We start from the raw sequence: 43,207 nt of genomic DNA on the forward strand, positions 1-43,207 counted from the left end.
GGGTCGCCTTCTTTGATCTGACCTTTCTTGGCGAATCAAGAAAGGGCAGTCGGCTGCCGGGCCGAGACCCGGCCTCTGTCGCCAGAGGCGCGACAGAGTCAAAAAGGAAGCTCAGGCAGCCAACCTGAACCGCTCCACCACCCCCCCAAACCCCCTCTCCAGATCCGCAATCAGATCCAAAGGATCCTCCAGCCCCACATGCAGCCGCACCACAGGCGCAGTCCCCGTCCACACACTGTGCTCCCGCAACCGCTCAGGCTGCGCCACCAGCGCCAGGCTCTCATACCCGCCCCAGGAAGCCCCCTGCGCAAACTGCCGCAACGAGTCAACGAACACGGCGCCGGCACCGGCGTCCACCCCTTCGGCAAACGCGAATGACACCAGCCCGCTGGCCCCGCTGAAGTCACGCTTCCACAGCGCATGGCCGGGATCGGAGGGCAGGGCCGGGTAGAAGACGCGGCCGACCTGGGGCTGCTGCTCCAGCCACTGGGCGATTTCGGTGGCGTGGCGCTGGTGCTGGGCCAGGCGCACGGGCAGGGTGCGCAGGCCGCGCAGTGCCAGGTAGGCGTCGTCGGCGCCTATGGTCAGGCCCAGGGCCTCGTAGGCGGTGGATATCTTCTTCGACAGCGCGGGGCCGTCGGTGATGACGATGCCCTGCATCACGTCGGAGTGGCCGGCAATGTACTTGGTCGCGGCCTGGATGGAGAGGTTGGCGCCGTGCTCCAGGGGCTGGTAGAACCAGCCGCCGCTCCAGGTGTTGTCGGTAGCCACGGCAATGCCGTGCTGGCGTGCCACGGCGGCCAGGGCGGGCAGGTCCAGCACCTCGTAGAGCAGGGAGCTGGGCGATTCCAGGTAGACCAGGCGGGTGTTGGGGCGGATCTTGCCGGCCAGATCGTCGCGCGAGGGCGAGAAGTACTCCAGCGTGATGCCCAGGCGCTGCAGCAAGGTGGCGTCCACGCGGCGCACGGGAGAGTAGACGCTGTCGGCCACCAGGGCATGGTCGCCGGGCGAGAGCAGGGCGATGAGCACCAGGGTGATGGCGGACAGGCCCGAGGGCGTGAGAAAGGCGCGGTGCCCGCCCTCCAGCGCGACCACGGCGTCTTCCAGCGCGCGGTGCGTGTCCAGGCCGTGGCGGCCGTAGGAGGCCACGCGCTCGCCGGCCTCGCGGCGGTGGTGCAGGTCGGCGTAGGCGGCGCTGTCGGCAAAGCGCACGGTGCTGGTGCGCACCACGGGCACGTTGACGGGGCCGGAGCCGCCCTGCAGCGGCGGCGTGCCTGCGTGCAGCAGGCGGGTCGACGGGCCCAGGGGCCGTTGCTTGTCTTGGGGCGTGCTCATGCCACGGCCTCGCTGGGACGGAAGTAGGCGGCGTTGTAGTTCTTGACTTCGCCGGTGTCGGGGTCGATGGCCACGCGGCCGCTCAGGGTTTCCAGCGGTTGGCCGTAGAGATGGAAGTGCAGCGTGGGCTGCTTGCCCACGACGGCAATGCTGTGGATGTCATCGGGCAGGAAGGCGATGGAGGCGCCCGGCTGCACGGTGAATTCGCGCGCCAGGTGGATGCTGGCGCGTGCGGGGTTGCTGCGGTCGTCCGTGCGTTCGTAGAGGCGGTTGAGCTCCTGGCCTTCGACGGCAACGATCACGGCCCAGGTCGTGTGGTTGTGCGGCGCCGTGGTCTTGCCGGGGTTGATGGAGTTCAGGTACAGGGCCAGGCCCGCATCGCCATCGGCCGGGTTGAGGCGGTAGCGCGTGGAGGCGCCCACGCCCTCGGTCTGCGCGGGCGGGGGGAAGTCCGCGCGGCTGAACAAGGCCTTGTGCGCGGCCAGCTGCTCCAGGCGTGTGGTGATGGCCGACAGGGTGCTGCGGTCGGGCGCGCCGGCCTGCAGCAGCTGGCGCACGTCGGCCAGGGCGGCGTCCACGGCCTGGCGGCGCCGGGCGGCGGTGTCTGTATGGGTGCCTGTATCTGCGCCTGTGCCGGCCGGGGTTTCAGTCGTTGTTTCTGCGGTCATGGGATGTGCTCCTGGAGGTGGGGGGTCAAAGGGCAAAGCGCAGGCTGTTGAAGGGCAGCGGCGTTGTGGCCGGGGCGGCTGGCGCAGGCCTGGACCGTGCACCATCGCCCAGGGCGCGCTGCAGGAATTCGCGCGTGCGCTCGCTGCGCGGGCTGCCGAAGATCTGGGCGGCCGGGCCGTGCTCGACGATGCGGCCGGCCTCGGTGAAATAGACCTGGTCGCTGACCTCTTCGGCAAAGCGCATTTCGTGCGTGACCAGCACGCAGGTCATGCCGTCCCTGACCAGGTCGCGGATCACGGTCAGCACCTCGCCCACGGTCTCGGGGTCCAGGGCCGAGGTCACTTCGTCGAACAGGATCAGCTCGGGCCGCATGGCCAGGGCGCGCGCAATGGCCACGCGCTGCTGCTGGCCGCCGGACAGCTCGCCGGGGTAGGCGGATTCCTTGTGGTCCAGGCGCACCTTCTGCAGCAGGGCGCGGGCCTCGCGCTCGGCCGTGGCGCGGTCGCGGCCGACCACGCGCGTGGGGGCGATGACCAGGTTCTCCAGCACCGACAGATGGGGGAACAGGTTGTACTGCTGGAAGACGAAGCCCACGCGCTTGCGCAGGGCGATCAGCTCGGCCTCGGTGCGTAGCTGGTCCACGCGCGTGCCCGCCACCGAGATGGCGCCGCGCTGGGGCCGCAGCAGGCCGGTGATGCAGCGCAGGATGGTGGACTTGCCCGAGCCCGAGGGCCCGATGATGGTCACCGCCTCGCCGCGCCGCACCTGCACGTCGATGCCTTGGAGCACCTGGTTGTCGCCAAAGGACAGGTGCACATCCTGCAGGTGGACCAGGGCGGGTGCCGTGCCTGCGGGGGCATCGGCCGTGGCGAGTTGGGAGAGAAAGGAGTCAGTGGCGTTCATGGCGTCGCTCCAGGGCGCGGGTGGCGCGGGCAATCGGATAGCAATAGGCGAAAAACAGCGCGAGCAGCGTGAAATACACAAGGATGGTGAAGTCCGTGCGTGCCACGGTGTTGCTGGCGATCTGGGCGGTGTCCACCACGTCGTGCACGCCCACCAGCGAGGCCAGCGAGGTGCTCATGGTGATGCTGGCGTAGAGGTTCATCCACGGCGGCAGCATGCGGCGCACGCACTGCGGCAGCACGATGAGGCGGAAGATCTCGCTGCGGCGAAAGGCCAGCGACTGGGCTGCCTCCCACTGCGCGCTGGGAATGGACTGGATGGCGCCCCGGAAGATCTCGGCCACGTTGGCGCTGGTGGGCAGGGCCAGGCCCAGCACCACCTTGACCCAGTCGGGGAACGGAAAGGTCCAGCCCACCAGCTTCAGCTCGAACGGGAACACATAGGTGGTGAAGTAGATGAGCACCAGGATGGGCGCATTGCGAAACAGCTGCACATACCAGCGCACGCCCGTGCGCACGGCCGGCGTGGGCGACAGCGACAGGGCGCCCAGCACCAGGCCGGCCACGGTGCCGATGGCCACGGCCAGCACGCTGATCTCGATGTTGACCAGGAGGCCGCGCAGCAGCGCGGGCAGCCATTTCCACAGGTGCACGAAGGCGGGCGGGGCGCTGTCCGTGGCGGCCCAGCAGGCGCACAGGGCCAGCAGTGCGGCGCCCGCGATCAGCCAGGGGCTGCGCGCCGCGCGCAGCAGGGCGGCGGGCAGCGGGCGGGGCGCGGCGCCGGTGTTCAGGGTGGCTTCATTGGCCATAGCCGGGCATCCTCAGGTGTTGTTCCAGCCAGCGGCCCGCCAGGCTGACCAGCCAGGTCAGCAGGCCGAACCACAGCAGGATGAGCAGCAGCAGCTCCAGCACGTTGTCGCGCTGCGACCAGATCATGATGGACTCGTAGGTCACGTCGCCCACGGCAATGGCCGAGGCCACGGCCGTCATCTTCACCAGGTCCACCAGGTTGTTGGTCAGCGAGGGCAGGGCAAAGCGCACGGCCAGCGGCAGCTGCACGCGCACCAGCAGCTGGCGCTGCGAAAAGCCCAGCGAGCGCGCCGCCTCCAGCGTGGTGGCGGGCACGGCCTCGATGCCGGCGCGCAGCGCCTCGGCATGGAACACGCCCTTGTGCAGCGAGACCACGATCACCACCCAGACAAAAGGCGTGAGAGGGTTGTTGCCCGCGCCCCAGTCGCGCAGCTGCTGGGTGATCAGCATGTTGAGCACCAGGAAGGCGCAGTACAGCTGCACCAGCGTGGGCGTATTGCGCGTGACCTCCACAAAGGCGCGCGCGGGCCGTGCCAGCCAGGCGCGGCCCGAGGTCAGGGCCGCCGCCAGCGCCACGCCGGCCGCCAGGCTGCCGGCAATGGTCAGCAGGGCCAGCTGCACGGTCACGAACATGCCGCGCACAAAGGCCTGGCGCTCGGACACATCCAGCACGAAGGCGTAGTTCAGGCCCAGGCCCTTGAGCGCTTGCACGCCCTGGGCAAGCAGGCTGTCGTTCATGGCACGGCCTCCAGGGCAGCCGGCTGTGCATGCGCTTGCGCTTGCGCAGCGGGGTCTTTCAACGCGGCCACGGCACGTGCGATGCGGGCCGTGGCCTCGGCCAGCACCTCGTCGCTGGCGGCGGTGGAGATGCGGAAATACGGCGACAGGCCGTAGGCCCCGCCATCCACGGCAGCCACGCCTTCGGACTCCAGCAGCCATTCGGTCAGGTCGGTGTCGCTGGCGATGGGCTGGCCGTCCGGGCGCAGGTGGCCTATCAGCGCGCCGCAGTGCACAAAGGCAAAGAACGATCCGCCCGGCGGCAGCAGGGCCAGGCCCGGCACCTGGTCCAGCGCCTGGGTGACCCGTTGCGCGCGCCGCGCATAGGCGTTGCGGGCCTGCTGCACAAAGCTCTGGTCGGGCGACTGCAGCGCCGCCGTGGCTGCGGCCTGGGCCACGGAATTGGGGCCTGACGAGGCCTGCGACTGGATCACCACCATGGCCTGCACCAGCGCGGCCGGGCCTGCGCCCCAGCCGATGCGCCAGCCGGTCATGGCATAGGTCTTGGAGACGCCGTTGACCAGCAGCGTGCGCTCGCGCAGGTCGGGGGCCACGGCCAGCCAGTGCGCGGGGGCCTGGGGCGTGAACCAGATGTGCTCGTAGAGCTCGTCGAGCAGCACCAGAACCTGCGGATGAAGGCGCAGCACCTGGGCCAGGGCGGCCAGTTCCTCGCGGCTGTAGACGGCGCCCGAGGGGTTGCCCGGCGTGTTCAGCACCAGCCAGCGCGTGCGCGGCGTGATGGCGGCCTGCAGCGCGGCCGGCGTGAGCTTGAAGCCCTGCTCAATGCCGCAGTCCACGATGACCGGCGTGCCGTCGTTCACGCGCACGATGTCGGGAAACGAAGGCCAGTACGGCGCGGGCACGATGACCTCGTCGCCCGCATCCAGCGTGGCCGCCAGCGCGTTGTAGATCACCTGCTTGCCGCCGTTGCTGACGATGATCTGCCCGGCGTCGAAGTCCAGGCCGTTCTCGCGCCGGTACTTGGCGCTGATGGCCTGGCGCAGCGCGGCCGTGCCGGGCGTGGGCGTGTACTTGGTTTCGCCACGGGCCAGGGCCGCGATGGCGGCCTGCTTGATGGGCTCGGGCGTATCGAAATCGGGCTCGCCCGTGGTCAGCGCAATGATGTCGCGGCCCTGGCGGGCCAGGGCCGTGGCCCGCGCGCTGGCCGCGGCATTGGGCGAGAGCCTGACGCGCTGCACGCGCTGCGAAAGGGGAAAGGGCGTGGTCATGGCGTGGGGCCTTCCTGGAATGCGGCGGCTGGCGTTGGAGAAACCTGCGGCAAGTCGTGCGGCAAATCGTCCGGCAGGGCTTGCAGCACCTTGCCGGGATTGAGCAGGCCCAGCGGGTCGAAGGCCTGCTTGAGACGCCGCATGAGCTGCAGCTCCACGGCGCTCTTGTAGCGGGGCAGCAGGTCGCGCTTGGTCTGGCCCACGCCGTGCTCGGCGCTGATGGAGCCGCCGTGGGCGTGCACGCTGTCGTGCACCACCTCGTGGATGGCGTCTTCCTGGGCAAACAGCTGCGCGGGCGTGCTGTCCGGCGCGTGCGACACGTTGTAGTGCAGGTTGCCGTCGCCCAGGTGCCCGAAGGCCACGGGCCGCACGGCGCCAAAGCGCGCCTGCAGCAGCGCGGCCGTGGCCGCAAGAAAGTCGGGGATGCGCGAGATGGGCACCGACACGTCGTGCTTGATGTTGCGGCCGTCGCGCCGCTGGGCCTCGCCCAGGGCCTGGTCGCGCAGCCGCCACAGGGCCTGGCTTTGCTGCAGGCTCTCGGCAATGGCGGCATCGGTGACCAGGCCGTCCTCGAAGGCCTGGCCCACCACGCACTCGAAGCGCTGGCGCGCATGGTCCTCGCCCTCGCTGTCGGACAGCTCGATCAGCGCAAACCAGGGCGCGTTGAGCGCCAGCGGTATCGGCTGCTCAGGCACATGGCGGGCTATCAGGCCCAGTGCCGTGTCCGACATCAGCTCGAACGCCGTCAGGCTGGCACCGAAGCCCGCCCGCGCCTGGCTGAGGAAGGCCACCGCATCGCGTATGCAGCCAAAGGCCAGCAGGGCCGTGTGCTGGGCGCGGGGCAGCGGATGCAGGCGCAGCGTGGCCGCCGTGATGATGCCCAGCGTGCCTTCGCTGCCCACGTACAGGTCGCGCAGCGCATAGCCGGTGTTGTCCTTGCGCAGCCCGCGCAGGCCGTCCCAGATGTCGCCCTCGGCCGTCACCACTTCCAGGCCCAGCACCAGCTCGCGCGCGTTGCCGTAGCGCAGCACCTGGGTGCCGCCCGCGTTGGTGGACAGGTTGCCGCCAATGGTGCAGCTGCCCTCGGAGCCCAGGCTGAGGGGGAACAGCCGGTCCGCATCGCGCGCTGCCTGCTGCACATGGGCCAGCACGGCGCCGGCTTCCACGGTCAGGGTGTCGTTGTCGGTGTCGATGGCGCGCACGCGGTTCAGGCGGGCCAGCGACAGCAGCACGGCGTGGCCCGAGGCGTCGGGCGTGGCGCCGCCCATCAGCCCGGTGTTGCCGCCCTGGGCCACGATGGGCGTGCGGTGGGCGCGGCACAGGCGCACCAGCTGCGCCACCTGGGCCGTGTCGGCAGGCCGTGCCACGGCCAGGGCCTGGCCCGTGAGGCGGCCATGCTGATCGGTCAGGTAGCCGGCCGCATCGGCACCCGTGAGCACATGGGCATCGCCCAGGGCGTGGCGCAGCGCGGTGATGAGGTCGGCGGGGCCGGTGATGTGGCCGCTGGTGCTGGTGCTGGTGTTGGTGCGGGTGTTGGTGCTCATGCGGGCGCCTTCCTGAACTTGTCGTGCAGCTGGTGCAGCAGCGGCGTGGGCGTCATGCCGTTGCGCTGCTCCACCTCGATCAGCCAGCCCGTGCGGTGCCAGTCCTGCACGATGCGGTCGATGGCCGCCTGCGTGTCGGACTCGCCCTTGCGCAGCCAGATCACCGAGGGCGAGGGAATGATGTCGGCGGGCGAGACGATCTCGTAGTCCTTCCAGTCCGCATTGCTGGCCACGAGTTCGCGCAGCGTGGGGCTGACATGCACGGCGGCCGCGCAGTTGCCGCCCTTGAGGGCCAGCAGCGACTCGGGCTGGCCCCGGAAGGCCTTGATCTGGGCGCCGTATTGATCGGCCAGCGGCTTGGTGAAATTGCTGCCCTGCGACACGCACACGGGCTTGCCGCGCAGGTCGTCCCACTGGCGCACGCCGCTGCCCTTCTTGGCGATGGCGGCGCCGCCGACTTCCTCGAACGGCGTGGGCACGAAGGACAGGATCTCGCTGCGCTCCTGCGTCCACTGCATGTTGGCGATCAGGATGTCCACCTTGCCCTGCTGCAGGAACTGCACGCGGTTGGACGGCTGGACCTGCACGGTCTCCACTCCCACGCCCAGGCCCTTGGCCACGCCGTCGGACAGCTGCACGTTGTAGCCCACGTGCCTTTGCGTGACGGGGTCGATGGTGCCGAACGGCGGCCCCGAAAGCATCACGCCCACCACGATCTTGCCGCGCTGCTTGATGCGGTCCAGCGTGGCGTCGGCATGGGCTGCCAGGGCCGTGAGGGCGAGCAGGGCCGCCAGTGCGGTGCGGGTCGGCTTCATGGCTTGGCTCCCTTGACGGCGGCCTGGGTTGCCTGCGCATCGGCTTGTGCTGCCGCATACACCGCGAAGTCGTAGGGCGCGCGGTCGAACTGGCCCTTCAGCGCGCGTTCGTGGCGCTCGGCGATCCAGGTGTCGGGCACGCCGCTGGCGCGGGCAACCTTGAGCAGAAAGCCCGTGCGGTGCCAGTCCTGGATGGCCTTGTCCACGAAGGCCTGGGTGTCGGCCTCGCCGCGGCGTGTCCACACCACGGTGGGCGAGGGAATCAACTGGTCCTGCGTGCCCAGTTCGAAGTCCTTCCACTCGGCTGCATTCGGGCCGGTGAGCTTTTCATAGAGCGCGGGCTGGATATGGACCGAAGCCGCGCAGGTGCCGCCCTTGAGCGCCAGCAGCGACTCGGGAATGCCGCGCAGGCCCTTGACCACGGCGCCATAGCTCTCGGCCAGGGGCTTGGCGAAGTTGCTGCCCTGCGACACGCAGGCCACCTTGCCGCGCAGGTCTTCCCAGCGCTTGATGCCGCTGGCCTTGGCCACCAGGGCGCCGCCGCCGATCAGGTCATAGGGCGTGGGCGCGAACGAGAGGATCTCGCTGCGCTCCTGCGTCCATTGGATGTTGGCGATCAACAGGTCCACCTTGCCGCTTTGCAGGAACTGCACGCGCGTGGAGGCGGTCACGGGAACCGTCTCCAGCGGCACGCCCAGGCGGCGCGCGATGTCGGCGGCCAGCTCGGTCTGGTAGCCGCCGGTCTTGCCGGTGGCGGGGTCCAGCACGCCGAACGGCGGGCTGGCGCCATCAATGCCCACGGACAGCTTGCCGCGTTGCTTGATCTTGTCCAGCGTGGCATCGGCGTGGGCGGCACCGGCGCCCAGCAGCAGGGCCAGGGCGGCGGCAAGGGGGGGAAGAAGGCGGGGCATGCGTGAATCCATCAGGGAACGGAAGGCCCGGCCCCGTCCTGCGGGGCCTGGGCCTGGGTGGTCGGAAAAAAAGCAGGGGTGGACCGCCGTGGCGGCCGGCGGTCAGCTGGCGGACTTGAACTTGGCCTGCAGCTCGGGCAGCAGCGGGTTGGCCGGCTCGATGCCCACGCGCTTTTCGGCGGCAATCAGCCAGCCCGTGCGGTGCCAGTCCTGCACCACCTTGTCCACGGCGGCGATGGTGTCGGCCTCGCCCTTGCGGGTCCAGACCACGGAAGGCGCGGGCAGCACCTCGCCGGCGATGGGGGCCGAGTACTGCGCCCATTCGGGGTTGCTGCGCAGCAGCGGGTAGATCAGCGTGCTGTCATGCACGGCGGCCACGCAGTTGCCGCCCTTGAGCGCCAGCAGCGAGTCCGACGAGCTCTTGTAGCCATGCACCTGGGCGCCGTACTCGCTGGCCAGCGGCTTGGCAAAACTGCTGCCCTGGGACACGCACACGGGCTTGCCGCGCAGGTCTTCCCACCTGGCGATGCCGCTGCCCTTGCGCACGGCGGCAATGCCGCCCACGCGGTAGAAAGGCGTGGGCGCGTAGCCCAGGGTCTCGGCACGGTCGGGGTTCAGCTCCATGGAGGCGATCAGCAGATCCACCTTGCCGGCCTGCAGAAACTGCACGCGCGTGGCGGTCTGCACCTGGACCAGCTCGGCCTCCACGCCCAGGCCCTTGGCCAGGGCGCGTGCCAGCTCGGGGTTCCAGCCCACGAGCTGCTGGGTGGACGGGTCGATGGAGCCGAAGGGCCCGCCATTGACCAGCACGCCAATGGTGACCTTGCCGCGCTGCTTGATCTTGTCCAGCGTGGCATCGGCCCGGGCCTGGGTGCAGGCCAGGGCCAGCGCGGCGGCGATGAAGGTCAGGGATGCGGAAAGGGTGGCGCGGGGCTGGCGGCGCAGGGTGGGGCTTGTGTGCATGGCGGGAGCGGGGGAGCGGGGAATAACAGGGCCAACGAAAGATGCGTACGCCTGCATCTTCTGGCCGCCCTTGACCCACGGCAACAAAGCTTTGGGAGCATGTTTATGCGCTTTGCGTCGCTGCATCAGGGTGATCACCAGGGGAATGTGGGCCCGAGGCAGGGCGGGTCGATGGTGTAATCGCGACGGCCGGGGTGCTGCGCCCACCGGCACCTCCCAGCGAGCCCTCTTCCATGCACCAAGCCCTAGCGTCCCTACTCGCCCCTCTCGCCTGCGCCGCCCTGCTGTGTGCCAGCCCCGTGGCCTGGGCCGCCAATCCCACCAGCTCGGGCAATTGCGAGGAAAGCTCCACCAACATGTCCGAGGTGCGCGCCTGCCTGCACGAGCAGAACGTGGCCATGGTCAAGGCCGCCTACGCCTCGCTGTCGCTCAAGCTCAAGGCCCGCATGCCCCAGGCGTCGGAAGAGCTGGAAGTGGCGCAGAGGAACTGGGTGCAGTACGCACGCAGTGCCTGTGAGTTCCTCTCTGAATTCAATTCCGCCAGCTTTGCCAAGGACGATGCGCGCGCCAACTGCTGGAGCGACTTCGCCCGCGCCCGCGCCAAGCAGCTCAAGTCCTGGGAAATGCAACTGGACAAGAAGCCCTGAGGGCGGGGACGCTGCTCACTGGTAGTTCAGCGTGAAGGTGGCCCTGCCGTTGGCCTGCCCCGTCGTGACTGCCGCAGCGGTCTGCACGTATTTGGCAGTCAGCGGGATCTTGAACTGGGCAACGCCCTGGACGATGGTTCCCGCACTCCATTGGTTGGTGTTGCCAGGCACGTTGGAATCCGGGCCGTAGCCGAGAGCGGTGCCATCCTTCAGTATCTGTATGCCTATTCCGGTGGCAACCGGCTTGCCGTCTGGCGCGGTCTGGCTCAAGGTCAGGACGGTGCTCTGATTGCTGGTGTCATTGGCATCGGTGAGCGTGATGTGGGGACGCAGAACGCTTTCGGGCGCGCCGCCCTTGCATTCCAGCGTGATGTCGAAGTGCTGGGGGATGGAGGTGGACTGGAGGCCCGTGAAACGCAGGATGGGCACAGCGCCCATGGGTACGGAGATGGTCGAAGCGGCCACCGAGCAGGAGGGACCGACCACCACCCTGGTGCGGCCGGACAGGTTGACGTTTCCTGCGGTGCAGCTGGGGCACTGGAATCGCATCTCGACGTTCATCCCGGAGCCCGTTAGCGTGCCAGCGGAAACGTTGCCGGTTTTCACCAGCTCGATCCAGACATCCTGGGGGTGTGAACTGACATTCCAGAAATAACCCAGCGCGCCCGAATGATTTTCTGATTCGGTGGTAATGGGCATGGTTCTGCCACTGGGAGCGCTGGGGCCGCGCCATGTTGCCCACCAGCGGATTCCAATGCCGGGAATATTGGTGCTGTAGACATTATTGTATCCGGGCGTCTTGGTCCCGGATTGAACATTGGCGGCTACAACGGCGTTGGAAACATCGTACTCGAATGCCGTGTTCAGCACTGCTCGAAGATTAAATACGGTTGCCGTAGACTTCCATAGCGTAGATCCGTTGGAGTAATTTCCGGGTACTGTTATTTCCTCGGGCAGTGAAATGCTGGAGCTGGTGGGGGAGAATACGCCTCCGGCAAAGGCATTGGTGTTCATCGTTGCCGCTGAAAAGGCGATGAGAAATGGAAGGGCGATCAATGCAAGGCGGCGTACTTGCGAGAAAAATGAGGGAATGAAAGAAGAATGCATGATACTGATTCGCTCCATTGCTGAAGTATGATTCTCGAAAATATCACGCAATAGTTTTATTGAACTTTTGAGTGAATAATGAGGGGCTGGAAATGAAAGCATCGAATCATTCGATGGGTGGCCTCTTTAGTATTTCGCACTCTACGCCGAAGATATGAGGTGATGCAATCAGACTGCTCTGATAATGGAGCGTGGCTCAGTCAAAAGCCGCCCATGCACGCCATTCGTAAAGAGCAAGGCCCGCGTGTCACGAAGCTCGGGTGCGTGGAGGTTGCGCAGACAAGCCTGGTCCAGTCCGCTCAGTTGCTGAGAGGTGCGGTCGGAGAAGCGTCACTGGCACCTCTGGCGGCTTGCCAGAGCGCATCGGCCAGGGCTGTGATCTCAGGGGCCAGGTGCAGGCGTTCCAGCCAGCGGCCTGCAATGCCGCTGGCGCCCCAGGTGGCTCCGGCCAACTGGCCGGTGATGGCTGCCGTGGTGTCGGCGTCATCGCCCAGGTTGGCGGCCTGCAGTACCGCGCCTTCAAAGCTGTCATGCCTTGCAAAGCACCACAGGGCCGCCTCCAGGCTGTCCACCACGTAGCCGCTGCCGCGTATCTGTGCGGCCGGCTTGTCGCGATAGTCGCCACGGGCAATCTCCCGCAGGCGTGGGCTGGCGCAGTCTTGCAGAACGCCGCCCAGGTCCAGAACCTGCGACCGGGGCAGTCCCTGCAGCGCCCGGCACAGCGCCACGGCGAACAGGCGGCAGGCCTGCAGGCATTCAGGTGCCGCGTGGGTGGTGCGTGAGCTGAGTTCAGCCATGCGCTGCACCAGGTCCTCGTCGGGGCCGAAGAACATGGGCACGGGCGCCAGCCGCATCAGGGAGCCGTTGCCGGCCTGGTCCGGGTCGGGCGACCCGGCCAGCGGATCGCCGGTGGCCAGGAAGCGCTGGATGGCCGCCCTGGTGGCCATGCCGATGTCAAAGCAGTTGCCGGTGGAACTCCAGTACCCCCATTCGTACCAGTTGGCATAGCGCGTCATCTGGTCCTGCGGGTCGCAGCCGCTGCGCTGGAGCAGGCTTTCGGCCAGGCACAGGGCCATGGAGGTGTCGTCGGTCCACTTGCCTGCGGGCAGCGAGAAGGGGCCGCCGCCGACCATGTCGGTCAGCAGCGCAAAGCTGCCGCGCGGCTGGAATTCCAGCGTCGTTCCCACGGCGTCGCCACAGGCCAGGCCCAGCAGGGCACCACGGTATCGGTCCAGCGTGTCCATGGCCATGCCTGTGCTCGCGCTCATGGTCGGTCAGGAGCGGTGCTGCGCAGCCGCGCGCGCACCTGCATGAGGGCAAAGCCCAGCAGGTTCAGGCCCTGCCAGCGCGCGGGGTCGGTGGCGCGCACGTCGTCGGCGGCCAGGCCGATGCCCCAGATGGCGTCCACGGGGCTGGCCTCCACCAGAACCCGCTCGCCCGTGTTCAGCAGATAGCCGGCCAGGGCCGGGTTCTGGGAGAACTTGGCCTGGTTGGCGCGCATCACGATGCCCATGCGCGCGGCCACCCAGGCCGCTTCATCGAAGCCCTGGATGCCACGCCCCAGCTTCTTGGCCTCGCCCGGCGTGCGGCAGTGCACGATGGCCGCGTGCGCCGCCTCGTCGCCAAACAGCCGTGCCTTGCCCGCCATCATGAAATGCTCGGCCGTGGGGTAGTGCTGGCCATCGACCTCGAAGCCCGCCTCGAACCACTGGCTCATGCAGGTCTTGCCGATGGAGCCATCGGCCGCAGGCTGGTGGCCCCAGAACGGCAGGAAGCGCGGGGTGAGACCCTGGGCCATGGCGTGCTGGAGGTCTTGCAGGGAGGCGATGTGGTCTGTGGTGGTCATGGGCTGTCTCGTTGCCGTATGTGCCGTTTCAGGAATGCGATGGAGCTTGCTGCAGCCACCACTGGCTGAAGGCCATCAGGTCTGCGTGCTGCGAGTGGGCGTGGACCAGGTCCGGCCCGGTGTTGGGCGTGCCGTTCGGGCCGCGGCACACCAGGGCCGCGTGAATGCCCGGGCCAATGTCCCGGAGGTAGGGCAGATAGTCGTCCACGAAGGCGACCGGGCCGAGCCGCTGCAGGGCGTCTGCCTTGGGGCTGCGCAGGCCGGTGGTCCGGCCCGTGGCGATCACGCGGTCGATGGGAAAGCCGAGGTCGCGCAGGTTGCCCAGGCGGGCCTGCTCGAAGCGCGCCGCCAGGGCCGTCACGCAGACCAGTTCGTAGCCGGCGCCCTGCAGGTCTTGGCAGGCCTGCAAGGCATTGCCCAGCGCGGGAATGCTGCGCCAGAAGTCGTCGTCCATGCAGGCCCTGAACTGTTGCAGGCGCTCGCCGTCCAGCGCCTGCACGGCCCAGCGGTCCATGGCCCAGTAGGCATGGGGGTCGGCCTCGGCGGGGCGCTGGCCGAACGCGCGCTCCCAGGCACCGGCATAGGCGCGGTTGTAGTCCAGCAGCACGCCATCGGCGTCAAGGGCAATGATGGGTTTCATCGTGTTCCTCTTCGGCCAGCACGCGCAGGTAGTGCGGTGCCACGCTGTCCGTGAGCCAGACACCGTTGTCCGAGCGGTAGAACAGGCAGGCATCGGCATGCATGCGCGCCGCATCGATCTCCAGCAGCACCAACCGGCCATAGCGCTGGCCCACGGAGCGGGCCGTGGCCAGGTTGTCGGTCAGGTGCACGTGGTGGCGGTTGCGCCGGTCCAGGCCGGTGCGCAGGATGGAGTCCAGAAAGCGCGTGGCCGTGCCATGGTAGAGGCGCTGCGGCGGCACGCTGGCCTGCAGGCCCAGGTCGATCTGCACGGAATGCCCCTGGCTGGCGCGGATGCGCAGGCCGTCGGCGCTGATGGCAAAGCGCTGCTTGGGGCAACTGCGCACCACCTCCATCAGCAGTGCGGGTGAGATGTTGCGGCCGGCCGCCTGGGCGCCGCGCAGCAATGCGTCGATGGAGACCCAGCCCTGGGCGTCGAGGGCGAGCCCGGCGCGGCCGGGGTTGTGGCGCAGGACCAGGCTCATGAATTTGCTGGTCGATGTCAGTGTGTTCTTGTTGTTCATACGGTCCATTTCCATGGATTTTCTTGTTGTGTTGATGATTGTCCGTGCTTCGGGCTTCACACCACCAGGCAGCCCTGCCGGTCCGACAGGCCGATGGTGGCCTGCATGCCCGCCGTGAACTGCAGGTAGTCGGCCTCCATGCCGTCCGAGAAGATGACGCCATGGTCGGGCATGCGCGAGCGCAGGGTCAGCGGCTGGCCGGCGGTGACCTGGCCGTAGACCAGTTCGGCCGTGGAGGAGCGGCTGGGAAAGGGCTCGCGCACGGCGAAGTCCAGGCGTGGCGCATCCCAGGCGAAGGGCTGGTATTCGAAGTCGGTGGATGCGCCGCGCACGGCGCGGGCAATGCCCATCGATCCCGTGACGATGCTCTTGATCCAGGCGGACGAGCCCAGCCCCGTGGCGACGATGAGGCCGGAGGACGACTGGGATTCGCGCCGCTCGCCCAGCGTGATGTCATACAGGGCCGAGGTATGGCTGCGCGGGCCGATGAACAGGTCGTTGGCGGCGCGCAGCACCTGGCCGTCGCTCAGGCGCGCTTCGGCCAGGGTGACGGCGCGCGTGGGGCGGCGGTTGGCGGCCACGTCGCCCAGCAGGGCGGCCAGGTCGGCGGGGGCGAAGGGCAGCAGCAGGCCGTCCCAGCGCGCGGGCTCGGGGTTGACGCCGATGAGCGGCTGGCCGTCCAGGTATTTCATGGTGTTGGCCACCATGCCGTCCTGGCCCAGCGCCACCACGATGTCGTCGGCGCCGAAGACGAAGTTGGGCACCAGGGCGCGGTCCACGATCTGGTAGCGGCCGCGCGCCTCCAGCGCCTGCACCACGGCCTGCAGGGCGGCGGCGTAGGCGGCGCTTTCGCGCAGGTAGTCGCCGAAGTCGGCGCCCAGGTGCTCGATGTAGAAGCGCGCCTGGGACAGCGTGTGGTACTTGGCCACTAGCTCATCGAGCCGCGTGCGCCGCACCACCAGCACGGTCTTGCGTTCATTGGCGTTCACGGCGGCTCCTTGCGGGTTCGGGATCGGGCACGGCGGCTGCATGGCCTGCACCGGCACCCATGAGCGACTGCAGCAGCTCGGGCGAGACGTTGAGCTGGCCGATGCGCTCGGCCTTCTCGGCAATGCCGCCAAAGGCCTGGGCGATGAGCTGGCCCGGCTGCATGCCCACGGCGGCCAGCGATTGCACGATGCGCGGGTCGGCCTTTTCCAGGGCCTGCATGACGGCACCCACGCGGTAGGCCTCGGCCTCGGCCAGGGTGCGGCTGTTGGCGGCCTGGCCTTCGACGAAGTCGCGGCGGCTGGTCTCCAGCGCCACGTCGGCAGACATCTGTTCGGCGCGCAGTTCGTTTTCCTTGCGCATCTGGGCGGCCTTGGCTTCCAGCTGGGCCTCGCGGATCTGGCGCTTTTTCTTTTCCACGGCCACATCGGTATCGAGCTCGTTCTGGCGGATGGCGCGCTCGTTTTCCACGGCAGCCATGCGGCGGGCATAGACGGCGTCGTCCGCGGCCTTGAGGTTGGATTCGCGCGCCTCGGCCTCCAGCGCGCGGGCGATGTCGGGCGTGGGTTTGACGGCCATGACCGAGACGCCCAGGATCTCCAGCCCCAGCGCCTCGATCTCGGGCTGGGCGGCCAGCTCCTGCTGGGCCGTGCGCGCAATGAGCGCCGAGGAGCGCAGCGCCTGCTTGAGGTCCAGCGCCTGCACGGCCTGCTGGATGATGACCTCGGCCTGCATGGTCACGCGGTCGCCCAGGCGCTGCGGGTCTTCGGACATGTATTTCTGACCGTCGCGCGCCAGGGAGAAGTCCATCAGCGTGGCGGTCTGGCGCGGTGTGCTGATGCGGTAGGTGACCTGGCCCTGCACGGTGACGCTCTGGAAGTCGGCCGTCACCAGCTCCAGCATGAAGTGGCAGTCCTGGCTGCCCACGGGCACCGCGACCAGGGTGGTGGTGGGCGCGTAGTAGAAGAAGGACTGGCCCGCACCCTCGCGCACCACCTTGCCGGCGCGGAACTGCATGAGGTGGACCGTGGGTTGGGACTTGATGAAACGGATGCCGAACATGGTGCTTCTCCTTTAAGTTGCTCTGTGCAACTTGTATGGGTTGCATAGTGCAACTTAAAATCTGGCACGTCAAGCACAATCCATCCCATGGCTGAAAAAAATTCCCCATCCCCGCAGGGCGCGCTGGACTTCCCGCGCCCGTTCACCACGGTGGACGTGGTCATCTTCACGGTGGCAGACGATGCCCTGCAGGTGCTGCTGGTGCAGCGCCCCACGGCGGGCAGCGAGCCGTTTCCGGGGCTGTGGGCGCTGCCCGGCGGCTTTGTGGATGTGCGCCAGGACGCGGACCTGCTGGCCTGCGCTCGGCGCAAGCTGCTGGACAAGACGGGTGTGGACAGCCCCTACCTGGAGCAGCTGGGAAGCTGGGGCGGCGCGGCGCGCGACCCGCGTGGCTGGTCGGCCACGCATGTGTATTTCGCGCTGATCCCGGGGCACGACCTGATCCTGGCCAAGGGCGCGAATGCGGCCGATGTGTCGTGGTTTGCCGTCGATGAACTGCTGCGCGAGCCTGCGCTGGCCTTCGACCACGGCGAGATCCTGCGCGCAGCGGTGGAGCGGCTGCGGGGCAAGGTGGAATACACCTCGCTGCCCGCGTTCCTGCTGCCCGAGCCTTTCACGCTGCCGCAGCTGCAGCAGGCCTACGAAGTGGTGCTGGGCCGCCCCGTGGACAAGAGCGGTTTTCGCACGCGCATGATGGCGGCCGGCTTTCTGGTCGAGGCAGGCCAGGTGGAGGGCACGTCACGCCGCCCCGCCATGGGCTACCGCCTGGCCGACCGCAGCGCGCCCGTGGTGTTTCCGCGCACCTTCAGCCCGCGCGGGTGAGGGCGGCGGCTTGCGCGGGCCGCCCTATTGGCAGTACGCGTAGGCCGTGATGTTGGCTGTGCTGCCGCAGTTGTAGGTGCAGATCCATTGGTTGCTGGTCAGGCGCCGGGAGCCGGCCAACGAATGCTGGGTAGGGTCGGCCGAGTTGCATCCGCCCGAGACAACGGACCCGGCCGTGCAGGTCGCCGTGACACTGGTGGCGACCGTGTTGCTGGGAACGCATGCCGTACTGGCGAACGCCTCGGTCAGGGAGCCTACGCTGCCAGTGGGGCCGGTGGCACCCGTGGGCCCGGTCGCTCCGGTGCTGCCAGTGGCGCCGGTGTTGCCAGTGGCGCCTGTCGTGCCCGTGGCCCCGGTAATGCCCTGTATGCCTTGCGGCCCGGCCGTTCCCGCCGTGCCCTGCAGGCCGGTGGCTCCCGTGGGGCCGGTGGCACCGGTCGTCCCCGTGGCACCCGTAGGCCCGGTGATGCCCGTGGCTCCGGTGGCTCCGGTCGAGCCCGTCACACCCGTGGCTCCGGTGGCCCCGGTGCTTCCCGTCACTCCCGTGGCGCCGGTGATGCCTGTCGCTCCCGTAGGCCCAGTGACGCCGGTGACACCCGTTGCGCCGGCGCCGGTTGCGCCTGTGGGGCCGGTGGCTCCCGTGGCACCGGCAGGACCCGTGGCGCCCGTGACGCCTGTCGCGCCTGTGGCTCCCGTTGCACCCACTCCGGTGCCTGCCGCGCATTGCACCAGCTGGCCGGTGGCGCCGTCATGGCAGGTCAGCTGGTTGCCGGGCGTGGTGGCGGGCAGGCCGGGCACGTAGACCTGGCCGCTGTCCTGCACCCTGAACCGCTCCTGGCCGCCCTGGTTCTTGATGACAAAGCCGCCGCCCGCCGGGGGGGTGAGCGTGATGTCGGCCGCCATGGCGCCTGCGGCATGCAGGACCAGCAAGGAGGAAAGGGCCGGGATGATCCAGGTGGAATGGAGGCTGGTGGGCTTGTTCATGGGGCGCAGTGGTGGGCGCGCGGCGGCATCCTCTGGTCCTCGGGGCTGCCTGGCAAGCACGCTGGGGTTGTGGATTTGTTAACGATGAAACATTAATTCACAATTGCCGCCGCAGTATAGAAGCCGGCTCCACAGCGTGCCCAGTCGTTTTTCAGGGCCCTGTGGCGAATTCACATCGGCGCGCCCAGCAGGCTGCAAAAGCGCTGCATGTCCACATTGCCGCCGCTGAGGATGATGCCTACGCGCCGTCCGCGCAGCTCTTCGCCTTTCTGGCGCGCGGCGGCCAGGCCCAGGCAGCCGGTGGGCTCGACCACGAGCTTCATGCGCGTGGCCAGGAAGCCCATGGCGTCGACCAGCTCGGCATCGCTGGCGGTGAGGATGTCGGTCACGTCGCGCTGGATGATGGGGAAGGTGATGCCGCCCAGGTGCTGGGTCTGGGCGCCGTCGGCAATGGTCTTGGGCGTTTCGATGTGGACGATGCGGCCCGCGCGCAGCGACTGCTGGCCGTCGTTGCCGGCCTCGGGTTCCACGCCGTAGAGCGCGCAGTCGGGGCTGAGCGCGCGCGTTGACAGCGCGGTGCCTGACAGCAGGCCGCCGCCGCCCAGCGGCACGAAGAGGGCGTCCAGCGGGCCGGTTTCCTCGAACAGTTCCTTGGCGGCCGTGCCCTGGCCGGCCAGCACGTCGGCGTGGTCGTAGGGCGGGATCAGGGTCAGGCCGTGGCGCTCGGCCAGGTCGCGGCCGATCTGCTCGCGGTCTTCGGTATAGCGGTCGTAGACCACCACCTGGCCGCCATAGCCCTTGGTGGCCGCCACCTTGGCGGCGGGAGCGTCATGCGGCATGACGATGGTGGCGGGGATCTCCAGCAGCCGCGCTGCCAGGGCGATGGCCTGGGCGTGGTTGCCCGAGGAAAACGCCACCACGCCGGCCTTGCGCTGCGCCGGGCTGAAGCGCGACAGCGCATTGAACGCACCACGGAACTTGAAGGCGCCCATGCGCTGCAGGTTCTCGCACTTCAGGAAGACACGGGCGCCCAGCGCATCGTCCAGCGTGCGCGAGGTGAGCACGGGCGTGCGGTGGGCATGGCCCTGGATGCGTTGGGCCGCTGCGGCCACGTCGTCGTAGGTGGGAAGGCTTGTCATCGGTACGGGAAAGAAGGGGTTGCAGATCGGCGGGGTGCCGGAAGCTATTTGGCGTAGCTGTAGACCGTGGCGCGCGACACGCCCAGGTGGGCGGCAATGGTCTCCATGGAGCGGCGCACATCGAGCAGGCCGGCGCCCTTGAGCTCGCGGACCAGGGCGCGGCGCTCCTCGGGCTTGAGGGCGCGCGGCGTGGTCGCCAGGCGGGCCGCGAACTGGTCGATGCGGGCACGCACCGTGTCGGCGCCTGCGCCGGCGCCCGTGGGGTCCAGCATTTCGCGCGCGGGGGTGTCGCCGCTGACGGCGGCAAAGCGGTTGAGCATGCCCTGGAAGCCCTGGAACATCGTCAGGTCCACATTCATGCACAGGGCGGCGATGTAGCGGCCCTCGGAGTCGCGGATGCCGATGGACGTGCTCTTGGCCTGGCGGCCATCGGCGAACTGGTTGGGGTAGTTGGCGATGACCTGCTCGTAGCCGGGGTCGAGGATGCGGGCCAGGCCCAGCTCCGTCGCGCCCTGGCCCACTTCGCGGCCCGACAGGTTGTTGTGGATGGCCAGCACCGCGTGGGACGGGTCGAGCAGGTCATGCACCACCACCTCGCAGAACGGGGCAAAGGTCTGGCCCAGGCCTTCGGCGATCTGGGCCAGCTGCTCCAGAAGCTGGCGCTGTTCAGGGGTTCGTTGGGTCATATTGGACATTTTGTTTTGAATTGGACAAAATGTCAAAATCCAGACGACTTCTCTGCGCTTCCACCATGTTCGACACCCTTGTAGACCTGCTGCAATCCCAGGGCGCGCGTTTTCGCGTGCTGGAACATCCGGCCGAAGGCCGCTCTGACCTCGTCGCCGAAATCCGTGGCACCGCCCCCGGCCAGGGCGCCAAGGCCATGCTCTGCAAGAGCCGCGAAGCGGCCGGTGCGGGCGATCCCCAGCTGTTCCTCGCCGTGCTGCCCGGCGACCGCAAGCTGGACTTCAAGCGCCTGGCCCAGGCCGTGGGCGTGCGCAAGGCCACGCTGGCCTCGCCCGAGGAGGCCCAGGCCGCCACGGGCTGCGTGATGGGATCGGTGCCGCCGTTCTCCTTCAACCCGCAGGTGCGCCTGGTGGTGGACCCGGCCCTGGTAGAGCGCTTTGGCGAGATCGCCTTCAACGCGGGCCGGCTGGACCGCTCCATCGTGCTGGACTCGGCCGACTATGTGCGCATTGCCCGGCCCGCGCTGCACAGCCTGAGCGGGGAGGGCGCCGATTGACCCGGGGGCCGGGCGGTGCCCACAATCGCAGCAACGCCCGCACACCCTCTCCTGACCATGTCCACCCCTGCGAAGCAGCACCCTGACCGGCCCGATGCGGCCGGCTTTGTGCGTGCGGCGCTGGCTGCTGCCCTGGCCCAGGTGCAGTCGCATCTGGCGGTTTTGGAGGGCGGTGGCAGCGATGCCGAGACCATTCACCAGCTGCGCGTGGCCCTGCGGCGCCTGCGCACCGTGCTGCGTGAGTGCACAGGGCTGGCGCCCGGCATGCGCGCCGAATGGGATGACCCCCTGGCCCAGGCCTTTGCGCAACTGGGCACGCTGCGCGATGCCGATACGCTGGCCGATGTGGTGCGCCCGCTGCTGCAGGCAGCCCATGCGCCCCTGTGCGAGTGGCAGGCGCCGCAGGCCGTGCAGGCGGATGCAGCCGCTGCCGTGCGCGAGCCGCCGTTCCTGCACGCGCTGGCCGAGATCCAGGCGCTGGCGCAGGCGCCGCAGGCAGAGCCATCGGCCCGTTTTGCCCACCTGTCCGCCGCAGGCACGCGCAAGTACCTGGCACGGCGGCTGGCGCGCCTGCACCGCCAGGTGCTGCGCGACGGCCGGCACTTCGACCGCTTGCCGCTGGCGCAGCAGCACCGTGTGCGCAAGCGGCTCAAGCGCCTGCGCTACCTGGCGGACTTTGCGCGGGAATTCGCGCCCGGAATGTGGCCCGGCAAAAAGGGCCGGCGCTTTGCCGAGGCGCTGGTGCCCGCCCAGGACGCGCTGGGCCTGCACAACGACATGGCCGTGGCGGCGGAGCATTTTCGTGACGAGGCCGGCACGGATCCGCGCGCCTGGTTCGCGGCCGGCTACCTGCAGGCCCGCCTGGCCACCAGCGCGCGCAGCAGCCGTCGCGCGCTGCGGGCGCTGGCCCGGGTGCCGGGCTTCTGGGCTGGGCGATAATCCGCCGCTGGCGCACCGCCGCAGCCCCTGGGCCGTGGCGGTGCGCTGTTGCTGAAGGTGCCCCATGCCGTTCACCGGCCAGGGGTTCAACGGGAAGCAGGTGCGCGATGCCATCGAGGTGGCCGCTCGCAATGCCTGCGCTGCCCCCGCAACGGTCAGCGGAATACAACTCCCCACGCGGACGCGCCCCAAACCACGCGCCGCAAGCCACTGTGTCCTTCTCGGACATGGGAAGGCGGGGATGCCTGCCGCAGCGCGCCCACCCTGCGCGCCGCAGCGTTCCGCAAGCCCGGATACCGGCCTTCTGCATTGCTTTCGGACGCCGCGGGAGTGCGCCTGTCCGGTCCGGCCCCAGCCTGCGCTGCCGTGGCCGGCTCCGGCGTGCGCGCTGTGCGGCGTGGTTCAGACGATAGGCCCCGCGGGTGAGTGGGGCAGTTGGGTTCAACGCATGCGCTTCGCTTCTTCGGCCGCCGATTCCTCCGGCCTTCTCTCTGTTCTCCCTCTTGTCTCCAGCCTGCGGCCCGTAGCGGCCGCCGTCCTGTTGGCCAGCTGCGCTGCAGCGGCCGGCGCCGCGCAGGAGCCGGCTTCCGGGCGATCCACGGACTCCGCCGACGATGCGCTGGACGCCGTCTTCGTGACCGCCACCGCGCGGCCCGAGGCGCGCAGCCGCATCGCGGGCACCACGCAGACCATCGACCGCGAGGCCATAGAGCGCTCCAGCGCGCGCTCGGTCACCGACCTGCTGGCCGAGAACGCCGTGGGCTTTCTCAGCGAATGGACGGCTGCCCAGACCTCGATGAACCTGCGCGGCGCCTCCACCGACGGCCAGGGGCGCGACTTCCGCAGCCAGGTGCTGGTGCTGGTCAACGGCCGGCGCGCGGGCACGGCCAACCTGTCCAAGCTCAGCCCCTCGGATGTGGAGCGCATCGAGATCGTGCGCGGCCCGTCCTCGGTGATCTACGGCAGCCAGGCCATGGGCGGGGTGGTCAACATCATCATGAAGACGGGAGCTACCGCACCCGGCACGCGCGCCCAGGTCCAGGCCGGTTCATGGGACCTGTGGCGCACCGATGCGCAGACGGCCGGCGCCAATGACCGCTTCGACTGGTACTTCGGCGTGAGCGCAGGCGGGCGCGGCGACTACGAGTCGGGCGATGGCGGCACGCGCATGGAGAACACGGGCTGGAAGCGGCGCGGCGCCAGCGGCGCCCTGGGCTGGCAGCTGCACGAGCTGCACCGCGTGGAGCTGCAGCTGCGCACGGACGGCATCTACAACGCGGGCTTTCGCGGATCGGGCGCCAACATCTACAGCCGCGACAACCGCAGCAACCGCTCGCTGGACCTGACCTACGAGGGCGCACTGCCCGGCCAGCGCCTGAGCTGGACGACCCACCTCTACAGCCTGGTCGATACCGATGAGTTCAACTGGGCATCGCCCGTGATCCGCTCGGGCAACAGTGCCGTGCCCGGCACGGCGCGCGACTACAACCACCGCCAACTGGACGCCACGGGCCTGCGCTTTCAGCCGCGCCTGCGTGTCAGCCAGACCAATGACCTGCTGATGGGCTTTGACTGGGAGCGCAGCAAGCTGCGCTCCGACCGCCTGCGCGTGGCCATGCCGGGCGGCCCGGCGGGCCAGGTTGCGCCCTACGACAACAACCAGACCGAGCAGGTGCATGCGCTGTACTTCGAGGACGCGCAGACCCTGTTCGACGATCGCCTCACGCTGCGTGCCGGCCTGCGCAAGACCTGGGGCACGACGCGTTTCGACGATACGCCCAACCTCGCCCTGGCCCAGGCCAGCACGCGCGACTATGACAACCACACCTGGTCGGCCGGCGCCACCTGGAAGGCCACGGACCGGCTCACGCTGCGCGCTGCGGCCTCCACGGGGTTCCGCGCGCCCACGGCCACGGAGCTGGCCTCGGACTTCACGGCCGTCGGCGGTGGCCGCACCTTCGGCAACCCCAACCTCAAGCCCGAGACCAGCCGCCAGATCGAGGTTGGCGCCGCGCTGCAGCAGCCCGGCTGGCGCGTGGATGCGGCCCTGTTCCAGAACACCATCAGCGACCGCATCATCACCGTCTCGCGCGGGGCCACGACCAACACCTCGGACTACGCCAACAACGCGGCCGACATCGTGGCGCGCGGCCTGGAAATGCAGGCCGACATGGACCTGGCGCGGGCGCTGAACCTGACGGGCCACCAGCTCAAGGCCTGGGCTGGCGGCTACTACCACTTCAGCATGCGCGACAAGGGATCGCCAGCGTCGGCCAATACGGACAAGGTGCAGCGCATGTACCGCTACGAGGCCTCGGCCGGCGTGCGCTACGGGCGCGGCAGCGGGCGCCTGCAGGGCGACTGGAGCCTGCAGCTGTCCACGCTGCTGCGCGGTCCCATGTGGTACGACACGGAAGAGGCGCTGCTCATCCCGCAGGGCGAGCCCAGCAGCACCTTCATCCACCGCAAGGGCGCCTTCACCATCTGGAACCTGCGTGCCGACTACCGCGTGTCGCGCGGCGTCAAGCTGTTCGCAGCCGTCAACAACCTGTTCGACCTGAACCGCCATCCCATCTTCATCGCGCTGGACCGCGCGCCCTGCATCGCCAACCCGGCGTACCAGAACGGCGGCTGCGGAACGTCGATGGCGGGCCGCGAACTCATGGTCGGCCTCCAGGCGGAGTTTTGAGGACCACGGCATGAGGCAATCCAGCACCACGCGCCGCCAGTTGCTGCGCCAGGGCGCGGCGGCGGCCCTGGGCTGCGGCCTGCCCGCGGCCTGGGCCGACACCGTCGCTGCAGGCGGTCCGGTGGTGCTGCAGGATGCGCTGGGCCGGCGCGTGGAGATTGCCGCGCCGCCGCAGCGCATCGTCTCCATCTTTGCCTCCAACACCGAGCTGGTGGCCGCGCTGGGCCTGCTGGACCGCGTGGTGGGCGTGGAGGATTTCACGCGCTTTCCACCGGGCGTGGAGCGCATTCCCAAGGTGGGCGGGCGGCTGGGGTTCTCGGTGGACGCCGTGGTGGCGCGCCAGCCGGACCTGGTCATCGTCACGCCTGCGCGCCAGGCGGCGCACCAGCTGGTCGATCCCATGGAGCGCATCGGCGTGCCGGTGATGGTGCTGCTCAGCCGCTCGCTGGCCGAGGTGATGGACAACCTGCGCCTGGTGGCCCGCGCCACGGGCGTGCAGGCGCGCGGCCAGGCGCTGGCCCTGGCGCAGGAAGCGCGGCTGCTGCGCGTGGACCGGCTGGTGGCCGGCCAGCCCCGGCCGCGCGCGCTCATGGTCACGGGCCGGCTGGGCAACGGCATGCTGCTGGCGGCCCGGCCGGGCACCTATACGGGAGAGGCCATGGTGCGCGCGGGCGCTGCGTTCGCGCTGGACGGCCTGGGCACCGTGCCCCAGGTCTCGCCCGAGGCCGTGCTGGCCGCCGACCCCGACGTGCTGCTGTTCGCAGGCACGCAGGAGGCCATGCAGGACCTGATCGGCCAGCGCGGCTGGCGCGACCTGCGTGCCGTGCGCGGCGGCCGGGCCACCACGGTGGCGCGTGCCGAGTTCCTGATTCCCGGGCCGCGCACCTTCGGCGGCGTGGAAAAACTCTCGCGCTGGCTGCACCCTGTGGCCTGGGCCGGGGAGGCCGCATGAATTCCCTTTCACATCCACCTGCGTGGCGCCCCTGGGCCGGTGCGGTCCTGCTGCTGCTGGCCAGCTTGCTGATCGCCGCCTGCGCGGGCCACCAGTGGGCCAGCCCGGCCGACCTGCTGGCCGCGCTGGGCGGCGAAGACAGCCTGCGCAGCCGGCTGCTGCTGCAGTGGCGCGTGCCGCGCGTGCTGGCAGCCGCCCTGGTGGGCGCGCTGCTGGGCCTGTCGGGCGCCATCTTCCAGGGCGTGTTCCGCAATCCGCTGGCCGAGCCCTATCTGCTGGGCGCCTCGGGCGGCGCGGCGCTGGGGGCGACTGTCGCCTTGCTGGTTCCCATGCATCTATTGTTCGGCCTGCCCCAGGCATGGACGCTGCCCGTGCTGGCCTTTGCCGGCGCCTGGGGCTCGACCGTGCTGGTGCTGGCCGTCTCGCGCGTGGCCGGTGCCACCGATGCGGCCGGCATGCTGCTGGCCGGCGTGGCGCTGGCGGCCGTGCTGGGCGCGCTGCGCTCGTTCCTGATGCTGGCGCTGTCCGATGAGACGGTGAGCCTGCAGGTGGTGCTCAGCTGGGTGCTGGGCGGCATACAGACGCCGTCGTGGAGCGGCCTGGGCCTGCTGGCCGGTGCCTCCCTGGCCTGCCTGGCCGGGGCCATGGCGCTGGCGCGCGGGCTGGACCTGCTGGGCCTGGGTGCCGATGCGGCCCAGGGCTTCGGCCTGGACGTGGCGCGCTTCACGCCGCTGGCCGTGCTGGCCGGCTCGCTGGTGGTGGCCGTGGCCGTGGCCTATGGCGGGCTGGTGGCCTTCGTGGGGCTGGCTGCGCCGCACATCGCGCGCTGGATGGCGGGACCGCTGCACCGCGCGGCCCTGCCGGCGTCGGCGCTCACGGGCGCCATCATCGTCACGCTGGCCGATGCCATTGCGCGCAGCGTGCTGCCGCCGGCCGAAATCCCGCTGGGCCTGGTCACGGCCGTGGCGGGCGGGCCCTTCTTCATCGTGCTGCTGGCGCGCAGGCTGAGGTCCGCATGAACGGTGCCATCCCTTGCGCCCCACCGCGCCTGCAGGCCCGGTCCCTCACGCTGCGCCACCGTGGCCGCAGTGTGCTGGACGCCGTCTCGCTGCAGCTGCCCGCCTGCGGCGCCGTGGCCCTGGTGGGGCCCAATGGCGCGGGCAAGTCCAGCCTGCTGTCCCTGCTGGCGGGGCTGCAGGCACCTGCATCCGGCAGCGTGCTGCTGGACGGGCAAGACATTGCAACCCTGCCCGTGGCCGAGCGCGCACGCCGCGTGGGCTACATGCCCCAGCGCTTTGCGCCGCACTGGGACCTGACGCTGGCCGAGCTCATGCACATGCGGCTGGCGGGCCGGGGTGATGTCGAGGCGGCCATTGCCGGCGCCGGGCTGCAGGATTTCACGCGCAGGCGCTGGTCCACGCTGTCCGGCGGCGAGCAGGCGCGTGCCCTGCTGGCCACCGTGCTGGCCACCGACCCGCCCGTGCTGCTGGCCGACGAGCCCGGCGCCGCGCTGGACGTGCGCCACCGCCTGGCCCTGGTGCAGGCGCTGGCGCAGCGTGGGCGCGAGCGGCTGGTGCTGGTGGTCATGCATGACCTGGACCTGGCGCTGGCGCACTTCGGGCGCGTCATCGTGCTGGACCAGGGGCGCATTGCGCTCGATGGAGCCCCTGCCGAGCTGCTGCATGCGCCGGGGCTGGATGCCGTGTTCGGCGTGGATTTCGAGCGCATCGACGCACCTCCGCAAACCTTGCTGCGCGCGCGGCTGAAACAGGAGAACTGAACCCATGCGCATCGATCTGGCCGGCTGGACGCGCGACGCCACGCGCGGCGGGCACCGTGAATTCCTGGCGCTGTTCGAGCGCGCCGAGCGCCTGGGTTTCGAGGGCGTGTGGTTCAACGAATTCCGCGTGCCCGATACCGCCTGGCCCTATCCCTCGCCCCTGCTGCTGGCCGCCGCCGTGCTGGCGCGCACCGAGCGGCTGCGCGTGGGCACCTCGGTGCTGGTGCTGCCGCTGCACCATCCGCTGATGCTGGCCGAGGAGATTGCCCAGCTGGACCTGCAAAGCGCCGGCCGCATCGACGTGGGTGTTGGCCGGGGCACGGAGCCGGCCGCGCTGCGCGCCCTGCAGATCGATGCGGACAGCACGCGCGAACGCTTCGAGCAGTCCTGCCGCATCCTGGTGGAGGCGCTGTCGGGCAGGCCCATCGTGGCGGGGCAGGGGCCGTGGAGCTTCGAGGACCGGCCCGCCCTGCCTTCGACCGTGCAGCGCCCGCATCCTCCCTTGTATGTGGCCGGCTCCACTGCAGAGACCCTGGGCTTTGCCGTCGATCAGAATCTGCCCCTGCTGCTGAGCCTGGAGCCGCCCGAAGGCATGCAGCTGGAGCGCCTGGAGGCCGCTGCCCTGGAGCGCGGGCGCGATGCCGCCGCGCTGCGCGCGCGCTCATCGCTGGCGCGCTATGTCTGCATCGGTGCCGATGAGGCCGCCGTGCAGGCCCAGCTGGCCACGCTGTGGCCGCAGCTGTACCAGCGGCGCGTGTACTTTGCGGGCAAGCGCGGCGTGCCGGCCGACCAGGTGCTGCCCATTGATGTGCGGCGCGTGCTGGCCGAGCAATTCATCCATGGCACGCCCGAACAGTGCCATGCGCAGATCACCGCCTTGCGCGAGCGCACGGGCATGGGCCAGCTGCGCTGCGTCTTCAACGCCAACGGCCTGTGGAGCGATGCCCAGGCCCTCGCCGGCATGGAACTGTTTGCGCAGGAGGTTCTCCCTTCATTGCGCAGCGCCGTGTCTTTCGCCACCGTCTGACTTCCTCTTTTTTCTGGAGAACCTTCCATGCAAACCGCCAAGATTCCCGCCACCATCGTCACCGGCTTCCTGGGCAGCGGCAAGACCACGCTGCTGCGCCACATCCTGGACAACGCGGGCGGCCGACGCATTGCCGTCATCGTCAACGAGTTCGGCGAGCTGGGCATCGACGGCGAGATCCTCAAGGGCTGCGGCATCGGCTGCGACGATGAGGGCAACGAGCGCGAAGGCGCGCTGTACGAGCTGGCCAACGGCTGCATGTGCTGCACGGTGCAGGAAGAGTTCTTCCCCGTGATGCGCGCGCTGGCCGAGCGCCGCGACCAGATCGACGCCGTGATCATCGAGACCTCGGGCCTGGCCCTGCCCAAGCCCCTGGTCCAGGCCTTCCAGTGGCCCGAGATCGCCAACGTGTTCACCGTGGACGCGGTGGTCACCGTGGTGGACACGCCAGCGGCCGCCAGCGGCCAGTTCGCCGCCAATCCCCAGGCCGTGGACGAGCTGCGCCGCGCCGACCCCAACCTGGACCATGAATCGCCGCTGCACGAACTGTTCGAGGACCAGCTGGGCGCGGCCGACCTGGTGGTGCTCAACAAGACCGACCTGGCCGATGCCGAGGCCCTGGCGCGCGTGACCGCCCTGGTGCGCGAGGAGCTGCCGCCCGAGGTCAAGATCGTGCAATCGTCCCAGGGCCGTCTGCCGCTGGACGTGGTGCTTGGCCTGGCCAAGGCGGCCGAGACCACCATCGACCAGCGCGTGAGCCACCATGACCACGACGAGGACCATGACCACGACGACTTCGACTCCTACGTGATCGACCTGCCCGCCGTGGACCGCGACCGCCTGCTGGCCACGCTGGAGACGCTGGTGGAGCAGCACAGCATCCTGCGCGTCAAGGGCTTTGCCGAGATCCCGGGCAAGCCCATGCGCTGGCTGCTGCAGGGCGTGGGCCGCCGCTTCGACCACCATTTCGACCGCGCCTGGCGCGAGGGCGAGGCACGCGGCACGCGGCTGGTGTTCATCGGGCAAGACCTTGACGAAGCAGCGCTGCGCAAGGGCCTGGAGAATGTGGCCGCCTGACCTTCCGATTCCGCACTGAAACCTGTTCCATGCACCTGCTGTCCACGCGCCCCGGCGGCTTCGTCGAGGACGAGAGCATCGTCACCCGCCTCGACCAGACGCCGGCCGACATCGTCATCCTGAGCTCGGCCGACACCACGCTGGCCCTGCTGTCCTCGGCCGTGGCCGCGCTGGCCGGGGCGTCGGCGGACTTTCCCTCGGTGCGGCTGGCCAATCTGCTGTACCTGCGCCAGCCGGCCTCGCTGGACCTGTATGTGGACGAGGTGCTGCGCCATGCGCGCGTGGTCATCGTGGACCACCTGGGCTCGGAATCGGCCTGGCCCTACGGCATCGAGCAGATCGGCTCTCTGGCGCGCCGCAAGGGGCAGCGCCTGGCCATGTTCTCGGGTGACCTGCAGGAAGACCCGCACCTGCTGGCGCGCAGCACGCTGCCGGCCGCCGCCTGCCGCCAGCTGTGGCAGTACCTGCGCTCGGGCGGCGCGGCCAATGCGCGCGAATTCCTCAAGGCCACCGTCTACCACGGGCTGGACCGGGGCGATGCGCCGCTGCCGCCGCGCACCCTGCCGCAGGCGGCTGTCCACGTTCCCCCGGCGCTGTTCGCTGCCAGGAGCCATGCCCAGGCCCAGGTCCATGCCCATGACGTGGCCGGCATCGACGACCTGCAGCACGCCTGGACGCCGGGCGCGCCCACGGTGGCCCTGGTGTTCTACCGCTCCCACCTGCTGGCGGGCAACACGGCAGCCTTCGACGCCATGGCCCTGTCGCTGCAGCAGCGCGGCATGAACCCGCTGCCCGTGGCGCTGGACTCGCTCAAGGACCCGCTGTGCCTGGCCACGCTGCGCCAGCTCTGCGAAGACCATGCCGTGCAGCTGGTGCTCAACACCACGGCGTTCTCGGCGCTGGAATCGGGCACGGCCCTGGCCGGCGATGCGCCCGTGCTGCAGGTCATTGCCAGCGGCGGCAACCGCGAGGACTGGTGGGCCGACAGCCAGGGCCTGCGCCCGCGCGACATCGCCATGCAGGTGGTGCTGCCCGAGATGGATGGCCGCATCATCACGCGCGCCATCAGCTTCAAGGGCCTGTCCCACCGCTGCGCCTTCACCCAGGCCGACGTGGTGGCCTACCAGCCCGAGCCCGACCGCGTGGACTTCGTGGCCGACCTGGCCTGGCGCTGGTGCCGCCTGCGCAGCCTGCCCGCGCGCGACAAGCGCCTGGCCTTGGTTCTGGCCAACTATCCGGGCAGCGAAGGCCGCATCGGCAGCGGCGTGGGGCTGGATACGCCGGCCTCGGTGATCGCCATCCTGCAGCACCTGGCGGCCGAAGGCCATGAGCTGGGCGACCCCGCGCAGCTGCCCGCCGATGGCGAGGCGCTGATGCACACCCTGCAGCAGGGCATTGCCAACGACCCGGCCCAATGGCCGCTGCGCCCGGCCTGGCAAAGCTATGCGCTGGACGAATACCTGGCGCGCCTGGCCGCGCTGCCGGACGGCATGGCCGACGCCATCACGGCGCGCTGGGGCGCGCCCGAGGCCGACCCGCTGCTGCGCCAGGGCCGATTCATGATCGCGGGCCTGCGCCTGGGCCATGTCTTTGTCGGCATACAGCCGGCGCGTGCATTGGTCGGTAAAGGCATGGGCGCGCAGGACTATGCGAGCTACCACGATGCCGAGCTGGTGCCGCCCCACGGCTACCTGGCCTTCTACTTCTGGCTGCGCGACCGCTTTGCCGTGGACGCCATGGTCCACGTGGGCAAGCATGGCAACCTCGAATGGCTGCCGGGCAAGAGCCTGGCGCTGTCGGGCGCGTGCTGGCCCGATGCCATCCTGGGCCCGCTGCCGCACCTGTACCCCTTCATCGTCAACGATCCCGGCGAAGGCGCCCAGGCCAAGCGCCGCAGCCAGGCCGTGATCATCGACCACCTGATGCCTCCGCTGACGCGCGCTGAAAACCACGGCCCGCTGCAGGACCTGGAGCGCCTGGTGGACGAGTACTACGACGCCCTGCTGGTCGATGCGCGGCGCGGCGCGCTGCTGCGCCGCCAGATCCTGGACATCGTGCGCCGCCAGCACCTGGACCAGGAGCTGGACCTGGCGCCCGGTGCCGCGCAGGACGACGATGCCGTGCTCGAACGCATAGACGCCTACCTGTGCGAGCTCAAGGAAACCCAGATCCGCGACGGCCTGCATGTCTTCGGCGCCTCGCCGCAGGGCCGCCAGCGCCGCGACACGCTGCTGGCGCTGGCGCGTTTTCCGTCGGACGAAGGCCAGGGCCTGATACAGGCGCTGGCCGCCGACCTGCTGGACAGCCCCGGTTTCGACCCGTTGCGCATGGAGCCTGCACGCCCCTGGACCGGCGCGCGCCCCACCGCACTGCAGGCCGTGAGCGACGAGCCCTGGCGCCATGAGGGCGACACGCGCGAGCGCCTGGAGCTGCTGGCGCAGCAGTTGCTGGAAGGTGAGGCCCCGGCCGGGGACTGGCCGCAGACACGCGCCGCGCTGCAACAGGTGCATGCCGTGCTGGCGCCCGCGCTGGATGCCTGCGGCGGCGAGGAACTGCGTCAGCTGCTGCGCGGCCTGCAGGGCCGCTTCGTGCCGCCCGGGCCCAGCGGATCGCCCTCGCGCGGGCGGCCCGACGTGCTGCCCACGGGGCGCAATTTCTACACGCTGGACACGCGCGCCATTCCCACCCAGGCCGCCTGGGAGCTGGGCCAGCAGGCCACGCTCAGGCTGCTGGAGCGCTATCTGCAGGAGCATGGCGAGTACCCGCGCACCCTGGGCCTGTCGGTCTGGGGCACGGCCACCATGCGCACGGGCGGCGACGACATCGCCCAGGCCTTTGCGCTGATCGGCGTGCGCCCCAAATGGGCGCCAGGCAGCCAGCGCGTGGTGGACTTCGAGGTGGTGCCGCGCGTGGGCATGGGCCGGCCGCGCGTGGATGTGACGCTGCGCATCTCGGGCTTCTTCCGCGATGCCTTCCCCGGCGCCGTGCAGATGTTCGACGCGGCCGTGCAGGCCGTGGCCGCGCTGGACGAAGACGCCGAGGACAACCCCATACGCGCGCGCATCCTGGCCGAGGCCGAGCAGCTGCAGGCGCAGGGCATGGACGCCGTGCAGGCCCGCCTGCAGGCCGGCTGGCGCGTGTTCGGCGCGCCGCCCGGCCATTACGGCTCGGGCCTGGGCGGACTGTTCCAGAGCGGCGACTGGCAGGGCGATGCCGACCTGGCCCAGGCCTACCTGGGCTGGAGCCAGCACGCCTACGGCCAGGACGCCGAGGGCGTGCCCGCAGGCGATGCGCTGCGCCGCCGCCTGGGCGAGCTCGACGTGGTGGCCCACAACCAGGACAGCCGCGAGCACGACATCCTCGACTCGGGCGACTACTTCCAGTTCCAGGGCGGCATGGCCTCGGCCGTGCGCCACCTCTCGGGCCGCCAGCCCGCGCTCTACCACGGCGACCACGCCAACCCGGCCCAGCCGCGCGTGCGCTCGCTCAAGGAAGAGATTGCGCGCGTGGTGCGCTCGCGCGTCACCAATCCCAAGTGGATGGACGGCGCCAAGCGCCACGGCTACAAGGGCGCCTTCGAGATGGCGGCCACGGTGGACTATCTCTTCGGCTTCGACGCCACCACGCAGCAGGTGGGCGACCACCAGTACGCCCTGGTGGCCGACGCCTATGTGCTGGATGCGGCCACGCGCGAATTTCTCGTGCAGCACAATCCGCAGGCCCTGCGCGACATGCTGGAGCGCCTGCTCGAAGCCATGCAGCGCGGCCTGTGGGAGCAGCCCGGCGACTATCGCCAGCAGCTGGAAGACCTGCTGCTGGAACATGAAAACCACCTCGAAGGATTGCGCGGATGACCGCCTCCCCTGACCTGGGCAGCGGCGCCCAGCCCGCGCTGCCGCCGCTGTTTCCCTTTGCCGCCATTGCAGGCCAGCCCCTGCTGTGCCAGGCGCTGCTGCTGGCCGCCATCGACCCGCAACTGGGCGGCGTGCTGATCGAGGGGCCGCGCGGCACGGCCAAGTCCACGGCCGCGCGCGCGCTGGCCGAGCTCATCGATGCCGCGCCCTTCGTCACGCTGCCGCTGGGCGCCTCGCTGGAGCATCTGGCCGGCTCGCTGGACCTGGGCCAGGCCATGGCCGGCCATGCGCTCAAATTCGCGCCCGGCCTGCTGGCGCGCGCCCATGGCGGCGTGCTCTATGTGGACGAGATCAACCTGCTGCCCGATGCCCTGGTCGATGTGCTGCTGGATGCGGCTGCCAGCGGCGTCAACGTGGTCGAGCGCGACGGCATCTCGCACCGCCACGCGGCGCGCTTCGTGCTGGTGGGCACCATGAACCCCGAGGAAGGCCAGCTGCGCCCGCAACTGCTGGACCGCCTGGGCCTGTGCGTGCGCCTGGCCAATGTGCAGGATGCGGCCCAGCGCCAGGCCATCGTGCGCGCGCGGCTGCTGTTCGATGCCGACCCCGCAGCCTTCCGCGCCCGCCATGCAGACGCCCAGGCCGCGCTGGCTGCCCAGCTGCGCACGGCACGCGAGCGCCTGCAGCCGGCCGGCGCGCTGCCCTGGTCCGACGCGGTGCTGCAGGCCGCAGGCGCGCTGTGCATTGCCGCCCAGGTGGACGGCCTGCGCGCCGACCTGGTGCTGCTGCGCGCCGCACGCGCCTGGGCCGCCTGGCTGGGCGATGCCGAGGTCAGGCCCGACCATGTGCAGGCCGTGGCCGAGCTGGTGCTGGTGCACCGCCGCAAGCCGGGGGCGCCGCAGCCACAGCCGCAGCCGCAGCCGCAGCAGCCATCCCCACAGCAAGCGCCATCGAATCCGCCTTCGCAGTCGCCGGCACAAAGCCGGCCGCCTGCGGAATCCACGGCCAACGGCGCAGGCGACAGCCCGCCCTCCGAGGCTGACTGGGGCGCCATGCCGCCCGAGCCCGTGGGCCTGCTGCGTGTCGCCGTGCCCTCATTGCTGGCCCGCGAGGCCGCAAAGGCGGGAGCGCCCGCCACAAAAAAAGCCTGAGCCCTCGCGGCCCCGCGCCACAGGCAAGGGCTGCGGGGGCGGGCCAGCAGGCCGCCAGCCAGCCCCGGCTGGCCCAGGCGCAAGGCGGGCCGCCCACCGGCAGCTGGGACTGGCCGCGCACGCTGGCCGCGCGCGGCGCCCAGGCACTGGCGCCTGAACATCTGCAGCGCCGCCGTGAGCCGCCCCAGGCCACGCGGCTGCATTGCTTTGTGCTCGATTGCTCGGCCTCCATGGCCGCCAGCGGCGCACTGGCGCGGGCCAAGGGCGTGCTGCTGTCGCTGATGGAAGAGGCCTACCGTCGCCGCGAGCAGGTGGCGCTGATCTGCTTTGCGGGCACGCGCGTGGAATTGCGCCTGCCGCCGCGCAAGGCTGCGGCCTGGAATGACGACTGGATCGCTCCCATTGGCGGGGGCGGCGGCACGCCGCTGCAGGCGGCCGTGGAACAGGCGGGCCAGTTGCTGCAGCGCCATTGCGGCGCAGACGCCTCCTGCCAGGGCTGGCTGTGGCTGCTCACCGACGGCCGCACGCGCGAGCGGCCTGCGCGGCCTGCGGCGGCCCAGGAGGCAGGCATCGTGGACTTTGAATCGGGCCGCGTGCGCCTGGGCCGGGCCGCTGCGCTGGCCGCCGCCTGGGACGCACGCCATGTGCGGGCCGATGATTTCGCAGGCTGATCTGCGGCTCTGACGAGGTCAGGCCGGCCAGCTCAGCTCGAACAGCGCGCCGCCACGCTCGCCCTGCAGGCACTGCGCCCGCCCGCCATGGGCCTGGGCAATGGCCTGCACCACGGCCAGGCCCAGTCCGCTGCCGTTGCCTGCACCCACGCTGGCATTCCTTCGGCTGCGGGCGCCTTCACCGCGCTGGAAAGCGTCGAAGATGCGCGGCGCAAGGTCGGCCGCCACGCCGGGGCCGCTGTCTTCCACGCGCACGGTGCACAGGCCGTGGCGCACGCGCGCGGCCACCAGCAGCGGGCCAGGCTGCGCGTACTGCATGGCGTTTTCCAGCAGGGCCAGCAGGGCCTGGCGTATGCGCACGGGGTCGCAGACCACGGGCTGGTCATCGAGCTCCATCGCCAGCTGCAGGCCGGCCTGCTCCAGCGCCGGTCCCACGGCCAGGGCCACCGAGCGCACCTCGCCGGCCAGGCAGGTCTGGCGCAGCTGCAGTTGCAGATGGCCGTTTTCCTGCAGGCCCAGCAGGCGCAGGTCGTCGATCAGGCGGGTCAGCCCCTCGACCTGGGTCATCAGGCTGGCCAGCATGTCCTTGCTGGGCAGGAAGACGCCGTCGGACAGCCCCTGCAGCCGCCCGCTGAGGATGGTCACGGGCGTGCGCAGCTCATGGGCGATGGCCGCGCTCCAGAAGGCGCGCTCCTGCGCCATGCCTTCCAGGCGCCGGGCCAGGCTGTTGAAGTCGTGCACCAGCTGCGCGGCCTCGTGCAGCGCGCTGTCGTCCGTGCTGGCGCGCGCCGACAGGTCGCCCTCGGCCAGCTGGCGCAGGCTGATGGCCACCGAGTCCAGCGAGGGCAGGATGCGCCGCGACAGCCGCGTGGCCACGAAGATGGCGATCAGCATGGCCACCACCAGGGTCAGCAGCACCCAGGCCAGCTCCACGCTGGAGGGCATCCAGCCGTCGGAGACGCTGGCCGGGTGAAAGGTCAGCAGCAGCGCATAGAAGGCGTACGAGCCCAGCACGCACAGCACCACCACGGCCAGCGTGACGGCCGACATGGTCAGCACCACCTGCCGGCGCAGCCCGGCCGCTGCGCTCATGACGGCACTCCCCGGCCTGCGGCCTGTGCAGCGCTCATGGGTCCATCCCCAGCCGGTAGCCCACGCTGCGCACGCTGTCGGGCATGCCCTGCAGGCCCAGGCCTTCGAGCTTCTTGCGCAGCTTGCTGATGTGGCTGTCCACGGTGCGCTCCAGCGTGTGGCCTTCGGGCAGGCAGCTCAGCAGCAGCTCGGCGCGGCTGAACACGCGCCGGGGCGAACGCACCAGGCTGGCCAGCAGATTGAATTCGGTCACGGTGAGTTCGGGCACATGCGTGGCGCCCTGCACCTGCACGCTGACCTCGCGGCTGTCCAGGTCCACGCGAAACGGGCCGGCCTGCAGCAGCTTGGTATCGCGGAGCCGGCCCTGGCCGCAGCGGCGCAGCACGGCCTGCACGCGCGCCACGACCTCGGCCGCGTTGAAGGGCTTGCCCACGTAGTCGTCCGCGCCAATGCGCAGGCCGATGAGCTTGTCCACGTCCTGGTTGAGTGCGGTGAGCATGATGACGGGCGTGTCGCCGCGCCGGCGGATTTCGGACAGCACCTGCCAGCCGTCGAGGCGTGGCATCTGCACGTCGAGAAGAACGAGATCGGGTTTCAAGTGGTGGTGCAGTTCAAGGGCCTGCTGGCCATCGGCGGCATGCACGGTGCGCAGGTCGCTGCGGGCCAGGTAGGCGCACAGGATGTCTGCGATCTCGGGCTCGTCCTCGGCGACGAGGATGAGCGATGTCGATGGCTGGAAAGGCAAGGGCTGGGCAATGATAGAAGCCATTTTGGGGTCGCGGCGGGGGCTGTGTTCATCTCCATCGTTCTTCCACATTTCCCGGGCCGAAATGCCATCGAAAGAACGCAAGCTGTTTCCCTGTGCCGCCGCAATTGGCCGGCATGCGAAACAAATCCCTGAATATGAAGTCACAGCGGCAATGCCGTATGAGCGGGTGGGAGAGCTGTTAGCTTTGCAGCGGCTCCATGGATGAATGGCCCTGGCGGCAACACGCCGCAGGCCGAAGCCGCACCGGCAGGAGTTTCCTCCATCCCCATGCCTCCTGGCAATCTGGATTTGCATCCGGATGGCCCCTCAGATGTGTCGGCGCCAGGCGCCGTATTTTTTCCGCAGCGCGCCCTGGCGTGCATTGAAAACCAGACCTCGCGTCCATGCCACAGTTCTTCATTCACCGGCCCGTCTTTGCCTGGGTCATCGCGTTGTTCATCGTGCTGCTGGGCGTGCTTGCCATTCCGCAATTGCCGATCTCGCGCTATCCCACGGTGGCGCCGCCCACGGTGAGCCTGTATGCCACCTATCCGGGCGCCACGCCCAAGACGCTCAATGACTCCGTGGTCTCGCTGATCGAGCGCGAGCTGTCCAGCGTCCGCCACCTGCTGTACTTCGAGTCCTCGGTGGACACCTCGGGCTCGGCCGAGATCAAGGCCACCTTCAAGCCCGGCACCAACCCCGAGCTGGCCCAGGTGGATGTGCAAAACCGCATCAAGGCCGTGGAGCCGCGCCTGCCGCAGGCCGTGCGCCAGAACGGCCTGCAGGTGGAGTCGGCCACGTCGAGCTTTCTGCTGCTGGTGGGCCTGATCTCGCCGGGCGGCGAGTTCGACGAGCTGGCACTCAATGACTACATGGCGCGCAATATCGTCGAGGAGCTGCGGCGCATCGAGGGCGTGGGCCGCGTGCAGCTGTTCGGCACCGAGCGCGCCATGCGCGTCTGGGTCGATCCGGCCAAGCTGATCTCCTACGGGCTGTCCATGGGCGACCTCACCCAGGCCATCCAGCAGCAGAACATGCAGATCGCCCCGGGCCGCGTGGGCGATGCGCCCATCGCCCCGGGCCAGCGCGTGACCACGCCGCTCACCGTGCAGGGCCAGTTGACCTCGCCCGAGCAGTTCGCGGCCATCGTGCTGCGCGCCCATGCCGACGGCTCCCGCCTGGTGCTGGGCGACGTGGCGCGCGTGGAGCTGGGCGCGCAGTCCTATGCCTTCTCCAACCGCGAGGATGGCAAGCCCGCCACCAGCGCCGCCGTGCAGCTGTCGCCGGGCGCCAATGCCGTGCGCACGGCCGCCGCCGTGCAAAAGCGCATGGCCGAGCTGGCCTCCATCCTGCCGCGGGGCATGGAGCACACCATCTCGTTCAATACCGCGCCCTTCGTCAAGATCTCCATCGAGAAGGTGGTGCAGACCCTGGTCGAGGCCATGGTGCTGGTGTTCCTGGTGATGTACCTGTTCCTGCAGAACCTGCGCTACACGCTGATCCCGGCCATCGTGGCGCCCGTGGCGCTGCTGGGCACCTTCGCCGTGATGCTGGTGGCGGGCTTTTCCATCAACGTGCTGACCATGTTCGGCATGGTGCTGGCCATCGGCATCATCGTGGACGACGCCATCGTCGTGGTCGAGAACGTGGAGCGCCTCATGGCCGAGGAAGGCCTGTCGCCGCGCGATGCCACGCTCAAGGCCATGAAGGAGATCACGGGCGCCATCATCGGCATCACCCTGGTGCTGACGGCAGTGTTCATTCCCATGGCGTTCGCCAGCGGCTCGGTGGGCGTGATCTACCAGCAGTTCACGCTGTCCATGGCCGTGTCCATCCTGTTCTCGGCCTTCCTGGCCCTGAGCCTGACGCCGGCGCTGTGCGCCACCTTGCTCAAGCCGGTGGCGGCGGGCCACCACGAGAAGAAAGGCTTCTTCGGCTGGTTCAACCGCGGCTTCGAGCGGCTGACGAACCGCTACGAGGCCCATGTCACGGGCCTGGTCCGGCGCACGGGCCGCATGATGCTGCTGTTCGCGGCCATCGTGGCCATCCTGGTGTTTGCACTGCGCCAGCTGCCCTCGGCCTTTCTGCCCGAGGAGGACCAGGGCTACTTCATGGCGTCCATCCAGCTGCCGGCCGATGCCACGGCCGAGCGCACGCTGGACGTGGTCAAGCGCTATGAGGAGCATGTGGCGCAGCGCCCCGGGATCGCCTCCAGCATCTCGGTGCTGGGCTTCAGCTTCGCGGGCTCGGGCCCGAACGCGGCCATGGCCTTCACCACGCTCAAGGACTGGGACCAGCGCAACGGCGCCACGGCAGGCGAGGAAGTCTCGCTCGCGCAAAAGGCCATGGAACACGCGCCCGAGGGCGCCATCATGGTGCTGCAGCCCCCGGCCATCGACGAGCTGGGCACCTCCTCGGGCTTCACCATGTACCTGCAGGACCGCACGGGCCAGGGCCATGCCGCGCTCAAGTCGGCCACCGACCAGTTGCTGGCGCTGGCCGGCAGCAGCAGCGTGCTGGGCTCGGCCTACCAGGACAGCCTGCCCTCGGGCACCAGCGTGCGGCTGGAGATCGACCGCCAGAAGGCCCAGGCCCTGGGCGTGGGCTTTGCCGCCATCAGCGAGACGCTGTCCACGGCCATGGGCTCGCTGTACGTCAACGACTTCCCCAACGCCGGGCGCATGCAGCAGGTCATCGTGCAGGCCGACGCGCCCGCGCGCATGCAGGTCGATGACGTGCTCCGGCTGAACGTGCGCAATGCCTCGGGCGGCATGGTGCCGCTGGCCGAGTTCGCCACGCCCGTGTGGTCGGAGACGCCGCTGCAGCTGGTGCGCTACCAGGGCTTCCTGGCGTCGCGCATCTCGGGCACGCCTGCGCCCGGCACCTCCAGCGGCGCGGCCATGGCCGAGATGGAGCGGCTGGCGGCCCAGCTGCCGCCCGGCTTTGCCGTGGCCTGGACCGGCCAGTCGCTGCAGGAGCGCCAGTCGGCCGCGCAGGCGCCGCTGCTCATGGCCCTGTCCATGCTGGTGGTCTTCCTGGTGCTGGCCGCGCTGTACGAGAGCTGGTCCATCCCGCTGTCGGTGATGCTGGTCGTGCCCCTGGGCCTGTTGGGCGCGGTGGCGGCCGTGCTGCTGCGCGGCATGCCCAACGATGTGTTCTTCAAGGTGGGGCTGATCACCATCATCGGCCTGTCGGCCAAGAACGCCATCCTGATCGTGGAATTCGCCAAGCAACTGCGCGAGGAAGGCCAGGACCTGCGCGAGGCCGCCATCAAGGCCGCACGCCTGCGGCTGCGGCCCATCCTCATGACCTCGCTGGCCTTTGCGCTGGGCGTGGTGCCGCTGATGCTGGCATCGGGCGCCAGCGCCGAGACCCAGCACGCCATCGGCACGGGCGTGTTCGGCGGCATGGTCAGCGGCACGGTGCTGGCCGTGTTCTTCGTGCCCGTCTTCTTCGTCTTCGTCCTTGAATGGCAGCGGCGCATCGCCGGGCCGCGCGGCAGCGCGCGCCGGCCGCCGCCTGCTGCCGACCCCGGAACCTGAACCATGCCTCTCTGGATCGCGCTCAACGCCCTGTGCTTTCAGGGCCGCCCGCCGGCACAGTCTTCAAACCCTTGCGCGCCATCGGCGCCTGCAGCCCCTAAGCGGCAGGCCGGGCCCACCGGACCCGAGCCGCCGCGTGCAAACGCAGGTGCGCATGCCGGCCGCCGTGGCGCCGGTGGCGCCCCCTCCGGCACGGCCAGCACGTCCGTCCCATGATTTCTATAATGGCGGTTTCGTTCGCCATTGCAGGAGGTATTCGTCCCATGCGCCATTGATGCTGCCGCTGTCCCAGCGGCCCGCTTTTCCCGACCCTGCCCACCGCACGCGCAATGCATGCAAAGCGGCAAGGAACTGCGTTGGCATCCATGAACCGCGATATGACGAATACCACGATCACGCTCGACGGCGTTTCCTGCGTGCTGCCCGATGGCAGCCCCCTTTTCTCTGATCTTTCCGAAACCCTCGACCACCGCCGCACCGGCCTGGTGGGGCGCAACGGCGTGGGCAAGTCGCGGCTGGCGCGCATCCTGGCCGGGCTGGATGCGCCCTCGCAGGGCCGCTGCCTGCGCTCGGGGCAGGTGCTGTACCTGGCCCAGCGCACGGACTGGCATGACCAGCCTTCGGTGGCGGCGCTGGCCGGGCTGCATCCCGCGCTGGAGGCGCTGGCGCGCATCGAGGCCGGCAGCTGTGATGCCCGGGACTTCGAGCGGCTGGCTGACCGCTGGGATCTGCGCCAGCGCCTGCAGGCCCAACTGGAGCTGGCGGGCCTGGGCCATCTGCGTGCCGATACGCCGGGCCACGCCCTCAGCGGCGGCGAGGCCATGCGCGTGGCCCTGGCGGGCGCGCTGCTGTCGGGCGCCGACCATCTGGTGCTGGACGAGCCCAGCAACCACCTGGACCGTGAAAGCCGGCAGGCCCTGGCCGCGCAACTGCAGCGCTGGCCCGGTGGCCTGGTCGTGGTCAGCCATGACCGCAGTCTGCTGCAGGGCATGGAACGCATCGTGGAGCTGTCGCCGCAGGGGCTTCGCAGCTACGGCGGCGGCTACGCCTTCTATGCCGAAGCCAAGGCGCGCGAGATGGCCTCGGCGGTGCAACTGCTGGAGCAGCGCAAGCTGGAGCGCCGCCGCGAAACGCAGCAGCTGCGCGAGCAGCAGGAGCGCCAGCAGCGCCGCGAGGCGCGCGGCCGCCGCCAGGGCCAGGAGGCCAACCAGGCGCGCATTCTGCTGGACCGGCAAAAGGAGCGCAGCGAGGCGTCGGCCGGCCGCCTGCGCCGCCAGCATGCAGACACGCGCGAGGCGCTGGACCAGCGCGTGCGCGAGGCGGCGCGCCAGATCGACCTGCAGGCGGCCATCCGCATGCAGGCGCCGCCCCCGGCCGGTGCTCCCTGCGACGTGGTGGCGCTGCTGGACGATGTGCTGCTGCCGTTTTCGTTGTCCACGGGGCCGCGCCTGAACCTGTCTCTGTACGGCGGCCAGCGCCTGGCCGTGACCGGTCCCAACGGCTGCGGCAAGACGCGCCTGCTCGATGTGCTGTCGGGCCGCCTTGCGCCCCAGGCGGGCGAGGTGCGCCGCATGCAGGCCTGTGCCTACCTGGACCAGCGCCTGTCCCTGTTGCAGCCCGGGCGCACGGTGATGGAGCAGTTGCAGGACGCCTGCCCCGGCACCCCCGTGGATGTGTTGCGCACGCGCCTGGCCTGGCTCGGGCTGGCGGCCCGGCAGGTGGAGCAGCCCGTGGGCCGGCTCAGCGGCGGCGAGCAGCTCAAGGCTGCCCTGGCCTGCGCGCTGCATGCCGAGCCGCCCGCGCCCCTGCTCCTGCTGGACGAGCCCTGCAACCACCTGGACCTGCCTTCCCTGCAGGCGCTGGAGGCCATGCTGCGCGGCTACGCCGGCACGCTGGTCGTGGTCTCGCATGACGAGGATTTTCTGCAGGCCATCGGTTTGACCGACCGCCTGGTGTGGTCGCCGCAGGGCTGGCGAATGGAGTCCGCCTAGCTTTCCTGCGCTATCAGCGCCTGCAGTGCGTTCACGTCGGTCACCAGCAGCGCCTGGCGCCCCTCCTTGCGCAGCAGGCCGCGCCGGGTGAGGGCGCCCAGCTCGCGCGTGACCTGCTCGCGGTTGGTGCTGATCTTGCTGGCCAGCACCGAGTGCGAGGGCATGGGGCTGATGAGGGCCGTGTGCTCGGGCGATACGCCCGCCTCCCGCGCCAGGCGCAGCAGCTCCATGTGCAGGCGCGTGGGCACGCCCAGGGTGCTCAGCTCCATGACGCGGTCGGTCAGCCGGCGCACCAGGCCGGCCAGGCCTTCCATCATGCGCAGGGCGATGGCGGGCTCGCGCGCCAGCAGGGCCAGGAAGTCCTGGCGCGAGAGGCTGGCCAGCAGCGAGGATTCCAGGGTGACCACATCGGTGGAGCGGGCCTGGCCGTCAATGGCCGCCAGGTCGCCGAAGTGCTCGCCGGGCCCGTAGTCGCGGAAGCTGACCTCGCGCCCGCCCGGCGAATAGGTGGTGATGCGCACGCGCCCGCTGACCAGGAAGAACACATCGCTGCCCGTGGAGCGGCGGCTGAACACGGGCTGGCGGGCCTGCAGCGGGCGCCATTCGCAGTCGGCGGCGATGCGGTCCAGGCTGGCGCTGCCCAGGCCCTCGAACAGGGCGATGCCGCGCAGGGCGAAACTGGAGGGCTGGGTGGGGT

38 protein-coding genes and 1 riboswitch are annotated in these 43,207 nt (G+C 69.9%); of the genes, 15 read left to right on the plus strand and 23 right to left on the minus strand.

Translation table 11 applies throughout. The features are described 5' to 3' along the window. Positions 1-111: 111 nt before the first annotated feature. The 10 genes from metC to BW39_RS20275 all read right to left on the minus strand — a co-directional run bounded on the left by metC (position 112) and on the right by BW39_RS20275 (position 9,955). Complete coding sequence (gene metC / locus BW39_RS20230; protein ID WP_043823873.1) at positions 112-1,335, minus strand: cystathionine beta-lyase; 1,224 nt, start codon at positions 1,333-1,335, stop codon at positions 112-114. Continuing rightward, positions 1,332-2,003 carry a cysteine dioxygenase family protein gene (locus BW39_RS20235; RefSeq protein ID WP_043823874.1) on the minus strand — a complete coding sequence of 224 codons (672 nt, stop codon included), beginning with the start codon at positions 2,001-2,003 and terminating at the stop codon, positions 1,332-1,334. The genes metC and BW39_RS20235 overlap by 4 nt, the downstream gene beginning before the upstream one ends. 25 nt (positions 2,004-2,028) lie before the next feature. After that, a complete protein-coding gene (locus BW39_RS20240) occupies positions 2,029-2,907 on the minus strand; it encodes an amino acid ABC transporter ATP-binding protein (RefSeq protein WP_043823875.1) in 879 nt (292 codons plus the stop codon). Further along, the gene (locus tag BW39_RS20245) at positions 2,894-3,715 is read right to left on the minus strand and encodes an amino acid ABC transporter permease (protein ID WP_013800582.1); all 822 of its coding nucleotides are present in this window, start codon (positions 3,713-3,715) and stop codon (positions 2,894-2,896) included. The genes BW39_RS20240 and BW39_RS20245 overlap by 14 nt, the downstream gene beginning before the upstream one ends. Continuing rightward, the gene (locus BW39_RS20250) at positions 3,705-4,454 is read right to left on the minus strand and encodes an amino acid ABC transporter permease (RefSeq protein WP_034397155.1); all 750 of its coding nucleotides are present in this window, start codon (positions 4,452-4,454) and stop codon (positions 3,705-3,707) included. Before BW39_RS20250 ends, BW39_RS20245 begins: the two co-directional genes overlap by 11 nt. After that, positions 4,451-5,722 (minus strand): aminotransferase class I/II-fold pyridoxal phosphate-dependent enzyme, encoded by a 1,272-nt coding sequence (locus BW39_RS20255; RefSeq protein WP_043823876.1) that lies wholly within the window; start codon positions 5,720-5,722, stop codon positions 4,451-4,453. Before BW39_RS20255 ends, BW39_RS20250 begins: the two co-directional genes overlap by 4 nt. Then, complete coding sequence (locus BW39_RS20260) at positions 5,719-7,266, minus strand: FAD-binding oxidoreductase (RefSeq protein WP_043823877.1); 1,548 nt, start codon at positions 7,264-7,266, stop codon at positions 5,719-5,721. Before BW39_RS20260 ends, BW39_RS20255 begins: the two co-directional genes overlap by 4 nt. After that, entirely contained in the window at positions 7,263-8,081 is an 819-nt protein-coding gene (locus BW39_RS20265; RefSeq protein WP_043823878.1) for a transporter substrate-binding domain-containing protein, read from the minus strand. The genes BW39_RS20260 and BW39_RS20265 overlap by 4 nt, the downstream gene beginning before the upstream one ends. Then, positions 8,078-8,992, minus strand: coding sequence for a transporter substrate-binding domain-containing protein (locus BW39_RS20270; protein ID WP_043823910.1), 915 nt, complete (start codon positions 8,990-8,992; stop codon positions 8,078-8,080). Before BW39_RS20270 ends, BW39_RS20265 begins: the two co-directional genes overlap by 4 nt. A 102-nt stretch (positions 8,993-9,094) precedes the next feature. Further along, positions 9,095-9,955, minus strand: coding sequence for a transporter substrate-binding domain-containing protein (locus BW39_RS20275; RefSeq protein ID WP_012207562.1), 861 nt, complete (start codon positions 9,953-9,955; stop codon positions 9,095-9,097). A 233-nt stretch (positions 9,956-10,188) separates the two neighbouring features. Here BW39_RS20275 and BW39_RS20280 point away from each other — a divergent pair, with 233 nt between their 5' ends. Next, the gene (locus tag BW39_RS20280; RefSeq protein WP_043823879.1) at positions 10,189-10,602 is read left to right on the plus strand and encodes a lysozyme inhibitor LprI family protein; all 414 of its coding nucleotides are present in this window, start codon (positions 10,189-10,191) and stop codon (positions 10,600-10,602) included. 15 nt (positions 10,603-10,617) lie between these two features. Here the strand turns inward: BW39_RS20280 and BW39_RS20285 are convergent, their stop codons facing one another. From BW39_RS20285 to BW39_RS20315, 7 genes are all read right to left on the minus strand, one after another. Continuing rightward, positions 10,618-11,709 carry a fimbrial protein gene (locus BW39_RS20285; protein ID WP_235264250.1) on the minus strand — a complete coding sequence of 364 codons (1,092 nt, stop codon included), beginning with the start codon at positions 11,707-11,709 and terminating at the stop codon, positions 10,618-10,620. Between the two features lie 299 nt (positions 11,710-12,008). After that, positions 12,009-12,977: an ADP-ribosylglycohydrolase family protein gene (locus BW39_RS20290; RefSeq protein WP_235264251.1), complete on the minus strand. Its 969-nt coding sequence runs from the start codon at positions 12,975-12,977 to the stop codon at positions 12,009-12,011. Continuing rightward, positions 12,974-13,555, minus strand: a complete 582-nt coding sequence (locus BW39_RS20295) for an NADAR family protein (RefSeq protein ID WP_043823881.1) — start codon at positions 13,553-13,555, stop codon at positions 12,974-12,976. Before BW39_RS20295 ends, BW39_RS20290 begins: the two co-directional genes overlap by 4 nt. A gap of 28 nt (positions 13,556-13,583) precedes the next feature. Next, a complete protein-coding gene (locus BW39_RS20300; RefSeq protein ID WP_043823882.1) occupies positions 13,584-14,195 on the minus strand; it encodes an HAD family hydrolase in 612 nt (203 codons plus the stop codon). After that, a complete protein-coding gene (locus tag BW39_RS20305) occupies positions 14,173-14,757 on the minus strand; it encodes an RNA 2'-phosphotransferase (protein WP_013800594.1) in 585 nt (194 codons plus the stop codon). The genes BW39_RS20300 and BW39_RS20305 overlap by 23 nt, the downstream gene beginning before the upstream one ends. Positions 14,758-14,813: 56 nt before the next feature. Continuing rightward, a complete protein-coding gene (locus BW39_RS20310; protein ID WP_043823883.1) occupies positions 14,814-15,746 on the minus strand; it encodes a sugar kinase in 933 nt (310 codons plus the stop codon). Beyond that, a complete protein-coding gene (locus BW39_RS20315; RefSeq protein ID WP_043823884.1) occupies positions 15,733-16,806 on the minus strand; it encodes an SPFH domain-containing protein in 1,074 nt (357 codons plus the stop codon). The genes BW39_RS20310 and BW39_RS20315 overlap by 14 nt, the downstream gene beginning before the upstream one ends. Positions 16,807-16,893: 87 nt before the next feature. Here BW39_RS20315 and BW39_RS20320 point away from each other — a divergent pair, with 87 nt between their 5' ends. Beyond that, on the plus strand, positions 16,894-17,628 hold the full coding sequence (locus BW39_RS20320; protein WP_012207554.1) for an NUDIX hydrolase: 735 nt from the start codon (positions 16,894-16,896) through the stop codon (positions 17,626-17,628). Between the two features lie 24 nt (positions 17,629-17,652). On the opposite strand, the gene BW39_RS20325 is transcribed toward BW39_RS20320, so the two are convergent. The 3 genes from BW39_RS20325 to BW39_RS20335 form a co-directional block, all read right to left on the minus strand. Continuing rightward, positions 17,653-18,612 (minus strand): hypothetical protein, encoded by a 960-nt coding sequence (locus BW39_RS20325; RefSeq protein ID WP_043823886.1) that lies wholly within the window; start codon positions 18,610-18,612, stop codon positions 17,653-17,655. A 170-nt stretch (positions 18,613-18,782) separates the two neighbouring features. Continuing rightward, the gene (locus tag BW39_RS20330; RefSeq protein ID WP_043823888.1) at positions 18,783-19,751 is read right to left on the minus strand and encodes a threo-3-hydroxy-L-aspartate ammonia-lyase; all 969 of its coding nucleotides are present in this window, start codon (positions 19,749-19,751) and stop codon (positions 18,783-18,785) included. Positions 19,752-19,795: 44 nt separating this feature from the next. Further along, positions 19,796-20,437, minus strand: a complete 642-nt coding sequence (locus tag BW39_RS20335) for a helix-turn-helix transcriptional regulator (protein WP_043823891.1) — start codon at positions 20,435-20,437, stop codon at positions 19,796-19,798. A 65-nt stretch (positions 20,438-20,502) separates the two neighbouring features. On the opposite strand from BW39_RS20335, the gene BW39_RS20340 reads away from it, so the two are divergent. From BW39_RS20340 to BW39_RS20395, 11 genes are all read left to right on the plus strand, one after another. Next, entirely contained in the window at positions 20,503-20,994 is a 492-nt protein-coding gene (locus BW39_RS20340) for a YbaK/prolyl-tRNA synthetase associated domain-containing protein (protein WP_043823893.1), read from the plus strand. A 57-nt stretch (positions 20,995-21,051) separates the two neighbouring features. Then, a complete protein-coding gene (locus tag BW39_RS20345) occupies positions 21,052-21,933 on the plus strand; it encodes a CHAD domain-containing protein (RefSeq protein WP_043823894.1) in 882 nt (293 codons plus the stop codon). A 38-nt stretch (positions 21,934-21,971) separates the two neighbouring features. Further along, a riboswitch (cobalamin riboswitch) is annotated at positions 21,972-22,252 on the plus strand. A gap of 129 nt (positions 22,253-22,381) precedes the next feature. Then, entirely contained in the window at positions 22,382-24,622 is a 2,241-nt protein-coding gene (locus tag BW39_RS20350) for a TonB-dependent receptor (protein ID WP_043823896.1), read from the plus strand. Between the two features lie 10 nt (positions 24,623-24,632). Continuing rightward, complete coding sequence (locus BW39_RS20355) at positions 24,633-25,574, plus strand: ABC transporter substrate-binding protein (protein WP_043823897.1); 942 nt, start codon at positions 24,633-24,635, stop codon at positions 25,572-25,574. Continuing rightward, positions 25,571-26,593, plus strand: a complete 1,023-nt coding sequence (locus tag BW39_RS20360; protein ID WP_012207547.1) for a FecCD family ABC transporter permease — start codon at positions 25,571-25,573, stop codon at positions 26,591-26,593. The genes BW39_RS20355 and BW39_RS20360 overlap by 4 nt, the downstream gene beginning before the upstream one ends. Further along, complete coding sequence (locus tag BW39_RS20365; RefSeq protein ID WP_043823898.1) at positions 26,590-27,354, plus strand: ABC transporter ATP-binding protein; 765 nt, start codon at positions 26,590-26,592, stop codon at positions 27,352-27,354. The genes BW39_RS20360 and BW39_RS20365 overlap by 4 nt, the downstream gene beginning before the upstream one ends. 4 nt (positions 27,355-27,358) lie before the next feature. After that, entirely contained in the window at positions 27,359-28,381 is a 1,023-nt protein-coding gene (locus BW39_RS20370) for an LLM class flavin-dependent oxidoreductase (protein ID WP_043823899.1), read from the plus strand. Positions 28,382-28,408: 27 nt separating this feature from the next. Further along, positions 28,409-29,458 carry a cobalamin biosynthesis protein CobW gene (gene cobW / locus BW39_RS20375; protein ID WP_043823903.1) on the plus strand — a complete coding sequence of 350 codons (1,050 nt, stop codon included), beginning with the start codon at positions 28,409-28,411 and terminating at the stop codon, positions 29,456-29,458. Positions 29,459-29,487: 29 nt separating this feature from the next. Next, the gene (gene cobN, locus BW39_RS20380) at positions 29,488-33,312 is read left to right on the plus strand and encodes a cobaltochelatase subunit CobN (protein WP_043823904.1); all 3,825 of its coding nucleotides are present in this window, start codon (positions 29,488-29,490) and stop codon (positions 33,310-33,312) included. Further along, a complete protein-coding gene (locus tag BW39_RS20385; protein ID WP_043823905.1) occupies positions 33,309-34,463 on the plus strand; it encodes an ATP-binding protein in 1,155 nt (384 codons plus the stop codon). Before cobN ends, BW39_RS20385 begins: the two co-directional genes overlap by 4 nt. 209 nt (positions 34,464-34,672) lie before the next feature. Next, entirely contained in the window at positions 34,673-35,134 is a 462-nt protein-coding gene (locus tag BW39_RS20395) for a vWA domain-containing protein (RefSeq protein ID WP_157158234.1), read from the plus strand. Positions 35,135-35,152: 18 nt separating this feature from the next. Here BW39_RS20395 and BW39_RS20400 read toward each other — a convergent pair whose 3' ends face one another. Both BW39_RS20400 and BW39_RS20405 read right to left on the minus strand, forming a co-directional pair. Next, positions 35,153-36,226, minus strand: a complete 1,074-nt coding sequence (locus BW39_RS20400; protein ID WP_012207540.1) for an ATP-binding protein — start codon at positions 36,224-36,226, stop codon at positions 35,153-35,155. Between the two features lie 34 nt (positions 36,227-36,260). Next, on the minus strand, positions 36,261-36,995 hold the full coding sequence (locus tag BW39_RS20405) for a response regulator (RefSeq protein ID WP_016448779.1): 735 nt from the start codon (positions 36,993-36,995) through the stop codon (positions 36,261-36,263). Between the two features lie 383 nt (positions 36,996-37,378). On the opposite strand from BW39_RS20405, the gene BW39_RS20410 reads away from it, so the two are divergent. Further along, on the plus strand, positions 37,379-40,519 hold the full coding sequence (locus BW39_RS20410; RefSeq protein ID WP_043823907.1) for an efflux RND transporter permease subunit: 3,141 nt from the start codon (positions 37,379-37,381) through the stop codon (positions 40,517-40,519). A 365-nt stretch (positions 40,520-40,884) separates the two neighbouring features. Continuing rightward, complete coding sequence (locus tag BW39_RS20415) at positions 40,885-42,510, plus strand: ABC-F family ATP-binding cassette domain-containing protein (protein ID WP_043823908.1); 1,626 nt, start codon at positions 40,885-40,887, stop codon at positions 42,508-42,510. Here BW39_RS20415 and BW39_RS20420 read toward each other — a convergent pair. Beyond that, a partial coding sequence (locus tag BW39_RS20420) for a Crp/Fnr family transcriptional regulator (RefSeq protein ID WP_043823909.1) occupies positions 42,507-43,207 on the minus strand: 701 nt, incomplete at its 5' end. The two genes, BW39_RS20415 and BW39_RS20420, sit on opposite strands and share 4 nt — an antisense overlap.

The organism is Delftia sp. RIT313, from assembly GCF_000632165.1.
GTDB lineage: Bacteria > Pseudomonadota > Gammaproteobacteria > Burkholderiales > Burkholderiaceae_C > Comamonas > Comamonas acidovorans.

What these genes read in the sequence shown, in the direction of transcription:
- BW39_RS20240 (WP_043823875.1), bottom strand. Translation starts at nt 2,907, where the DNA reads ATGAACGCCACTGACTCCTTTCTCTCCCAACTCGCCACGGCCGATGCC.
- BW39_RS20370 (WP_043823899.1), top strand. Translation starts at nt 27,359, where the DNA reads ATGCGCATCGATCTGGCCGGCTGGACGCGCGACGCCACGCGCGGCGGG.
- BW39_RS20235 (WP_043823874.1), bottom strand. Translation starts at nt 2,003, where the DNA reads ATGACCGCAGAAACAACGACTGAAACCCCGGCCGGCACAGGCGCAGAT.
- BW39_RS20295 (WP_043823881.1), bottom strand. Translation starts at nt 13,555, where the DNA reads ATGACCACCACAGACCACATCGCCTCCCTGCAAGACCTCCAGCACGCC.
- metC (WP_043823873.1), bottom strand. Translation starts at nt 1,335, where the DNA reads ATGAGCACGCCCCAAGACAAGCAACGGCCCCTGGGCCCGTCGACCCGC.
- BW39_RS20300 (WP_043823882.1), bottom strand. Translation starts at nt 14,195, where the DNA reads ATGAAACCCATCATTGCCCTTGACGCCGATGGCGTGCTGCTGGACTAC.
- BW39_RS20285 (WP_235264250.1), bottom strand. Translation starts at nt 11,709, where the DNA reads ATGCATTCTTCTTTCATTCCCTCATTTTTCTCGCAAGTACGCCGCCTT.
- BW39_RS20405 (WP_016448779.1), bottom strand. Translation starts at nt 36,995, where the DNA reads ATGGCTTCTATCATTGCCCAGCCCTTGCCTTTCCAGCCATCGACATCG.
- BW39_RS20400 (WP_012207540.1), bottom strand. Translation starts at nt 36,226, where the DNA reads ATGAGCGCAGCGGCCGGGCTGCGCCGGCAGGTGGTGCTGACCATGTCG.
- BW39_RS20275 (WP_012207562.1), bottom strand. Translation starts at nt 9,955, where the DNA reads ATGCACACAAGCCCCACCCTGCGCCGCCAGCCCCGCGCCACCCTTTCC.
- BW39_RS20355 (WP_043823897.1), top strand. Translation starts at nt 24,633, where the DNA reads ATGAGGCAATCCAGCACCACGCGCCGCCAGTTGCTGCGCCAGGGCGCG.
- BW39_RS20340 (WP_043823893.1), top strand. Translation starts at nt 20,503, where the DNA reads ATGTTCGACACCCTTGTAGACCTGCTGCAATCCCAGGGCGCGCGTTTT.
- BW39_RS20335 (WP_043823891.1), bottom strand. Translation starts at nt 20,437, where the DNA reads ATGACCCAACGAACCCCTGAACAGCGCCAGCTTCTGGAGCAGCTGGCC.
- cobW (WP_043823903.1), top strand. Translation starts at nt 28,409, where the DNA reads ATGCAAACCGCCAAGATTCCCGCCACCATCGTCACCGGCTTCCTGGGC.
- BW39_RS20315 (WP_043823884.1), bottom strand. Translation starts at nt 16,806, where the DNA reads ATGTTCGGCATCCGTTTCATCAAGTCCCAACCCACGGTCCACCTCATG.
- BW39_RS20365 (WP_043823898.1), top strand. Translation starts at nt 26,590, where the DNA reads ATGAACGGTGCCATCCCTTGCGCCCCACCGCGCCTGCAGGCCCGGTCC.
- BW39_RS20345 (WP_043823894.1), top strand. Translation starts at nt 21,052, where the DNA reads ATGTCCACCCCTGCGAAGCAGCACCCTGACCGGCCCGATGCGGCCGGC.
- BW39_RS20350 (WP_043823896.1), top strand. Translation starts at nt 22,382, where the DNA reads ATGCGCTTCGCTTCTTCGGCCGCCGATTCCTCCGGCCTTCTCTCTGTT.
- BW39_RS20320 (WP_012207554.1), top strand. Translation starts at nt 16,894, where the DNA reads ATGGCTGAAAAAAATTCCCCATCCCCGCAGGGCGCGCTGGACTTCCCG.
- BW39_RS20410 (WP_043823907.1), top strand. Translation starts at nt 37,379, where the DNA reads ATGCCACAGTTCTTCATTCACCGGCCCGTCTTTGCCTGGGTCATCGCG.
- BW39_RS20260 (WP_043823877.1), bottom strand. Translation starts at nt 7,266, where the DNA reads ATGAGCACCAACACCCGCACCAACACCAGCACCAGCACCAGCGGCCAC.
- BW39_RS20270 (WP_043823910.1), bottom strand. Translation starts at nt 8,992, where the DNA reads ATGCCCCGCCTTCTTCCCCCCCTTGCCGCCGCCCTGGCCCTGCTGCTG.
- BW39_RS20415 (WP_043823908.1), top strand. Translation starts at nt 40,885, where the DNA reads ATGAACCGCGATATGACGAATACCACGATCACGCTCGACGGCGTTTCC.
- BW39_RS20250 (WP_034397155.1), bottom strand. Translation starts at nt 4,454, where the DNA reads ATGAACGACAGCCTGCTTGCCCAGGGCGTGCAAGCGCTCAAGGGCCTG.
- BW39_RS20330 (WP_043823888.1), bottom strand. Translation starts at nt 19,751, where the DNA reads ATGACAAGCCTTCCCACCTACGACGACGTGGCCGCAGCGGCCCAACGC.
- BW39_RS20265 (WP_043823878.1), bottom strand. Translation starts at nt 8,081, where the DNA reads ATGAAGCCGACCCGCACCGCACTGGCGGCCCTGCTCGCCCTCACGGCC.
- BW39_RS20255 (WP_043823876.1), bottom strand. Translation starts at nt 5,722, where the DNA reads ATGACCACGCCCTTTCCCCTTTCGCAGCGCGTGCAGCGCGTCAGGCTC.
- BW39_RS20385 (WP_043823905.1), top strand. Translation starts at nt 33,309, where the DNA reads ATGACCGCCTCCCCTGACCTGGGCAGCGGCGCCCAGCCCGCGCTGCCG.
- cobN (WP_043823904.1), top strand. Translation starts at nt 29,488, where the DNA reads ATGCACCTGCTGTCCACGCGCCCCGGCGGCTTCGTCGAGGACGAGAGC.
- BW39_RS20290 (WP_235264251.1), bottom strand. Translation starts at nt 12,977, where the DNA reads ATGAGCGCGAGCACAGGCATGGCCATGGACACGCTGGACCGATACCGT.
- BW39_RS20245 (WP_013800582.1), bottom strand. Translation starts at nt 3,715, where the DNA reads ATGGCCAATGAAGCCACCCTGAACACCGGCGCCGCGCCCCGCCCGCTG.
- BW39_RS20280 (WP_043823879.1), top strand. Translation starts at nt 10,189, where the DNA reads ATGCACCAAGCCCTAGCGTCCCTACTCGCCCCTCTCGCCTGCGCCGCC.
- BW39_RS20305 (WP_013800594.1), bottom strand. Translation starts at nt 14,757, where the DNA reads ATGAACAACAAGAACACACTGACATCGACCAGCAAATTCATGAGCCTG.
- BW39_RS20325 (WP_043823886.1), bottom strand. Translation starts at nt 18,612, where the DNA reads ATGAACAAGCCCACCAGCCTCCATTCCACCTGGATCATCCCGGCCCTT.
- BW39_RS20360 (WP_012207547.1), top strand. Translation starts at nt 25,571, where the DNA reads ATGAATTCCCTTTCACATCCACCTGCGTGGCGCCCCTGGGCCGGTGCG.